The following is a 57,103-nucleotide window of genomic DNA, read 5'->3' as shown; positions in this document are numbered from 1 at the left end:
CGGTACTTGCTCGAGCGCGTCACCGACCAGCAGTACGCCGTGCTCGGCGGGCACCTGCGGCACCTGCCCGGCGGCGTCGACGAGTACATGCGGCTGCGTGCGGCCGGCACCGGTGGCGGGACCGCTTCTGCGGCTGCCGCCGCGTCTGCCGGGAGGCCCGACACCGCTGGCGGGACCGGCTCAGCCGGTGCGGTGGCCGGGTCCAGTGCACCGGCCGGTTCCGGCACGTTGGCTGCGGCTGCCTCGGGCTTGTCGGGCGCGGAGCGTCGGACGGCCGAGAAGGAGATGTCGGCGCTGGACCGCAAGATCGCGAAGGTGGGTGCGGACCGGAAGAAGCTGCTCGACGACTTCGCCACCCACGACCAGTCGGACTACGCCGGGCTCGGGGAGTTGCAGGCGAAGCTCGCGGCACACGAGGCCGAGATCGAGCAGCTCGAGGAGCGCTGGCTCGAGGTCGCGGAGCTGCTCGGGGTCTGAGCGGGGCTACTCCGCTGGCTTCGCGTCCTCGGGGGCCCCGCCGCCGGGGTTCGCGACGACCTCCCACAGGTGGCCGTCCGGGTCCTGGAAGAAGCCGGACCACATGCCCCACGGCCGTGTGTACGGCGCCGCGAGCATCGTCGCGCCGGCGATCCGGGCCCGGTCGAGGAACGCTTCGGCGTCGGCCTGACTGTCGACGAAGTGCCCGATCGTCGCCGCGGGGCCGTCGGCGAGGGCGACACCAGAGTCCTTCGCCATGTCGTCCCGTCCGTAGACGCTGACGATCAGACCGTCGTCCAGGGTGAACATCGCCGTGGTGCCGCCCGCCTCGGTCTCGGTCGGCGGGTACTCGGTGCCGATGACGCCGCTGCCCTCGATCCCGAGCAAGGCGCGGTAGAAGTCCGCCGATCGTGCGACGTCGCCGACGGCCAGGGTGATCGCGTGCATGGGCCGGAGACTAGTCCCCGAGCCCCAGGATGAGCCGCCGGAGCAGCCCGGCCAACTGGTCCTGCTCGGCGTCGGACACTCCGGACAGGATGCCCCGCTCCGCCGTCAGCAGATCGGCGATGGCAGCGTCGACCGCGACCCGGCCTTGGCTGGTCAGAGACACGAGGATGCCGCGGCCGTCCTTCGGGTCCGTCCGACGCCCCACGAGCCCACGCGCCGTCAGACGGTCGACCCGGTTCGTCATAGTGCCGCTCGACACCAGGGTCTGCTGCAGCAGGGTCTTCGGGCTCAGCTCGTACGGCTCACCCGCACGCCGCAGGGCGGACAGCACGTCGAACTCCCACGGCTCCATGTCACCGGCGTCGAAGGCCGCTCGCCGGGCGCGGTCCAGGTGCCGCGCGAGCCGGTCGACGCGGGACAGGACCTCGAGCGGCCCGAAGTCGAGATCGGCACGCTCACGACCCCACGCCGCGACGATCCGGTCGACCTCGTCCTGGTGCGGCATCCCTCCATCTTGGCCGAACCCGGGGCGGACGGCCAGCCTCGTCGGTCATGGGAGGATGGACGAGCACCCACGGGTGCGTTCCGCCTTGGTGTAATGGCAGCACGACGGCCTTTGGTGCCGTTAGGTCCGGGTTCGAATCCTGGAGGCGGAGCCGAGGGTTGATCCGGGTTCGCCGCGTCGGCGTTCTGGGAACGCGTCTCACCGACGCACGTCGCGTGGTGATCGCTGCCGAGGCTCCGGAGCGCTGACGCGCGGACGGGAGGCCCGGTGCCAGCTGGCACCGGGCCTCCCGTCCATCCGCGGCCCGTCTTCGGGCCACGCGCGGTCAGGCGGCTCCGTGGCTCGCTCGGGAGCGGCGGGAGAGGGAGTCGATGATCACCGCGAGGAGCAGGACGGCCCCGGTGACGATGTAGCGGGTGTAGTCCTCGAAGTTCAGCAGGTTCAGGCCGTTCGCGATCGACTGGATCACGATGACGCCGAGCAGTGCGGACCAGATGTTGCCGCGTCCACCGAAGAGGCTGGTCCCGCCGATGACCGCCGCTGCGATCGCGTTGAGGTTGACGTCGCCGCCACCCGAACTCAGCGTCGCGGCCGAGAGGTGTGCCGATGCGAGGAGCCCGCCGATGACGGCGAACACCGAGCAGAGCATGAACACCGAGATGTACACGAGGCGCACCTTGATGCCGGACCGGCGGGCCGCTTCGACGTTGCCGCCGACTGCGTAGATCGACCGGCCCCACTTCGTCCGCTTCACCAGGTAGTTCATCACGACGACCAGCAGGACGAAGAACACGAAGGACGTCCCGGTGCCGCGGTCGGTCGAGAGGTACCAACCGATGGCGCTGAGTCCGATGAGCAGCAGCGCCGCCTTGAGGACGACGAGCGACTTCGAGCCCGTCGACAGCCCTGCCCGGGCTCGTCGGGCATCTCGCCGGAGGTCCGCGAACAGGGTGCCGCCAGCCGCCAGCGCCGCGAGCACGTAGACGAGCCAGGGTGGCAGGTAGGAGAACAGCGCGAACTGCACGATGAAGGACTCCGTCGGCAGGTTGATCGAGCCGTTCTGGCCGAGGACGAGCAGCTGCACACCGAGGAACGCGAGGAGCCCAGCGAGTGTGATGACGAAGCTGGGGACACCGAACCGCGTGTACAGGAGGCCGTACAGCAGGCCGATGAGGGCTCCGACGCCGAGTGCGACTGCGATCACCGCGATGAGCGGCCAGTGCAGCTGTGTGAGCCCGACGCCGAGGATCGCTGCGGCGAGACCACTGACGGAACCGACCGAGAGGTCGATCTCGCCGAGCAGGAGCACCAGGACGATCCCGATGGAGATCGTGCCGGCCGCGGCGCACTGGACGGCCAGGTCGACGAGGTTCGTCGCGTAGAGGAAGCTCCCGCCGGGCGTCAAGAGACCGAAGGCGACCCAGATGACGACGAGCCCCACCACGACCGGGAGACTTCCCAGGTCGCCTGCGCGGACCCGGCGACTGAAGCTGGTGATCGCGCCGCGAACGCCTTCTTCGCGCAACAGCCGTTCGTCCTGCAGGTCTGCTGCGGCGCGGGAGGTCGGTGTGCTCATGGTGACGGGGTCCGGAGAGGTGCCTCGTGGCCGCTTGCTCTGGCGGGTGCTGCTCATCGGTCTGTCTCTCGTTCGGATTGCGCGGCGGCGCGACGGGTGACGGCGTTGTCGGTGGCGCCGGTGATCGCGGCGATGATGTCCTCGTAACTGACGTCGGCAACGGTGAAGTCACCGTTGTTGCGGCCGAGGCGGAGCACTGCGACGCGGTCGGCGACGGCTCGGACGTCGGCGAGGTTGTGGCTGATCAGCACGACGCCGTGGCCGCGGTCGCGGAGGCGTTCGACGAGGTTCAGGACCTCGGCGGTCTGCGCGACGCCGAGCGCGGCCGTCGGCTCGTCGAGGATGACGATCTTCGGGTCGCCGATCAACGACCGGGCGATCGCGACGGTCTGCCGCTGACCGCCGGAGAGCGACGCGATGGGAATGCGGACGGACGGGATCCGAGCCGAGAGCTGTCGGAGCAGCTCCCAGGACTTCCGCTCCATCTCCTCTTCGTCGAGGACGAAGTGCGAGACCTCGCGCCCGAGGAACAGGTTCGACACGACGTCGAGGTTGTCGGCGAGTGCGAGGTCCTGGAAGACCGTCGCGATCCCGAGCGCCTGCGCAGCCGCCGGCGAACCGATGTGGACGGGCTCGCCCTCGAAGGTGATGGTTCCTTCGTCCGGGGTGTAGACGCCGGCGAGGATCTTGACGAAGGTGCTCTTCCCCGCGCCGTTGTCGCCGACGAGGGCGACGACTTCGCCCGCGTGGACGTCGAAGTCGATCCCGGAGAGCGCCTGGACGGCACCGAACCGCTTGCTGATGCCCTGGAGGGACATCACCAGGTCCTTCTGGACGGGGACGGGTGTGGGTTCCGCGATGGTCACGGGGGACTCCTTGGCTTCAGGGGAGGGAGACGGAAGTGCGTCCCCCTCCCTGCGGGTCACTTGATGCCGTACTTCGTGCATGCGTCGGCGAGCTGCGTGGTGCAGATGTCCTTCGCGGTGAAGAGTCCGTCCTTCACGACCGTGTCCTTGATGTTGTCCGCGGTGACGGCCACCGGCGTGAGGATCACCGACGGCACGGTCTTGCCGCTGGCGGTCTTCACGGTGCTCGTGGTGGAGGCCTTCTTGCCCGCCGCGAGTTCCAGTGCCAGGTCAGCCGCTCCCTCTGCCTCCGGCTTGAACGCCTTGTAGACGGTCATGTACTGCTTGCCGGCGAGGATCCGCTGCAGTCCTGCGAGCGTCGCATCCTGGCCGGTGATGGGCGGGAGATCCGTCGCGCCCGCCGCCTGCATCGCGGAGATCACGCCGCCCGCGGTGTCGTCGTTCGCCGCGTAGATCCCCTTGATGTTGTCGACGCCGACCTTGGAGATCTGGCCCGCCGCCCAGCTCTGCGCCTTGGCAGGGTCCCAACCGGGGGTGTCGTACTCGCCGAGGACGTCGTAGCTGGTGGTGGAGAGCACCGATTGCGCGCCGGCCTTGAACTGGGAGGCGTTGTTGTCGGTCGGCGAGCCGTTGACCTCGAGGACGCCCGCATCGTCTGCGATGCCGAGGTCCTTCATCCGATCGACGAGCGCGGTCGCCTGCAGTTCGCCGACCTTGTTGTTGTCGAAGGAGATGTAGGCGCTGACATCGCCCGAGTTGATCAGCCGGTCGTACGAGATGACCGGGACGTTCTTCGACTTCGCCAAGCTGACGATCGAGGCGGCTGCCTCGCCGTCGAACGCATCGAGGACGAGCACCTTGACGCCCTGCGTGAGCATCGCCTGGGCCTGCTGTTGCTGCTTCGACGCATCGCCGCCGGCATTCTGGTAGAGCACCGAGCAGTCCGGGCACTTCTCCTTGATGCGGTCGGTGAAGAGCGGGCGGTCGGCACTGGCGAACCGTGCCGTGACCGAGTCGGGCAGCAGCAGCCCGATCTTCGCGTTCGTCGCGGATCCGCCGCCTCCCGACGACGATGCCTGGGATCCGTTCGAGCACGCGGTGAGTGACCCCGCGAGGAGCGCGATTGACGCGGCAGCGATCGCTGCTCGTGTGACGACTTTCTTCATTGAAGGCCTCCATCTGCCACCTCCATTGGTGGCCTGGATCCGCTGGTTACTACCCAACGAACAACTTGTCCGCCGAACGATACGACACGCGCTCGCCCCTCCACAAGCACCAAATCGAGAACTGGCCGGCCTGCGACGAAAACCACCGCCTGCTACCGTGTGAACAGTCCGTCCGCGAAGTGATAACTGCGGGAGTCGATGACGAAGGAGTCAACATGTCTGGACAGGGTCAACCGCGCGAAGCGCTCGAACTACCTCCCTTGACAACGGGACCGCACCGGAAACGGATCGGCCTCATCTCGGTCGTCGCCTGCCTCGGGGGGCTCCTGTTCGGCTACGACACCGGCGTCAGCAACGGCGCCGAGATCTCGATCCAGTCGCAACTCGGGCTCGACGACATCGGGCTCGGGGTCGTGATCTCGTCGCTCGTCTTCGCTGCGGCTGTCGGTGGTCTCGTCGGCGGTCCGGTGTCCGACCGCATCGGCCGACGCTCGACGATCCTCGCGATGGCGGTCTTCTTCTTCTGCGGCACGCTGCTCGCCGTGTTCTCGCCGAACTTCGAGGTGCTGCTTGCCGGGCGCATCGCCGTCGGCCTGGCGGTGGGAGCCGCGTCGATCGTCGTCCCCGTGTACCTGGCTGAACTCGCGCCGCTCGAGATCCGCGGCATGATCACCGGCCGCAACGAGCTCGCGATCGTCAGCGGGCAGCTCGCGGCGTTCGTCATCAACGCGATCATCGGGATCATCCTCGGCGACGAGGGTGGCGTGTGGCGCGTCATGTTCTTCATCTGCGCGATCCCGGCCGCCGCACTGTTCATCGGCATGCTCCGGATGCCGGAGTCCCCGCGCTGGCTCGTCGAGCACGGTCACGACGAGCGTGCGCTCGCGATCCTCAAGATCGTCCGCAACGAGGGCCGCGCCGAGGTCGAACTCGAGGAGATCCGTCGCGTGACGGCCGAGGAGCCGAGCGAGACCCGCCTGAACGGTCTGAAGGCCCTGCTCTCCAGTCGTTGGCTCATCCGCATCGTCCTGATCGGGTGCGGCGTCGCGATCGCCCAGCAGGTCACCGGGATCAACTCGATCATGTACTACGGCCAGCGCATCCTGATCGAGTCCGGGTTCGGGGCGAACGCCGCTCTGATCGCGAACATCGCCCCGGGCATCCTCGCCGTCGTCGGCGGGCTCATCGCCCTCCGGAACATGGACCGCGTCGACCGCCGGAAGACGTTCATCCTCGGGCTCTCCCTGACGACCACCTGCCACATCCTGATCGGCGTCTCGTCCCTGGTCATCCCGGACGGCAACCCGATCCGCCCCTACGTGCTCCTGTTCTTGATCTGCGCCTTCGTGCTGTCGATGCAGTCATGCCTCAACATCGCGGTCTGGGTGTGGTTGGCCGAGATCTTCCCGCTCAACATGCGCGGCCTCGGGACCGGGATCGCGGCGTTCGCCGGCTGGCTGATGAACGGTGTCCTGGCGCTCTACGTGCCGTCGCTCATCGAAGGCGTCGGCATCACCGGAACGTTCTTCCTGTTCGCCGTGATCGGTGCGATCGCGTTGGCCTTCATCGTGACGCAGGTGCCGGAGACCCGAGGTTGGTCGCTCGAGCGGCTCGAGGAGGAGGTCACGACCGGCGCGATCTACATCGACACGATCAAGGGCAAGGCGAAGCGGGCAGGTCGCGACGAGCGGTGACCGTGCTGCAAGATGTGGAGCATGGCTGACGACGGGTCCACCACGGCGGCGCGGCGCGCGACCATGCGGGACGTCGCCGACCGTGCCGCGGTGTCGAAGTCGCTCGTCTCGCTCGCGTTCAGCTCGCCCGCTTCGGTCAGTCCGGAGCGGCGCGCACGGATCCTCGACGCCGCCGACGCGCTGGGGTTCCGGCCGAACCGCGTGGCGCGCTCGCTCAACGGTGCCCGGGATGACTTCGTCGGCATCCTGGTCGCAGACTCCCGGAACCCCGTGCTCGCCGAGGTCGTCGACGCGGCGCGGGTCTCCCTGGCGGCGGGTGGGCGCCTCGGGCTGATGACCAGTGCGGTGTTGCCGAACGGTTCCTCACGCCCGCGGCTCGACCTCGATGCGGTCGCCATGCTCGGGGACCTGCAGCCGTCGGGGCTCATCGTCGTCGGGTCGGTGCCCACCATGGACCGGGTCGTGCAGGTGATGGGCGCTGCCCGCATCGTGATCGCCAGCGCCCGACCCGGTCGGCTCGCCGGTGCTGCGACGGTCCGCGGGGACGACGAGGTCGGGATCCGGCTCGTCGTCGACCACCTGGTCGACATCGGGCACCGGTGCATCGGGCACGTGGGCGGAGCCGGGGGTCGCGTCGCCACCGGGCGGGCGGAGGCCTTCCGTGCCGCGGTCCATGAACACGGGCTCGACGGGGCGCTGGACGGGGGGCTGGTCGCCGAGAGCGACTTCTCCGAGGCCGCCGGCTACCGAGCGGCCCTCGAGCTGCTCGACCGGGACGAACCGCCGACGGCGATCACGGCCGTGAACGACCTGGCCGCGATCGGCGTGACAGCGGCCGTCCGGCAGCGCGGACTCTCCGGCTCGGTCGCGGTCACCGGGTACGACAACACGTACCTGGCGGCGCTCGGGGCAGTGGACCTGACGTCCGTCGACCCGGACAACGCGGCGATCGGGCGGCGTGCCGCGGAACTCCTGCTCTCGGAGGAGAACCCCGGCGAGGTGCTCATCGCGCCGACGCTCCGCGTCAGGTCGTCATCGGTGCCGCGCGACTGACAGTGCGCGACCGGCGCGTGATGCGCTGAGGTTGACACCGGCGAAACCGCGGTCGTACATTGAACCGGTCCAGATTTTGGACCGGTTCAAAATCCTCGCCAGGAAGCAAAGGAGCACCTGTGGCAGAGAACAGCGCACCCCACTCGGTCGGAGTCGGGCTCATCAGTGTCGGCTGGATGGGGCGCCTCCACTCGCGCTCCTACGCCCTCCTCCCACTCGTCTACCCGGAGCTCGGGATCCGTCCCCGCCTCGTCGTCGCCGCCGACGTGGCACCGGCCGGTCGCGACTACGCGAAGGACGTCCTCGGCTACGAGAAGGTCGTCTCCGACTACCGCGAGGTCCTGAACGACCCCGAGGTCGACGTCGTGTCGATCTGCGCTCCGAACTCGCTGCACGCCGAGATCGGCATCGCCGCGGCCGAGGCCGGCAAGCCGTTCTGGATCGAGAAGCCCGTCGGCCGCGGGGCCTCCGAGACCGAAGCCGTCGCCGCAGCCGCCGACGCCGCCGGTGTCGCCACCACGATCGGCTTCAACTACCGGCACGTCCCGGCCGTGCAGCACGCACGCCAGCTCGTCCTCGACGGTGCCCTCGGCCGGATCACGAACGTCCGTGGCCGGTTCTTCGGCGGCTTCTCCTCGAACCCGGCGGACCCGCTGACGTGGCGCTTCGTCCGGGCGACCTCGGGCAGCGGGGTCCTCGGTGACCTGATGGGGCACCTCGTCGACCTCATGCACTACGTCCTCGGCCCGATCGGCTCGATCTCGGCTGCGACCGGCACCTACCTGACCGAGCGCCCCGGGCTGCCCGGCACGCCCGACGCCGGCAAGCTGCTGCCCGTCGAGAACGAGGACTACGCCACGATGCTCGTCCGATTCGGCGACTCCGCCGTGGGCGCCGGCGCGATCGGCAACCTCGAGGCCTCCCGCATCGCCGTCGGTCCGCGTTCTGAGTACGCGTTCGAGATCTTCGGCACCGAGGGGTCGGTCCGCTGGGACTTCGAGCGGCTCAACGAGCTCGAGGTGGCCCTCGCCCGCACCGGGCAGCACGTCGGCTACACCCGCGCGTTCGCCGACGGGTACTTCCCTGACTACTCCCGGTTCCAGCCGAGCTCCGGCACGAGCATGGGCTACGACGACCTCAAGGTGATCGAGGCGGCGAAGTTCCTCACCGCGGCCACCGGCGGCGAGGCCACCGGATCGAACATCCACGACGCCGTCGCCTCGGCCCGCGTGCTGAGCGCCGCCGAGGAATCGGCGGAGTCGGGTCTGTGGGTCGACCTGCCCGTCGAACCGGGCACCACCGCCAACACCAGCGCCGTCGCCGCCGAGATCGAAGGGGTGCGCGCATGAGCCTCCGCATCGCGACCGCACCGATCTCCTGGGGTGTCAGCGAGGTCGACGGCTGGGGTCACCAGCTGCCGCCGGAGCGCGTCCTCGCCGAGATGACGTCCCTCGGCTTCGAGGCCACCGAGCTCGGCGCCCAGGGGTTCCTGCCCCCGGCGCCCGAGGACAAGGCGGCCCGGCTCGCCGAGTTCGGCATGACGGCGATCGGCAGCTTCGTGCCGGTCATCGCGCACCAGCCCGGCACCGACCCGCTGCCCCGGATCGAACAGGAACTCGCCGACTACGCGGCCTCCGGAGCGACCGTGCTCGTGGTCTGCGCGGACAGTGAGCAGACCGGCTACGACGCCCAGCGCGAGCCGCTCACCGACGAGCAGTGGGCGACGCTGTTCACCAACCTCGACCGGATCACCGAGGCTGCGGCCGCGGTCGGCGTCACGGCGACCCTGCACCCGCACGTCGGGACCGTCGTCGAGACGAAGGACGACGTCGACGCCGTGCTCGCCGGCTCGACGATCCCGTTCTGCTTCGACACCGGGCACCTGTTCCTCGGTGGCACGGACCCGGTCCGCTTCGCCGCCGAGCACAGCGACCGCATCGCGTACATGCACCTCAAGGACGTGTCCCTCGAAGGCGCGCAGCGCGTGGCGGACGGCGAGATCAGCTACTTCGACGCGATCAAGGCCGACCTGCTCTACCGACCCGTCGGACAGGGCGACGTGGACATCCGCGCGATCCTGACGAGCATGGTCGAGGCCGGGTTCGACGGCTGGATCGTGCTCGAGCAGGACAAGGTCGTGCTCGACGAGCCCGCTCCCGGCACCGGCCCGATCGAAGACGCCCGTGCGAGCGTCGAGTTCGTCCGCGCCCTCCTCGCCGAGCTCGAGGCCGCCGAGGTCACCCGGTGAGGGTCGGCGTCGCCGGCCTCGGCCGCATCGGGGCGATGCACGCGCGGAACCTCGCCAGGACCCCGGGCGTCGACGAGGTCGTCCTCGTCGGTCGCGACGCCGGCCGGACCGAGGCCGTGCGTACCCGGCTCGACGAGCAGCGCGGCGGCGAGACCGGCTGGGCGTCGATGTCGACCACCGTCGATCCGCTCACCGACGTCCTGCCCTCGCTCGACGGCGTCCTCGTCGCGTCGGCGACGGACACCCACGCCGACCTGGCCCGCGTCGTCGCGGACTCGCACACCCCGCTCCTGATCGAGAAGCCCCTCGCGCTCGGCGTGGACGAGCTCACCGAGCTGTCCCACGACCTCGACGCGACGGGGACCCCGATCATGGTCGCGTTCCACCGCCGCTACGACCCGGGGTACCAGCGGTTGCGGCAACACGTCCTCGACGGTGACGTCGGGGCGCTGCGACTCGTGCAGGCGACGGAGAACGACCACCACGCCCTGCCGGTGGACTACATCCCGCAGTCGCACGGCATGTGGCTCGACCTGCTCGTCCACGACTTCGACATCATCCCGTGGGTCGTCGGCGACCCCGTCGTCGAGGTCTCGATGATCGGGTCCGTCCTGGACGAGCCCGTCTACGGCGACCACCAGGACACCGACACGGCGATGGTGACCCTGCGGTTCGCCTCGGGTGCCGTCGGCAGCATCGGAGCGCTCCGGCGGAGCGGCGCCGGCCAGGACGTCCGGCTCGAGGTCATCGGGACGAACGGCGCGTTCGGCGCGGGCTTCGGACCGCGCACGCCGATCACGTCCACCGAGCCTGGCGGCGTCGCCCCGGCGAACCCGTACGACACCTTCGGCGACCGGTTCGTCCCGGCGTTCGAAGAGGAGGTCGCCCACTTCGTGCGGATGATCCGTGGCGAGTCGGAGAGTCTCACCCCGCCCGCGGCCGGGGTCGTCGCCACGGCGCTCGCCGAAGCGGCTGCGGAGTCGTTCCACACCGGTCGTCCCGTGCGACCACGCAGCACCGCGTCGACCACGCGGACCACCACCACCGCGTAGACCACGCGGACCACCACCCCCTGGAGATTGCAATGACGCAACAGATCCGGATCGGCCTCTTCGGCACCGGGCGCATCGGACAGGTCCACGCCATGAGCGTGGCCGCCATCGAGGACGCGGAGCTCGCGTGGGTCTGCGACCCCTTCGTCGAGGGCGCCGAGCGAACGGCCGCCGAGTACGGCGGCAAGGTCAGCACCGACCCGGCCGAGGTCTTCGCCTCGGGCGAGGTCGACGCGGTCATCATCGCGGCACCGACCGCCACCCACGTCGACCTCATCGACGCCGCGATCGACGCGGGCGTCCCGGTGCTCTGCGAGAAGCCCATCGACCTCGACCTCGAGCGGGTCGACCGGCTCCGCGCGAAGGCCGCGGCGGCAACCGTCCCGATCGTGCTCGGCTTCAACCGGCGGTTCGACCGACACTTCGCCGAACTGCACCGCCGGGTGAGCGCGGGGGAGATCGGCACGCTGGAGCAGGTGCTCATCACGAGCCGCGACCCCGCCGAGCCACCGGCCGGGTACCTGGCGTCGTCCGGCGGGATCTTCCGCGACATGACGATCCACGACCTCGACATGGCGCGCTTCTTCGTGCCGGACATCGTCGAGGTGACCGCCCGCGGCGCGAACACGTTCAGTGCGACGGCCCGCGAACTCGGCGACTTCGACTCCGCGGTCGTCACGCTCCGCGGTGCGGACGACGAGCTCGTGGTGATCACGAACTCGCGGCACGCGGCGTACGGGTACGACCAGCGCTTCGAGGTCTTCGGGTCCGAGGGACTCCTGCAGGTCGGCAACCAGACCGACACCCTCGTCCGGCACTGGGGTGCCGGCGCCGTCGAGGCACTGGAGCCGTACCAGAACTTCTTCCTGCAGCGGTACGCCGAGGCCTACCGGCTCGAGGTCGTCGAGTTCCTGAAGGCGGTGCGGGGCGAACCTTCCCGCAGCCCCGGGTTCGAGGACGGCCGCGCCGCGCTCGTCCTCGCCGACGCCGCCGACCGGTCGGCCCGCACGGGCGGATCGGTCTCGGTCGACCTGTCGCGATGACCGGGATCAGCCACGACCTCGTCGCCACCTGCTGGACGACGTCGGGGACTGCGGTGCCGGACGGCCCGTCGGAGCGCAGCTCGTTCTCGGCACGGGACCGGGTCAGCGCCGCGGCGGACGCCGGGTTCACCGGGCTCGGGTTCGTCGTCGACGACCTCGAGGTCGTCCGGGACACGATCGGGTTCGACGCGCTCCGGGCCCACGCCGACCGCCTCGGCATCGGTCACCTCGAGGTCGAACTCGTCAAGGACTGGTGGCGCGACCCGTCGGACGCGCCGTGGCGTGCCCGATGGGACCTGCTCCGCGACGCCGCGCAGGCCTTCGACAGCCCGATGGTGAAGATCGCGCCGCCACCGGCGCCGACGGTCGCCTCGGTCGAGCCCTACGTCGGACCGTTCCGCCGGCTGGCCGACGAGGCCGCGGCGATCGGCACGCGACTCGCGCTCGAGCCGCTGCCCTTCGCCGGGATCTCCTCGCTGCCGCAGGGGTCCGAACTGGTCGGGGCGGTGGACCATCCCCACGCCGGCCTGGTCGTCGACTCCTGGCACGTCTTCCGCGCCGGGACCTCGCTCGACGAGCTCCGCCGCACGCTGGACTCCGCGACGGTCGTCGGGGTCGAGGTGAACGACGCGGACGCCCTGCCCGAGGCCGGGCGCACCCTGTTCGAGGACACCCGGGACAACCGGCGGTACCCGGGCGAGGGTGCGCAGGACGTCGTCGGCTTCTTCCGCACGATGGCCGAGGTCGGATGGTCCGGCCCGTGGGGCGTCGAGATGCTGTCGATCGAGCACCGCGCGAAGTCGCTCGCCGACGCCCTGGACGCCGCACGGGACACGACCCTGCGGTGCATCCGGCTCGCTGAAGCCGGTCTCCGACTCGCCTGAGCACTTTTCTCACAGCGGACGATTCGTCCGGCCAGCGAGAAAAGCGGTATGCTCTTCCCATCCGAACGCAACGACGCAGAGAGGATCACAACATGGTCGACCCGCAGGTGCTCAAGCACGGCGCATGGGACGTCATCACCCCGGAGATCGCCGGTTGGGAGTTCATCACCTTCCAGGTGAAGACCTTCGGCGACGGCGAGACGGTCGAGCTGCCCGCCGACGGCAACGAACGGGCGTTCGTGAACCTGCACGGTGACCTCGTCCTCACGGTCGCCGGCGAGGAGTACCGCCTCGGTGGCCGGGACACGGTCTTCGACGGACTCGGGCACACGCTCTCCGTCCCGCGCGACACCGCGGTGACGATCACCGCCACCCCCGGAGCCGAACTGGCCATCGCGACCGCGCCGGCCACCGAGCAGCACGAGGTCGTCCTGGTCACGCCGGACGACGTCGGATCCGCCACCCGTGGTGCCGGCAACGCGACACGGCAGGTCTCCACGCCGATGTCACCCGACTTCCCGGCCGACCGCCTGCACATCGTCGAGGTGTGGACCCCCGGCGGCAACTGGTCGAGCTTCCCGCCGCACAAGCACGAGCACGACGTCGACGGCGAAGCGCAGCTGGAGGAGGTCTACTACTACCGCCTCCGCGACCCGGAGAACGGCTGGGCGCTGCAGCGGGTCTACAGCCCGGAGCGCGACTTCGACCTCGACGTCCCGGTCCGCGACGGTGACATCTGCCTCATCCCCTGGGGGTACCACACCACCGTGGCCGCCCACGACCAGGACCTCTACTACCTCAACGTCCTCGCCGGCCCGGCGCCGAAGCGCACCCTGCAGGCCGCAGAGGACCCCGCGCTCGCCCCGGCCCGCGCCAAGTGGGAAGCCCTCGGCACCGATCCGCGTGTGCCGTTCGTCCCCGTCCGCCCCTGACCCACCACGAAAAGGAAGTTCGCAATGGTGCAACACCCTCAGCCGACCCGCCGCCTCACGGTGGGCCAGGCGATCGTCGAGTTCATGCAGGCCCAGCACGTCGAACGTGACGGGGTGACGCAGCCGTTCTTCGGCGGCGCGTTCGGCATCTTCGGCCACGGCAACGTCGCCGGGCTCGGACAGGCGCTCTTGCAGTACCAGGACGTGTTCCCCTACTACCAGGGCCGCAACGAGCAGGGCATGGTCCACATCGCGACCGGCTACGCGAAGACGAAGAACCGCCTCGGCGCGCTCGCCGTCTCGACCTCGATCGGCCCCGGCGCGACCAACATGGTCACCGGTGCGGGTACCGCGACGGTGAACCACATCCCCGTCCTGCTCTTCCCGTCGGACGCCTTCGCCACCCGGTCCACCGGTGCGGTGCTCCAGCAGCAGGAGCACCCGTACGCGATGGACGTCACCGCGAACGACTCGTTCCGTGCGGTGTCGCGGTACTTCGACCGGATCAGCCGACCGGAGCAGCTCGCCTCAGCCTTGCTCGAGGCGATGCGCGTGCTGACGAGCCCGGCCGACACCGGCGCCGTCACCATCGCCCTGCCGCAGGACGTGCAGGCCGAGGCGTTCGACTTCCCGGAGACGCTGTTCTCCGAGCGGGTCTGGCACGTCGCCCGCAACCGTCCCGACGCCGCGGCGATCCAGCGTGCGGCCGAGCTCATCAAGGGTGCGAAGAAGGCCGTCGTCATCGCCGGCGGTGGCGTCGTGTACTCCGAGGCGACCGGGGAGCTCGTGCGCTTCGCCGAGTCGACCGGCATCGGCGTCGGTGTGACGCAGGCGGGCAAGGCCGGCATGCCGTGGGACCACCGGCTCGCCCTCGGCGCGCTCGGTTCCTCCGGCTCCGCGTACGCCAACGCCATCGCGAACGACGCCGACGTGGTCATCGGCATCGGGACCCGCTACACCGACTTCACGACGGCCTCGAACACCATGTTCCAGAACCCCGACGTGGCGTTCGTCAACATCAACGTCGCCGAGATCGACGCGTTCAAGGAATCCGGCATCCCGCTGGTCGGCGACGCCCGCGAGACGCTCGCCGAACTCCGTGCCGCGCTCGACGGCTTCACGCTCGACGCCGACGTCGTAGCCGCGAACGAGCAGGCCGCCGCGGACTGGCGTGCCGAGGTGGACCGCATCATCGAGGTCCAGGACAGCCGGACGCTGTCCCAGGCCGAGATGCTCGGGCTCCTCAACGCCTCGGCCGAGCCGGACGACGTCGTGGTCAACGCCGCCGGCTCGATGCCGGGCGACCTGCACCGCCTGTGGCGTCCGGGCAGCCCGAAGGGCTACGACATCGAGTACGGCAACTCGTGCATGGGCTACGAGGTCGCCGGTGGCGTGGGCGCACAGCTCGCCGCACCCGAGCGCCGCGTGCACGTCCTGGTCGGTGACGGCTCGTACCTGATGATGTCGCAGGAGATCATGACCGCGGTGCAGGAGCACCTGCAGATGACCATCGTCATCGTCGACAACTTCGGCTACGGCTCGATCGCCGCACTGTCCGAGACCCTCGGCTCGCAGACGTTCGGTACCCGCTTCAACGAGCGCGGTGAGGCGCTCCGCCACGACGGCCGCCGGCTCGAGGTCGATTTCGTCGCCAACGCGGCGAGCTACGGTGCCGAGGTCTTCTCCGCCGACACCGCGGACACCTTCCGCTCCGCACTCGACGCGGCCCGTGCACACGACGGCACCAGCGTCGTGTACGTCCGCGTCGACGCCCAGGGCCGCTTCGGCGGCTCCGGCGCCTGGTGGGACGTGCCGGTCGCCGAGGTCTCGACGCTCGACAGCACGAAGGACGCTCGCGCCACCTACGACGAGCACAAGCGCGAGCAGCGCCTCTACCTGACGCAGTCCGCACCCCGCGTCCGAGAACTGGAGCACTCATGACCGACGTGACCGACGTCCGCGACGCCACCGACGCCGTGCACTCGACGACCGACCGGGCGAGCATCACCGCCGGCGTCCCCACGGGCCTCCTGATCGGCGGGGTGGAACGCGCAGCGTCCGACGGTGCGACGTTCGACGTCCACGACCCCGTGGACGGCAGCGTCATCGCCACCGTCTCGAGCGGGACCCGGAACGACGCCCAGGCGGCCGTCGACGCCGCGGCGGACGCTGCCGCTGGCTGGGCCGCGACCCCGCCCCGGAAGCGATCCGAGGTGCTGTCGCGGGCCTACGACCTGATGGTCGAGCGCGCCGACTGGTTCGCGCGGCTCATCACGGCGGAGAACGGCAAGGTCTTCGCCGACGCCCGCGGCGAGGTCCTGTACGCCGCCGAGTTCCTGCGCTGGTACGCGGAAGAGGCGGTCCGGATCCCGGGTGCGCTGCAGACCGCACCGGGTGGCACGAACAAGATCCTCGTCGAGCACCGTCCGATCGGCATCGCGATCCTCGTCACCCCGTGGAACTTCCCCGCGGCGATGGCGACCCGGAAGATCGGACCGGCGCTCGCCGCCGGGTGCACGACGGTGCTGAAGCCGGCGAGCGACACCCCGCTGACCGCTCTGGCGATCGGCGCGCTCTTCGCCGAGGCAGGGCTGCCGGCCGGGGTTCTCAACGTGCTGCCGAGCCGGTCCTCCGGCACCGTGGTCGAGCAGATGGTGCGCGACCCGCGGGCCCGGAAGCTCTCGTTCACCGGATCGACCGAAGTCGGCGTGAAGCTCATGAAGCTCGCCGCGGAGTCCGTCGTCAACACGTCGATGGAGCTCGGTGGCAACGCGCCGTTCGTGGTCTTCGACGACGCCGACCTCGACGAGGCGGTCGCCGGCGCCATGATCGCCAAGATGCGGAACGGCGGCGAGGCCTGCACCGCGGCGAACCGCTTCTACGTGCAGGAGGGCATCGCCGATGCGTTCTCGGCACGCCTCGCCGAGGCGATGGGCGCGCTCCGGACGGGCGACGGCCTCGACCCGCAGGTCCAGCTCGGCCCGATGGTGAACGAGACCGCCCGCGACGACATCGCCCGGCTCGTCGACGGCGCGAAGGAGGACGGCGCCACGGTGCTGACCGGCGGAGCGTCCCCCGACGGCCCCGGCTGGTTCTACCCCGCGACCGTCCTGACCGGGGTGCCGGAGCACGCGCGCATCCTCAAGGAGGAGATCTTCGGGCCGGTCGCGCCCGTCGTCACCTTCCGCACCGAGGACGACGCCGTCCGGCTCGCGAACGGGACCCCGTTCGGCCTGGTGTCGTACGTGTACACACAGGACCTCGCGCGGGGCCTGCGAATCAGCGGACGGATCGAGTCCGGCATGGTCGGGCTGAACCGTGGCCTGGTGTCCGACCCGGCGGCGCCGTTCGGCGGGATGAAGGAGTCCGGCATCGGTCGCGAGGGCGGCGCCGAGGGGCTCCTGGAGTACATGGAGTCGCAGTACATCGCCGTGAGCTGGTAGCGCTCGCGCCACCGCAGGCCCGGCCCGGGCCCGCCGACGGCACGGCGTGCGCGTCAGGACAGCGGGGTCGCCAGTTCGCTGGTGGCCCCGCTCGTCAGTTCCGCGACGGCCGCACGCGCGGCGTCGGTGAACTCCTGCTGCCGCTCGCGGACGTCGACCGACCGGCCGGCGACCGACAAGCACCCGAGCAACGCCCCGTCGGCCCCGAGCACGGGGAACGCGAGCGCGCCGATCCCGATCGTGGCGTCGTCGATTGACAGCGTGTACCCCTGGGACCGCGTGCGCTCGACGTCCTCGCGGAGCGCGTCGGCGTCCACGATCGTCGCACTCGTCAGCGGTCGACGCTCGGGCCCGTCGGCCAGGTACTCGTCGACGTCGCGGGCGTACGCGAGCACGAGGCGACCGGCACCCCCGGCGTACAGCGGCAGGGAACGGCCCGGTGCCAGGGTGAGGACGCCGATGCCTCGACCGGGTGCCCAGTCGACGCACACCGCCTCGTCGCCGCGCGGCACGGTCAGGAACGCGGTCTGCTCGGTGCGCTCGGCCAGAGCGTCGAGGATCCGTCGGGCGCCGGACCACTCGGTCATGGCGTCCCGTGCGGCGTCGGCCAGGTGCAACCACTTCACGCTGAGGCGTGCACGGTTCTCGTCCGTGGTGGTCGCCATGCCGACGGCACGGAGCCCGTCGATGAAGCGGTAGACACTCGGGCGGGGGAGGCCCGTCGCCTCGGCGAGCTCGGCGGGCGAGAGGTCCCCGCGCTCGGCGAGGGCCTCGACCACCGCCATCGAGTTCGCGAGCACACGCATCGGTTTCCGCTCAGCCACGTCGACCTCCGTCGTGCCCCAGGTCCGCACTGATCGCGGCGGCGGTGGACATCACCAGTTCCGCGAGCTCGGACTCACGGTCGACGAGCCGTTCGCGGAGCCCGCTGATGGACACCGCGGCGACGAGCTCGCCGCGGTGGTTGAAGACGGGGCTGCCGAAGGCGGCGATGCCGATCGTGACGTCCTGATCGGACCGAGCGTAGCCACGCGTCCGGGTCGCCTCGAGCTCCGCCTGCAGCTCGCGCCGGGGCGGGACGGCGTACGGCAGGGCGGGCGTCGCCAGGAGTTCGTCGACCACGGCGTGCTGTTCGCCGGCGGCCAGGAACGCCAGGAGTGCGCGGGGTGCCCCGCCCACGTGGAGCGGCAGCGAGTCGCCCACCTGCATCGCCACCGACCGGACGTCGTGTCCCTCGAGGCGTTCGACGCACACGGCACGCGTCCCTCGGCGGTAGCAGAGCAGTGCGGCAACGCCGACGCTCGACCGGAGTTCGCGGAGCCGCGGCAGTGCGAGCCCGCGCACGTCGAGCGAGTCCTCCAGCACACCGCCGATCTGCATGCAGGCGAGCCCGAGCCGGTAGGTGCCGCGTGCTGGGGCGGCATCGACCCAGCCCATGGCGGTGAGGCTCTGCAGCAGGCGGTAGGTCGAGCTCGTGGGTTCCCCGACCGCATCCGCCAGCGCGCTCACCGTCAGCGCCTCGGTGTCGGCCAGTGCGTCGATGATCGCGCCGGCCTTGCTGAGGATCTCGATCCCGCCGTCGTCGGAGGCGCCGTCTGCCATGTCGTCATCCTCCCACGCCGACCCTGCTGATCGAATCCAGTTAATCTCACTCAGTAGACACACCGTTCACCGAGTGATAGTTTATTGGCACCACCGCAGAACGAAGGAGTCGCCGTGACACGCAACGACGCGAGAGACGTCGAACACCTGGAGACCGTCGCCCGAGAAGGACGCTGGCGTGTCCTCGAGACGGTCGCGACGAGCAAGGCGGGGCACATCGGTGGCCCGATGTCCGCCATGGACCTGATGGTCGCCCTCTACTTCCACCAGCTCCGGATCGACCCCGAACAGCCGCAGGACCCCGACCGCGACCGGTTCATCCTGTCCAAGGGGCACTCGGCGATCGGGCTGTACTCGGTCCTGGCCCTCCGGGGGTACTTCCCCGTCGAGGAGCTCGCCACCTTCGACCATGGCGACTCCCGACTGCAGGGCCACCCCGACATGAAGCTCACGCCGGGGGTGGACTCGTCCACAGGGTCCCTCGGGCAGGGGCTCTCGGCTGGCTCCGGCATGGCGATCGCCGCGAAGATGCAGGGTAAGGACTTCCACACCTGGGTGGTGCTCGGCGACGGCGAGATCGAGGAGGGCATGGTCTGGGAGACCGTGATCCACGCCCCCCGCTACGGCCTCGACAACCTCACCGCGATCGTCGACCTCAACGGCCTGCAGCAGTACGGCTGGCCGGCCGGCGACCACGACCGCTACGACCGCAGCGAACCGATGGGGCACGTGAACCTCCCCGCCGTGTTCCGCGGGTTCGGCTGGAACGTCATCGAGATCAACGGCCACGACTTCGAGGAGATCCTCGACGCGTACGCCGAGGTCGACGCCGCCCGCGGCACGTCCGGCAAGCCGACGGCGATCATCGCCCACACCGTCAAGGGCAACGGTGTCTCGTTCACCCGCGCCACGTTCAAGTGGCACAACGGCGTGCCGACCGCGGAGCAGCTGGACACCGCCCGCACGGAACTGCTCATCGACCAGAAGACGGAGGCCCTGGCATGAAGGCGCAGCGCGCAGTGTGGGGGGACACCCTCACCGAACTCGCACGGACCGACGACCGCATCGTCGTCGTCGACGGCGACCTCGCGACCTCGACCATGGCGGTCACGTTCGCCGAGGCCCACCCGGACCGCTTCGTCCAGGCCGGCATCGCCGAACAGAACATGGTCGGTATCGCGTTCGGCATGTCGACCCTCGGCTACCGCCCCTGGCTCTCGTCGTTCGGCGTCTTCCTGACGAACCGCGCGCTCGACCAGGTGCGCATGCTCGTCTCGCAGACCAAGGCCCCCGTCCGCCTCGCCGCCGCCTACGCCGGGCTGCTCAACGGTGCGAGCGGCAAGACCCACCAGGACATCGAGGACCTGTCGGTGATGCGCGCGCTGCCGAACATGACCGTCCTCGCGCCGGCCGACGAGACCGAGGCCGCCGCGATGATCCGCTGGGCCGCCGACCACGACGGCCCCGTGTACCTCCGTCTCGCCCGCGACGCGGTCGCCGACGTCTTCGACGACGGCTACGAGTTCCGCGTCGGTGCCCCGGTGCTGCTCCGCGACGGGGGGAGCGACGCTGACGTGACGGTCGTCTCGACCGGCGTCCAGACCTCCCGCACCGTCGAGGCGATCACCGCCGTCGAGGCCGAGGGACACCGCGTCCGACACGTGCACCTGCCGACGATCAAGCCCCTCGACGACGACGCCCTCTGGGCGCTGCTCGACGGCGCGGCCCAGGTCGTCACGGTCGAGGAGCACAACGTCGTCGGCGGACTCGGTGACGTCGTCGCGGCGGTCCTCGCCGGCCACGCCAGCGGAGCCCGCCTGCACAAGGTCGGGCTCGCCGACTCCTGGGCCGAGTCGGGACCGAACGACTTCCTGCTCGACAAGTACGGACTGTCGGTCGAGCGCGTCGCGGACCGCATCCGTGCCGTCCTCGGGGAGCGAGTCGCCGCATGAGCACGCTGCGTCCGGACGCTGCGGCGTGGACGGGGACCCGGACGGGACGCACGATCGTCACGCTCACCCCGGCGCCCGCGATCGACCGGACGTACTCCGTCGACACCCTGCGGGGCGGGGCCGTGCACCGCGCCCACACCGTCACCGAGACACTCGGGGGCAACGGCGTGAACGTCACCCGTGCGCTCCTCGCGCACGGCGCGGCGTCGCACGCGGTCGCCCCGTTGTCGCCGGAGGCGCTCGCGCCCCTCGACGACGACGCTCGCACCGGCCTGACGCCGGTGGACCTCGGGGTGCGCACCCGGGTCAACACCGTCGTGACCGGGTCGGACGGCGTTACCACGAACGTCAACGAGGCCCCGGCCCCGCTGACACGTGCGCAGTGGACGACGCTGACCGTGGCCGTGCTCCGCACCACGCTGGAGACCGACGCCCGATGGCTCGTGGTGACCGGGTGCCTCCCGACCGTCGCCGGTGGCGACCACCTCGTCGACGTGCTCCCGCTCGTCGTCGCGGCCCGCGCCGTCGGACTGTCGGTCGCGTTCGACGTCCCCGGGCACCAGCTGACGGCGGTGCTCGACCCGCTCGCGCCGGTTGATCTCGTGAAGCCGAACGTCGACGAACTCGCGCAGGCCGTCGGACACCCCGTCACGACGGTGGACGAGACGGTGCGTGCAGCGCGCGCCCTCCTCTCGCGGGGCGCACGACGCGCCCTCGTCACGATGGGTGCCGACGGGGCGCTCCTCGTCGACGGCCACCGACACGAACTGGTACCCGGGGTCGCGACCGACTGCGTCGACACGACCGGGGCCGGTGACGCGGCGCTCGCCGGGTACCTGTCCGCCGAGGCCGACGGTGCGACGCCGTCGGCCGCCGCACGACTCGCGGTCCGCTGGGGCGCGGCGGCGGTCGCCCAGCGGGGTGCTGCACTCCGCGCCACACCGGCCACCCGTGGCGACGGCGCTCCGCCGTCCCGCGCGCCCCACCTCACCGACCACTCCGCCTGGCTCCGCGTCGACTCGCTCGCCGCGACCGGCTGAGCGCCGTCCGCAGGACCCCGCGGGCGCCCGACCTCGAAGGACCAGCATGACTGTCATCACCGAGACGATCGGATCGACCATCGAGCCAGGAGCCGGTCTGGAGGCCCTGCGCCGGTGGGTGGACCAGGTCGCCTCCCTGACGGAACCGGACCAGGTCGTCTGGTGCTCCGGCAGCGAGGCCGAGAACCGCGGACTGCTCGCCGAGATGGTCGCCGCCGGCTCCCTCATCGCGTTGGACCAGGGCCTGCGCCCGGGCAGCTTCCTCGCCAGGAGTGACCCCGCGGACGTCGCACGGGTCGAGGACCGCACCTTCATCTGCTCCGCCACCGAGGCCGACGCTGGCCCGACCAACAACTGGCGGGCACCCGACGTCATGCGCACCGAGCTCACGGCGCGCTTCCGGGGCGCGATGCGCGGGCGGACGCTCTACGTCGTACCGTTCTCGATGGGGCCGGTCGGCGGGGCGATCTCGCAGGTCGGCGTCCAGATCACGGACTCGCCCTACGTCGTGGTGTCCACCAGGATCATGACCCGGATGGGCGCTGAAGCCCTGGCGCAGATCGCGCCGGACACGGTCTGGGTCCCGGCCCTGCACACCGTGGGCATGCCGCTCGTGGACGACGACGGAACCAGGATCCCGGACGTGCCGTGGCCGTCGAACTCGACCAAGACGATCGCGCACTTCCCGGAGACCCGCGAGATCTGGTCGTACGGCTCGGGGTACGGCGGCAACGCGCTGCTCGCGAAGAAGTGCTTCGCCCTCCGGATCGCGTCGTCGATGGCCCGCGCGGACGGCTGGCTCGCCGAGCACATGCTGCTCATCCGCGTCACCACGCCCGCGGGGAAGGTCCTGCACGTCGCGGCCGCGTTCCCGTCGGCCTGCGGCAAGACGAACTTCGCGATGATGACGCCGACGCTACCCGGCTGGAAGGTCGAGACCATCGGTGACGACATCGCGTGGCTCCGCCCCGGTGCCGACGGCCGTCTGTGGGCGATCAACCCCGAAGCCGGGTTCTTCGGCGTCGCGCCCGGGACCGGCCCGGACACGAACGCGGCGGCGATGACCACCGTCCGCTCGAACACGATCTTCACGAACGTCGCGATGACGCACGACGGCGACGTCTGGTGGGAGGGTGCCTCGGAGGAACCGCCGCGGCACCTCATCGACTGGCGCGGACAGCCGTGGGAGCCGGGCAGTGCGACACCGGCGGCGCACCCCAACGCACGCTTCACGGTCGCGGCGGACCAGTGCCCGACCATCTCGGACGACTGGGACAGTCCCGACGGCGTGCCGATCGACGCCATCGTCTTCGGCGGTCGCCGCGCCACCAACGTGCCGCTCGTCGCCGAGGCCGAGGACTGGGAACACGGCGTGTTCTTCGGTTCCACGATCTCCAGCGAGCAGACCGCGGCGGCGGAGGGACCCGTCGGCGAACTCCGCCTCGACCCCTTCGCGATGCAGCCCTTCTGCGGCTACAACATGGCGGACCACTGGGCACACTGGCTCGAGATCGGTGACCGGCTCGGCTCGAGGGCGCCGCGCGTCTTCCGCGTGAACTGGTTCCGCAAGTCCTCGGACGGCGGCTACCTCTGGCCAGGGTTCGGCGAGAACGTCCGGGTGCTCGAGTGGATCGCCGGACGGCTCGACGGCTCGGCGGACGTGGACTGGAGCCCCGTCGGTGGGCTGCCCGCGGTGGGGGAACTCGACCTGGCCGGGCTCGACCTCGACGGCTTCGCGATCGACGAACTGTTCGCCGTCGACCCGACGGCCTGGTCAGCCGAGGCCGAGCAGCTGCGGGCACACTTCGACCGCTTCGGAGACCGCGTGCCGGAGCGGCTGCGGGCACGGCTGGACCAGCTCGTCCGTCGGTTGCGGGACGAGGCGTGACGACGGCCCTGCCGGTCCCCGAGCTACTTGAGCAGCCCCTCCTTGGTCAGCCAGTCCTTCGCGGCGGTCGCGGCCTGCGCCTTCTCGCTGCCCTCGACACGGTTGCGCAGCTCGATGAGGTCATCGGTCGTCAGCTTCTCGGACAGCTTGTTCAACGTCGACGCGAGCTTCGCGCTGTAGATGTCCTTGTTCAGGAACGGCAGGATGTTCTGCGACGCGATCAGGTTCTCGGGGTCCTTCAGCACGAGCAGCTTCTTCGTCACGAGGTCGGGCGACGTCGTGTAGATGTCGGCCACCTGCACGGTGTCGTCGACGAGTGCCTTGACCGTGTCGGGCCCGCCGTAGTCCTCGATCGACTTGAACGTGACCTTGTCCACGCCGTACGTGGACTTGAGCCCAGGGATGCCGTACGGAAGGGTGCCGAACTGCGGGTTGGCTCCGAGCGTGAACGGCTCGATCTTGGAGAGGTCACCGATCGACGTGAGGCCGTTCTTCTCGGCCTCGGCCTGGGTCACGACGTAGGCGTCCTTGTCCTCGGCCGGAGACGGCTCGAGCACCTGGAAGTCCTTCGGGATCTCGGTCTTCAGCGCGGCGTCGACCTCCGCTGTCGTCTTCGCGGTGGCCTTGGTGTCGTAGAAGAACAGCAGGTTGCCGTTGTACTCCGGCATGAGGTTGATCGAACCGTCCTTGAGCGCGGGGATCGTGGTCTGCCGCGGGCCGAGGTTGAACTTGGTCGTCACGTCGAACCCGGCGTCCTTCAGGACGAGCGCGTACATGTTGCCCAGGATCTCGCTCTCCGGGAAGTTGAACGAACCGACCACGATCGGCGTGCTGCCCGATCCGTCGCCCCCGCCCGATGCCGGCTTCGTGGGGTCCGAGGTGGAACAACCGGAGAGCGCCACGATCGCCCCGACCGCGATCACACCCGCGAGGATACGTGTCCTGGTGCCTGCTGTGAACATCAGTGGTCCCTTTCGTCGACGGAGAGTGCCGTCACCGCGCGGCGCCGGAGTGGCAGCGCGCGGACGTGTGTGCGGCGCCGGCGGGTCTGCCCCTCGGGGCCGCGGCGGGTGAGGTGTTGTGCGAGGGCGAACAGGCCGTCGATCACGAGGGCGAGGACCGTCACGAGCAACGCGCCACCGAGGATGAGGTCGTTGTCGTTCAGGCTGATGCCCGTCGAGATGATCGCGCCGAGTCCGCCCAGCGAGATGTACGACGCGATCACGACGGTCGCGATGACCTGGAGGACCGATGCGCGGATCCCGCCGATGATCAGCGGCAGTGACAGCGGCACCTCGACCTTGAGCAGGATCTGCAACTCGGTCATCCCCACCGAGCGTGCGGCGTCCACGGTCTGCGGATCCACGGACTCCACACCGGAGTACGCCCCGGCGAGGATCGAGGGGATCGCCAGGACGACGAACGCGATGATGGACGCGATGAAGGCGGTCTGCGTGAACGGCACGGTCATCCCGATGATGACGAAGAGGGTGCCGAGCAGGCCCAGCGTCGGCAGCGCGCGCATGGACCCGCTGAAGGCGATGACGAAGCTGCGCCCGCGCCCGGTGTGACCGATGTACAGGCCCAGTGGCAGCGCGATCAGCGCGGCGATGGCGACCGAGATGAACGTGTACAGCAGGTGTTCGCCGATCCGGTCCTGGATCGGGAGCGGGGTCTGGAGCCCGGGGCGGTAGTTCGCCGGGTCGAGGAGCCAGGCGACGGCATGGAGGAAGAACTGCACGGTCAGGCCCCCCGTTCGATCGTCGCCAGCGCGGCCCGACGGCGCGACCGACGCGACCGCACCTGGATCCGTCGCGACCACGGCATCAGGACGCGCCCGAGCGCCACCAGGACGGTGTCGAAGACCAGTGCGACGAAGAGACTCGCTGCCACGCCGACCAGGATCTCCTCGAGGAACTGACGCTGTCGCCCGTCCGTGAACAGGAACCCGATGTTCGCGGAACCGACCAGGGCGCCGACCGAGACCAGGGCGACGGTGCTCGCCGAGACCACCCGCATCCCCGCGAGGAGGACGGGACCCGCCAACGGGAGCTCGACCGTCCAGAAACGTCCCCAGGCGGAGTACCCCACCGAGGTGGCCGAGTCGACGACGTCCGCCGGAACGGCGGCGAACGCGTCAGCTGCCAACCGCACCATGATGGCGACCGCGTACACGGACAGCCCCACCACGATGTTCACCGGATCCGTGATGCGGGTGCCGAGCAGGTAGGGCAGGATCACGAAGAGCGGCAGGGACGGGATCGTGTAGAGCAGACTGCCGCCGCCGACGATGACCGATCGGACTGCCTGCCACCGGTTCGCCACCCACCCCAACGGCACCGCCACGACGAACCCGAGGACGATGGGCACGGCCGCGAGACCCGCGTGGGTGACGGTGAGGCCCCAGACGAGACCGAAGTTCGCGATGATCCAGTTCAGGTCAGCATCCCAATCCTCGTCGGACGACCGTCCGCCTCAGAGTAGTCGCGCCGCACCGTTCTGACCGCGACGGATCGTCGCGCCGGCGTCCCCGGGCCGGCTTCCCCGGTCACTGGTGCAGGAAGTCCTGCCGCTCCTGCTCGACCACCGGCGCGAGTCGCACTCGGACCACCGGACCGGAGTCGACGCTGGTGATGCCGTCGAGCGCGACCACGAGCGCTTCGGGGCGCTGCTCCCAGTCGACCTCGCCGGAGTGGCCGAGCACGGCGACGGACCGGATGGTGCGGCCGAGCAGGCCCGAGGCCGACCCGAACGCCCGGATGCGGGCCGACCCCTCGTCGGGATCGGCCAGCAGGGTCGCGTAGACGGCGTCGCCGGTGACGTCGTGGCGCGTGGTGAACCGGACGTCCTCGGCGGTGTACTCGACCGTGTCGGCGTCCACGAACGAGCCGGCGGGACGAGTGGTCGGCCCCTCGCCCGAGATCGTCCACGGCCGGGTGCCGTAGATCGCCTCACCGTTCACCGCGAGCCACGAGCCGATGCCGCGGAGGATGCGGACCTCGGCCTCGGGCAGGGTGCCGTCGGCCTTCGGCCCGGTGTTGAGCAGCAGCACACCGTTCTTCGCGACCACGTCGACGAGTTCGGCGACCAGGTCGCGCACGGTCTTGTAGTCGTGGCCCTCGATCCAGCTCCACGCGGTCTTGGCGATCGCGGTGTCGTTCTGCCAGACGGTCTCCGGTGTGTCGGCCATCGCTCCGCGCTCGATGTCGTACACGGCGCTGCCCGGCGCGAACGTCTCCCACTTGTAGTTGATGACGACCTCGCGGCCCCACTCGGCGGCGCGGTTGTAGTAGTAGGCCGCGAGGGTCCGGACGTACGGCTGGAACGCGGGCTGCTCGATCCACCAGTCGAACCAGAGCACCTGCGGGCGGTACTTGTCGATCAGCTCGACGGTGCGGAGCAGCCAGTCCTCCAGGAAGCGCTCGTTCGGGGCGGTCTCCTCGCGCTGCGCCGGACCGTAGAAGTCGGTGTACCGCGGATCGAGCACGTCCGAGGGGGTCTTCGTCCCGCCGTTCATGAAGAACCAGTGCTCGGCACGGTGGGACGACGCGCCACGGACCATCCATGCCTCGTCCGCGGCGACGAGGAGCTCACCGAACACGTCACGCCCGGGCCCGAGCTGCGCGGCACTCCAGCGGGAGCGGTCGGTGTCGTACATCGCGAAGCCGTCGTGGTGCTCGGCGACCGGGACGACGAACTGCGCGCCGGCCTCGCGGAACACCCGGACCCACGCCGCGGCGTCGAAGTGCTCCATCGTGAACGACGGGATGAAGTCCTTGTACCCGAACGCGTCGTGCGGGCCGTGGGTCCGGGCGTGGTGCGCGAACTCGGGGGTCCCGGCGCGGTACATGTCGCGGGAGTACCACTCGTTCCGGAACGCGGGGACCGAGAAGACGCCCCAGTGGACGAAGATCCCGAACTTGGCGTCCTGATACCAGAGCGGTGCGCGGTACTGCTGCAGCGATGCCCAGGTCGCGTCGTACGGGCCCGAGCGCACGACGGCATCGACCGCGGCCAGGGCCGCGGTGTTGTCCGACACGTCCACGGGCTCGGGCAGGGTGGTCGGGTCCAGCGGGGTGAGCGGTTCGTGCACGACGTGCTCCGATCGGTTGCGGCAGCTCACGACGGCGATGTCGGGAGCGTGAGACATCCTATGTCTGTTCGATCTGTCGCGAGGGGTTCCCGGTCAGGGCATCCCCCGACGAGCGCAGCCAGGAGAGCATCGAACCGTGACCGCTCCGACCGCAGCCGACGTCCCGACCGAGCAGGGCCCGCGCCGCGCCGCGCGGCTGACGCTCGTGCTCGCCTCGCTCGGCTTCTTCCTCATCACGCTCGACATCCTCATCGTGAACGTGGCGCTGACGACGATCGGGCGAGAGCTCGGCGGCAGCACCGCGGGGCTGCAGTGGGTGATCGACGCCTACACGTTGCTGTTCGCCTCGCTGCTGCTGTTCGCGGGCAACCTGTCCGAGCGCATCGGGGCGAAACGGGCGATCGGCTGGGGCATCGCCGGGTTCCTCGTGGCGTCCGTGGCGTGTTCCCTCGCACCGACGCTCGGCGCGTTGATCGCAGCGCGGGCGTTCCAAGGGGCAGCCGCAGCGGTGATGCTGCCGGCCTCGATGGCACTCATCCGCGAAGCCTTCCCGGATGCGCGTGAACGGGCGCACGCGCTCGGCATCTGGGCGGTCGGCGGTGCGGTCGCCGGGGCGGTCGGGCCGATCCTCGGCGGCGCGCTGACGACGCTCGACTGGCGCCTCGTGTTCGCCATCAACCTGCCGGTGTGCGCGGCGATGCTCGTGATGCTCGCCCGGGTGGCGCCATCGCCTCGGCGACCGGCTCGGTTCGACCCGGCCGGGCAGGTCCTCGCGCTGCTCGCGCTCGCGGGGCTCGTCTTCGGCCTCATCGAAGGCGGTGCGACGGGTTTCGACCGGTGGTACGTGGTCGTCGCGCTGGTGCTCGCGGCCGTCGCGGTCGCCGGTTTCCTGCTGGTGCAGGCCCACGGCCGGAACCCGATGATGCCGCTCGACCTGTTCCGCTCCGGTCGGATGCGGATCGCGCTCGGCGTCGGGTTCGCGTTCATGGTCGGCAACTTCGGTAGCGTCTTCGTCCTGAGTCTCTACCTGCAACAGCACCTCGGACTGTCCCCCCTGGCCGCGGGGCTGGTGTTCCTGCCGTCCGCGGCGTTCAGCATCGTCGGCAACATCGTCAGCGGCACCCTCGTGAACCGATTCGGCGCTCGGGTCCCCGTGGTCGCGGGACTCACCACGATGGCGATCGGCATCGTCGTGATGATCGTGCTCGCGCCGTACGACTCGGTCGTCGCGGTCGCGGTGTGCACGATCCTGACCGGCGCGGGCGGATCGGTCGCGATGCCGCCCGCGACGTCGGTCGTCCTCGCCAGCGTCCCCGCTGAACGGTCGGGGACAGCGAGTGCGGTGTTCAACACCTTCCGGCAGGTCGGTGGGGCGGTGGCGATCGCGGTCTTCGGGGCGTTCCTGGCCGACCGGTCGCAGTTCGTCGTCGGGACGCAGACCAGCTTCGTGGTGGCGGCCGCCGTGCTGGTCGTCGCGGCGCTGGCCTCGATGCGCATCCGGACCGAGTGACCGGTACGTCGTGTCGACGCAGGGTCAGCTCCGGTCGGCCGCGCCACGCCCAGCGGCGTCCACCGCGTCGCGTCGGTCGGTCGCAGCGACCGAACCGAGCAGCCGGAGCGCGTCCGCGGTCGGGGAGCCGGGCTCCGCGCTGTACAGGAGCAGACTCAGACCCGGGTCGCTCATGAGCCGCGACCCCTCGAAGTGCAGGTCGAGGGCACCGACGACGGGGTGGACGAAGTGCTTCTCGCCCGTGGCGTGCCGACGGACGTCGTGCGCACCCCACTTCGCCCGGAACTCCGGGCTGCGCGTCGAGAGCTCACCGATCAGCGCCTGCAGGTCCTCGTCGTGAGGGTCGTGGCCGGCGGCAGTGCGGAGGATCGCGACGCTCTGGTCGGCGGCGACGTCCCAGTCCGGGTGGAACGCGTCGGCCCAGTCACGGTCCAGGAACGCGGCGCGAGCGAGGTTCGGCCGCTCCGCCTTCCGGAACAGGTCCGCGTAGAGCGCCCGGCCGAGCGCGTTCGCACCGAGCAGGTCGAGTCGGTCGTTGCGGATGAACGCCGGCCCGCCGGTGAACGCGTCGAGCGTGTACTGCAACCCGACGCGCAGGGTCTTCGGCGTCGCTGCACGGCGCTGTCCACGCACCGGGGAGGCGTTCGCCGCTCGTGCGAGGTCGAACAGGTGGTCGCGCTCCGCGTCGTCGAGGAGCAGCGCACCGGCGATGGCGTGCAGGACGCCGTCGGAGACTCCGGAGAGGCTGCCGCGCTCGAGCCGCGAGTAGTGCTCCACACTGACGTCGGCGAGCATCGCGACCTCGCTGCGGCGGAGGCCGGCCACGCGCCGGTTGGGCCCACCGGGCAGGCCCACCTGGTCCGGGCGCACCCGGGCACGGCGGCTCACGAGGAAGTCCTTGACGTCGTCCCGATTCGTGCTCATGAGGCGACCCTACGAGTCCGCGCCGGGGCGCGGGGTGCACTGCCAGGACACCGGACGGGAGGCACGGTGCCAGCTGGCACCGCGCCTCCCGTCCGCTCTGTGGTGCGTCCAACGCGCCCCGCGCGTGACGCCGTTCAGGCGCTCGCTGTCGCCCCGATGATCGCGGCGGTGAAGAGCACCCAGTCGTTGATGATGTGTGCGCCGGTGCTGACCGCGATGTTCTTCGTGCGGATGTAGGCGAGCGTGAGGACCAGTCGTGCGATGCCGATGATCAGGAACGCCTGCGCGAAGTTCCACCCGTACGTCGGCAGGTGCGCTGCACCGAACCAGATCGCGGTCGCGAGCCAGGCGATGAGGATGCCCTGGGTGCGGGTGAGTCCGATGCGGTGGCACAGCGCCATGACCGCCAGGAACGGCAGGATCGTGAAGAGCTCTTCGCCCAACAGCTGGATCGCGGTCCCGACGTAGAACGCGACGATCTCGCCCGCGCCGTGGATGCCGTCGGTCGCGGTGTTGGCGTTGCTGCCGAAGATCGCCTTGACGATGATCCCGACCGTGAACGACACGATGAGGCTGAGGATCGCGAACACGATCATGGTGCCGAAGTCACGTGCAGTGGTGCGTTGGAAGATGCGCGCCCAGTGTCGTTTCGTGAAGGCGATGAGGACGGCGAGCATGATCGCGGTGAAGAGGAACCGTGGCACGAGCGACTGGATGTTGTCCGCCGCCGGGTAGAAGCTCAGCACGGTGATGCCGGCCACGCACGCGACGACGATGGTCACCCACTGCCATGCGGGGATCCGGATCGGGTCTCCGTCGTAGAACGGGAAGTCCCGACCGTCCTGCCGTTCGATCGCCCTGCCGTACCGTCGAGCCCCTGTGGCCATGGTGTGTCCCCTCGTGCGTTGCATCGCCCTGTGGTGCATGTCGTCTGCACCAGAAGAGAAGGTACCGGCGGAGCCGGTCATCGGTGTGCTGAGCCGTCGCCCTGCAGACGTCGTACCTGCGGCCGGAACCAGAACGCGAAGACCGCGACGACGTACACGGCTTCGAGGATGATGCTGACCGGCACGTTCCAGTCGCGGACCGGCCCCTGGATCACGGCGTCGTTGAGGCCGTGGATCGCAGCGGCGCCGAGGTACGCGAGCACGCCGACACCGATCGCCCTGCCCGTCGGCAGCGTCTTCGCGGCGAGCCAGATCAGGACTGCTGCGACGACGGTGATCAGCGGGTGCGAGACCTCGGCGAGGATGCGGACGATGACGTCCATCATCATGATGAACGGCGCATCGGACGGAGCGGATCCGCCGTCGAGGATCGGGTCGAGCGAGGTGATGATGTAGCTGATGCCCTCGAGGAACCCCAACCAGGCGGCGGCGACGAACACGAGCCACACCGCCAGGCGCGGCGAACGGTAGGTGCGCGAGGACAGCAGCAGGATGACGGGCACCAGGAGCTTCAGGAACTCCTCGACGAGCCCGGGCCAGATCAGGCCGCCGGGCAGCAGGCTCGCGATGCCGTTCAGGCTTCCGGCGAGCAGCATCGCGATGGTCCCCCAGACGAGGCCGAGCCACAGCGCCTGCACGCGGTGGGGCTGACCGGCCAGGGAGACCTTCTGCCGGAAGTACCAGCCGATGGCCACGAGCGGGACCCCGATGCCGATGATCGCGGCGATGACCACCACCACGAGCGAGTACGGCGGCAGGCCGTCCCCGACCGTGGCCTCGCGGCCGCCGGAGAGCATCAGGCTGCCACCCCAGTACCCGAGGAGAGCACCGGCGGCAGCGCCCGCGAGGCCGACGGTGAGTGGTGCGGTCCCTCGGGGTCGCGTCATGGGACCGAAGCTACCAGCGGGCACGGCGCCCCCTCAGGCGGTCAGCTGCACACTGACCTCCCACAGCCGCCGGGCGTCGTCGGCGTCGAGCATCGCCGAGTTCGCGTCCGACGGGATGCTGTCCGCGGTGAGCGGCCGGACCTCGTCGTCGATCACCGCGACGTCGCTGTCCTTCAGATAGACCCCGCCGACGCCGTCGAGCAGCGGGCTCGCGGCACCGAACACGAGGGTCGCCGCCCCCTGCTCGATCGTCTTCTTGCCGTGTTCGGGGTCGACCACCGTCGAACCGTCGTCGTCGACCAGCCCCTGCTCGCGGTACGAGGCGATCCGGGAGTCGTCGTGCGGGCCCGGGCCGATGACCACCCCGGGGTGCGCGGCGAAGGATCGGATGCCCCGGTCGGCGTACCGGCGGTCCAGCTCGACTGCGAACAGCACGTTCGCCCGCTTGGCCTGCCCGTAGGCCGCAGCGGCGTCGTAGCCGCTGGCGAACGCCGGGTCGTCCCACCGGATCTGCCCGAAGCGGGCGGCGCCGGACGTGACGTTCAGAACCCGCGCACCACGGGCCTCCAGCAGGGAAGGGAGGAGCGCCCGCGTGAGCCGGAAGTGCCCGAGGTGGGACGTCGAGAACGACAGCTCGTTGCCGCGGGCGTCGAGCCGCCGGTCCGGGGTGAAGAGCATCGCGGCGTTGTTGACCAGGGCGTGGAGCGGGCGTCCGGAGGCCGTCCAGTGTGCGGCGAAGGCGTCGATCGACGCCGGGTCGGTCAGGTCGAGCTGCTCGACCCGGACGCCGGGGATGCCGGCGACGGCGGCGCTGGCGCGGTCGGTGTCGCGGGACGCGACGGTGACCGTGGCGCCGGCGGCTGCGAGGGCGCGGCTGGCCTCGCGTCCGAGGCGGCCGTGACCGCCCGTGACGACGACGTCCCGGCCGGTCAGGTCGACACCGTCGAGGACGTCGGTGGCGGTGGACGATGCGGTGAAGGGGGTGGGGAGCGGGCGCTGGTCGGTGATCACGAGTGGTTCTCCTTCGAGTCGATGTGGCCGACTGCGTCGATGTGGCCGACTGCGTCGCCGGCTTCGGCAGAGGCGATGGCGTCGGCCGTCGCGGACCACGCGTCGGCGTCGAGCCCGAGCGCCGTCCGGAGGAACGCCGTCGTGGTGCGGCGGACCAGGTCCACGCGCTCCGGGCTCTCGTCGGTCGTGGCGGTGGACGCGTAGTCCTGGATGCCGCCGAGCAGGTGCTCCCCGCCGTGCACGGTCACCAGGTGCCGGGCGCCGGGGCTGTGGTGGTAGACGTCGGTGAACCAGTCCGGCCCGCGCGTGGAGAGCCGGGACTGGTCGTGGTCCCCGGCGACGACGAGCGACGGTGTGCGCAGCTGGCTGAAGTCCGGGCTCATGAAGGGGAAGTGCTCCTGCGCGAACGGCGTCAGGTCGGGTCCACCGAACCCGGTGGTGGAGAGCAGGACCCCGGCCCGCACGCGCTGGTCGGTGCGGTCCTCGCCCGGCTGTCCGTCCGACCCGATCACCCGGGCGCCGAGGAGCATGCCGACGGACTGGCCGCCCCACGAGTGCCCGGCGACCGCGAGGTTCGCCTGGTCGACACGTCCCGCGAGACCGGGGACGGCGGCGACGAGGACGTCGAGGTCGTCGATGACCCGCTCGAGGTCGTCGACCCGGGTCTGCCAGATCGTCGGGTAGCGCGGGTCGTCGAGCGTCAGGCCGTACTTCGTCGAGTCGAGGAACGTGGGCTGGACGACGACGAACCCGTTGGCGGTCCAGTGGTCGACGAGGGGATCGCCGCCGGTCATCGACTGCCCGAAGCCGTGGGCGAAGACGATCACGGGAAGCTCGGTGCCCGTGATCGGGGCGGTGATCCGGACCTCGAGGTCGTGGCCGCGTGATGGCGCGGGCAGGGTGACGGGGCGCACGCTGATCACCTGGGGGAGCGGTGCTGTTGCTGACATCGGGAGTCCTTCCGGAAGCGGTCGTCGCTCGAAACGGAGCGACGTTCCGGAACGATACGGAACAGCGCTCCGGATTGCAAGCGAAACGGATCGGCGTTCCGTTCCGGGTGCAGGCCGTGCGATGATCGGGGGATGAGCACGCCGTCGAACGACACCGCGCCCTCGAACGACACCGCCCCGCCCCGGCGTCGCCGCGACGTCGAACGGAACGAGCGGACGATCCTCGACGCCGCGGCCGGTGTCTTCGCTGCGTCCGGCGTCGGTGCGCCGGTGCGCGAGGTCGCCGCCGCCGCCGGCGTGGGGGTGGGTACGCTCTACCGGCACTTCCCGACCCGCTCGGACCTGGTCGTCGCCGTCTACCGGCACCAGATCGAGGCCCTGGCCGAGGCCGGCCCCGTGCTGCTCGACTCGGCGCCGACGTCGTTCGACGCGATCCTGCGCTGGGTGCACCAGTTCGTCGACTTCCTCGGCACGAAGCACGGCCTGGCGAGGGTGTGGGAGGGCGACGCCGACGGCTTCACCGCGCTGCACACGCTGTTCGTCGACGAGCTCGTCCCGGTGCTGGGCCGCATGCTCGACGACGCTCGCGCGTCCGGCGACGTGGTCGCGTCGGTGTCGCCGTACCAGCTGCTCCGCGCCGTCGGCGACCTGGTCGCGTGGAGCCCCCAGGACCCGGACTACGACGTGCGGACGATCGTGACGCTGCTGGTCACCGGCCTGCGGCAGGCGCAGCCGCCGGTCACCCCTGCGCCGGAGACCGGCGCGTAGCGCGCCGACGACCGACGCGGAGCGCGCCCGGTCAGACCGCGTGCAGCATCGCCACGCTCCGGTCCCACAGTTCGCGCGCCAGGTCGGCGTCCTCGGCCTGCGCGTTCGGTGCCGCCACCTTGCGCTTCACGTAGTACTCGCCGGTCGGGTAGTCGCGACCGGGGGTGTTGTCCGCCAGGTACACGAGCGTGTCGGCACCCTTCTCCGGGGTCGTCAGGAACACGTGGCGCAGGGGCGTGTGGTACACGAGGTACATCGGCGAGGTCTTGTCGTTCGAGAACCCGGTGCTGATCGTGCCGGGGTGGAACGCCGTCGACGTCACACCTCGGTCGCGGTACCGGCGGTCGAGTTCCTTGGTGAACAGGATCTGTTCGAGCTTCGAGTCGCCGTAGGCCTTGGTGGCTCGGAAGTGCCGCTCGGCGTCGAGGTCGTCGATGTCGACGCGGCCGAAGAGCTTGTTCGCGACGCTCGAGGTGTTGACGACCGTTCCGCCGGACGCGATGAGTCGGTCCATCAGCAACTCGGTGAGCAGGAACGGCGCCAGGTAGTTGACCTGGAACGTCAGCTCGTGACCGTCGACGGTGACCTGGCGGCCCGCGCTGAAGATGCCGCCGGCGTTGTTGGCCAGCACGTCGATCCGGGGGCAGCGTTCGAGCAGGTCGTCGGCGAGCCCCCGGACTGCGGACAGGTCCGAGAAGTCGGCCACGAAGTGGTCGACGCCGAGGTCGCGGGCGACCCGCTCGGTCTTCGCGGGGTTGCGACCGACCACCACGACCTCGTTCCCGCGGCGGACGAGCTCCCGCGCAGCGGCGACGCCGATGCCGTCGCTGGCGCCGGTGATGACGATGGTCTTCGCGGCCATGGGTGCTCCTCGGGTCGGGGCGAGCGTGCGCTCGGCTCCGTCCGTCCTACAGGGTCGGCCCTGAACGGTGCACGTGACGGACGGGAGGCACACGGCGGGCCCGCCACGGGCCTCCCGTCCGCCGCCCGGTTGCCGCTCAGGCCGCGCCCGGCCCCGCCAGGTCGGCTGTCTGCACGACGACGCCGAGGGCGGGGAACACCGACCGGAACCGGGCGGCGTGGGCGTCGGGGTCCGGGTCGTTGGTGGCGTCCTCGACGAGGACGACGTCGTAGCCCAGGTCGTACGCGGCCCGAGCCGTGGACTCGACGCCGAAGGTCGTCGCCTGGCCGACCACGACCACCTCGGTGACGCCGTCGGCGCGCAGCCGCTCGTCGAGGCCGGTGCCGGCGAAGGCGCTCCACCCGCCGCGGGTCAGGTTGCCGTCGGCGTCGGCCCGTTCGAGCAGCAGGGAGCCGTAGGCGACCGGAGCCGGGCGGGGGCCGCCGCCGTACTGGGTGGCGCCTGCCGGGGTCGCGGCAGGGTCGTGGCGGATGAACACCACCGTGCCGCCGCCGCCACGGGTGGCGCGGGCGAGGGTCTCGACGTTGGCCACGACGGTCTCGACGGGGTGGGTGCGCTGGTACGGCGCGGTCCCGGCCTGCAGGTCGACGACGATCAGGGCGGTGTGTTCGGTGCGGGTGCGGGTCACCGGTCCAGGGTGCTCGATCGTCGGGCGCGGCGAGTACTGTGTCTGCGGTATCCCGGTCGGTCCGCCCGGAGTAGTCCGGCACTGCTGGGCCCGGCGAGGCTCGGAGCATGGCCAGTAGCGGAGTCCCTCGGACCGATCCCCACGCATCCGTCCTCGTCGTCGGCGCCTCGGCTGCCGGTGTCGCGACGGCCGAGGCGCTCCGCCGCCACGGGCACGTCGGCCGGCTGACACTGCTCGACGGCGAGACCGAGGACCCGTACGACCGGCCACCGCTGTCGAAGCAGTACCTGGCCGGGCAGATCGGCGCCGACGCCCTGGTGCTGCGCTCGACCGAGCAGCTCGCGGGCCTCGACGCCGAGTTCGTGCTCGGGGACCGCGCGGTCGCCCTCGACGTCGCGACCCGAACCGTGACCACGACGAGCGGCACCACCCGTGCCGCCGACCACGTCGTCATCGCCACCGGTGTCACGCCGCGTGCGATCCCGGGGGTCGGGCTCGACGGCGTGCACGTCCTCCGCACCCGGGCCGACGCGGACCGGCTCCGAGCGGGACTGCAGACGCTGCAGGGGCCGCTGCTGGTCCTCGGGAACGGCGTGCTCGGCAGCGAGGTGGCACAGACCGCCGCGTCCCTCGGCGTGGACGTCACGCTCGCGGGCAGCATCCGTGCGCCGATGTCCGGGCAGCTCGGCGGGTTCGGCTCGCAGTTCCTCGCGGCACAGCACGAGGCGGCCGGCATCCGGTTGCTCGGCGGGGTCCGCGCCGCGCGGGTGCGCGGCCGGAACGGTCGCGCGGACACGGTGGAGTTCGTCGACGGCCCGAGCCGTGCGGCCGACGTCGTCGTCGTCGCCGTGGGGTCCCGCCCGACGACCGGGTGGCTCGAGGCGTCCGGCTTGGAGGTCACGGACGGCGTCGACTGCGACGCGTTCGGAGCCGCTGCACCCGGCGTCTGGGCCGTGGGCGACGTCGCCCGTTTCCACCACGTCGGAATGGGGCGCTCGATGCGGCTCGAGAACCGCACGAACGCGACCGAGATGGCGCAGGTCGTCGCCGGAAACGTCCTCGGGCGCCGCGTGCCGTACACGCCGGTGCCGTACTTCTGGACGGACCAGCACGGCACCCGCGTGCAGGTCTTCGGGCAGATGACCTCGGCCGACCGGGTCACCGTCGTCGACGGGCACCCCGAGGACGGCCGGTTCGTCGCCGTGGCCGAACACGCCGGTGAGGCGGTCGGGGCACTCGGGTGGGGGATGCCGAAGCAGGCGCGGATCGCCAGCATGCGCCTGCGTCCCCGGTACGTGCCGGTAGCCGCGTCTGCCGCGTCTGCCGCGTCTGCGGCGTCTGCCGCCGAGAGCCCGGCACCGGTCGGCTGACCGGTGCCGTCCGCTCCGGTCGCCTGACCGGGGCCGTCACCCGAACACAGAGGAGCAGACCATGACCGACCCACCGATCACCGTCGACCGACCGGACACGTTCCCGATGGACCGGCGGACCGCCGGGTGTCCCTTCGACCCGCCGCCGGCGGCCCGCGTGCTGCAGGAGGACGGCCCCGTCCACCGCGTGACGCTGGCCGACGGCCGCGAGCCGTGGCTCGTCACCCGCTACGACGAGGGCAAGCAGGTGCTGTCGAGCCTGTCGGTCAGCGCCGACGCGGCCAACCCGGGGTACCCCTCCGCCAGCGCCTCGGGCGGTGGCGGCGGGCTGTCCTTCATCCTGATGGACGACCCCGACCACGCCCGGCTGCGGCGGATGGTGACCGCGCCGTTCGCGATCAAACGCATCGAGGCGCTCCGCCCCGTGGTGCAGCGGATCACGGACGACCTGATCGACCAGCTGCTCGCCGGCCCGAACCCGGTCGACCTGGTCGAGGCGTTCGCGCTCCCGCTGCCGTCCCTGGTGATCTGCGCCTTGCTCGGCGTGCCGTACGAGGACCACGACCGGTTCCAGGCGCACTCGAAGACCATCATCCGCCGCACCACGACCGACGACGAACGGCAGCAGGCGTTCCGCGAGCTCGGTGCGTACCTGACGTCGCTGCTCCGCCGCAAGACGGCGGAACCCGGCGACGACCTGCTCACGGACATCGCCGCCCGGGTCACCGCCGGCGACATGACCGAGGGCGAGGCCGTGCAGATGGGGATCCTGCTGCTCATCGCCGGGCACGAGACGACCGCGAACATGATCGCCCTCGGCACGCTCGCCCTGCTCGAGCACCCGGACGAGCGCGACCGCCTGCTCGACGACCCCGAACCGGCGTTGGTCGCCTCGGCGGTGGAGGAGCTCCTGCGCTACCTGACCATCACGCACGACGGACGCAAGCGCGTGGCGACCGAGGACCTCGACGTCGCCGGTACCACGATCCGCGCCGGTGACGGAGTGATCGTCGCGACGGACCTGGCGAACCGGGACCCGGACGTCTACCCGGACCCGGACCGGCTCGACCTGACCCGCAACCCGCGGAACCACGTGGCGTTCGGGTTCGGCGTGCACCAGTGCCTCGGCCAGCCGCTCGCCCGGGTCGAACTGCAGGTCGTGTACCCGACGCTGTTCCGTCGGATCCCCACCCTCGCTCGCGCGGTCCCGCTCGACGAGGTCCCGTTCAAGCACGACGGTGCCGTCTACGGGGTGTACGAGCTCCCCGTCACGTGGTGCCCCGTCGACCACCACACCACCACGAGCGCGAGCTCGACCACCGGAGGGAACGAATCATGAAGGTCATCCTCGAACAGGACAAGTGCGTCGCGAGTGGCCAGTGCGTCATGGCCGCGATGGACGTCTTCGACCAGCGGGACGAGGACGGCATCGCCGTCCTGCTGACCGACGAGGTCGCCGACGACCAGGTCGAGGCGGTGCGGCACGCCGCAGCGGTCTGCCCGGCCCTGGCGATCCGCCTGGCGGACTGACCCGTCGGTTCCGTACACACGACGGCCCGGTGGGGATCCCACCGGGCCGTTTTCCTGTGTGCGTCGTGCGCGGGGCTCCGCCGCCGTCACGACCCGTCGGCCGGGTGCGTGCACGCGTCGATCGCGGCGTACTCCCGGCTGAGTGCGGTCTGGTTCCGCTCGGTGCGCCACGACCGGATGCCGGGCGCAGCGGCGACGGCGGCGATCCACACGCCGGCACCGACGAGGACCGGCACGAGCGTCGGGTCCCCGCCGAGGGCGAGCAGACCGCCGAGCGCGACCGCCAGCGCGGCGACTGCGGAACCCGCGGTGGCGACCACACCAGCCAACCGGGCCGGCTGCTGCTCGAGGGCGGCGATCCGGGCCAGCGCCCGCTCGGCACGACGCTCGAGGAGCGGTCGGGCCGCGTCGGGCCGGGTGCGCAGCCGCTGGAGCAGCAGGGACGTCGTGCCGAGCCGTCCGCCCTGCACGGTCACCGTCCAGCCGAACTGCTCCAGGGTGTGCCGGTGAAGCGGCACGAACGCGGTCGGTGCGTACAGCACCCGGGTCTCCAGGTGGCGGGGGACCGGCGCGTGCAGGACAGCGTCTTCCCGGGCGATGGTGTTCGTCATCGGGCTCGGCCCGCGCTCAGGCGGTCCGGCGGCGACTGGCCGCCTCGCACGCGCCGTAGACGACGTCGAACTGGCGGTCGACGGCCGGACGGATCCGCTTGGTGCGCGCCGCGCGGACGAGCTGGAAGGCCACGGGAGCGATCGCCCAGTTGACCAGCCCACCGGCCCCGACGAGGAACACCGTGACCGGGTCGAGCCCGCCGAGCAGGTCGGGGACCGCCACGGTGTCCTGCATGGCGAACACCGAGGCGGCCAGCAGGACGCTGCCGATCGCGCCGAGGGCGTACGCGACCACCGACGCCGCGGTCGTGCGGGACCGTTCGAGGGCGTCGATCGTGGCCAGGGCGGTCTCGGCGTTCTGCTGGAGCTCGGTCAGTTCGACGGAGCGGACGGCACGGTCGCGGCGGAGGCCGAGGGTGTGCCGGCGGTTCAGTGCGCCCGTCCGGTCCGAGCCGTCGGACGTCCAGCCGAAGTTGCGGTAGGTGTCCGCGTACAGGGCGTCCTTGCCGCGCGGGACGTCGACCGTGCAGTAGTCGTACGTGGTGGCAGCGGGAGCGGCGGTGTTCGTCAGCGTCATGGTGGGTCCTCCGGTCGGTGCCGGATCGTTCCGGCCTGGTGTCGATCGTCCCGGGGACGGGCCGCGGGCAGGTCCCCGATCGGTGGTACCCCCGACTACTGCGTTCGCAGTAGTCGGACCGCTGACCCGCACGACAGGATGAGTGCATGCGGCGACTGCGAGCGATCTGGGGTTCGTGGCGTCCGGACGACCGCTGGGTGTTCCGCGGCACCGCCGCCGTCGTCCTGCTCGCGTGCGCGATCGAGTCGGGCCGGGTGATCGCGGCCGATGCCGGCCCGGGGCCCGGCATCGCGGTCGCCGCGACCGTGCTCGCCGTCGTCGCGGCGCCGTGGACACCGTGGACGGCGCTCGGCCTCGCCACGGTCGCGCCGGTGCTCGGTGGCCTGTCCGGGTGGTCGCCGATCGTGACCTGGAGCTGCGCGGTGCTGCTGCTGTTCGCGGTGTCCTCGCGGCAGGGGCACCCGGTCCGCGCCGCGGCGATCGTCGCTCCCGGCGTGGTCATCGGCACGCTCCTCGCGCCGGGGGAGGGCGGTGCGGTACCGACCGCCCTCGGCGCCCTCATCTCCGTCGTCGCCGCGGCGGCCATCGGCTCGGGGCTGCGGGTGCAGCACCAGTACCGGGCGTCGTTGGAACAGCGCGCCGCCGATGCCGTCGCCACGCGGGAACTCGAGGCCGAGCGCCGCGTGGCCGAGGAACGCGTCCGGATCGCGCGGGACCTGCACGACGTCATCGGGCACGAGATCGCGGTGGTCAGCATGCAGCTCGGGGTCGCCGAGGTCACCCTGCCCGCCGGGGCCGACGAGGCCCGGCGTGCGCTGGATGCCGCCCGGGACGGCGTGCGGAACGTCCTGACGGAGACCCAGCACGTCCTGACGGTGCTCCGTTCGGCGTCGGGCAGCGGCGCCGACCTCGACGACCCGACGGCTCCGGCCCCCGGCATCGAGCAGCTCCCCGGACTCATCGCGTCGTACGATCGGATCGGCCTCGACGTCGATGCCCGACTGGACGACGTCGGCCCGGTCTCCGTGCCGATCGGTGTGACGGTCTACCGGGTGGTGCAGGAGTCGCTCACCAACGCCCACCGGCACGGCGAGGGCCGGACGACCGTCACACTCGCCCGCGCCGGTGACGACCTGGTCCTCGAGGTCCGCAACCCCCGCCGGCGGACCCCGGCGAGCGACCCCGTCGCAGGCCGGAGCAGCGGGCTCGGTCTGGTCGGCATGCGCGAGCGCGTCGCCGCCGTCGGAGGGTCCGTCCAGGCCGCGGCGGACGGCGTCCTGTTCGTCGTCCGCGTCCGCCTGCCCACCGCGAACGGAGCACGATGACCACACGAGTGATCCTGGTCGACGACCAGGACATGATCCGACTGGGGCTCCGTGCGATCCTCGACCGCCAGGACGGCATCGAGGTCGTCGGCGAGGCCGGGGACGGGCTCGTCGCGGTGCAGACGGCGCTGTCGGTCCCGGCGGACGTCATCATGATGGACATCCGGATGCCGGGCATCGACGGGGTCGAGGCGACCCGACGGATCCGCGCCGAGCGCACCGCCGAGCAGGTGCGCATCGTCATGCTGACGACCTTCGACCAGGACGAACTCGTCTTCGCGGCGCTGCGTGCCGGGGCGAACGGGTTCCTCAGCAAGGCCGCGGGGCCCGCAGAGCTCGTCGCGGCGATCGAGGAGGTGGCAGCGGGCGGAGGGGCGCTGTCCGCGGCGGCCGCAGCGGCGCTCATCGGACAGGTCGCCCGCACCCCCGCGTCCTCCGTCGACCCGGAGATGACCCGGCGCTTCGAGGCCCTCACCGCTCGCGAGCGCGACGTCGTGGTGATGGTCAGCCGAGGTCAGGGCATCGACGCCATCAGCGCCGAGCTCTTCCTCTCACCACTCACGGTCAAGACCCACGTGAACCGGGCCATGGCGAAGGTCGACGCCCGCGACCGGGCCCAACTCGTGGCGTTCGCGTTCCAGGCCGGCCTGGTCGACTGAGGTCGGTGCCGGCCGAGGTGCCGTCGCTTCCGGGAACCGTCGCAGCGCCATCGCGAGCCCGATCACCGCAGCCACACCGCCGAGGAACACCCCGCTCGCACCCGTGGACGCAGCAGCGTCCTCGGCGCTTCCCGCGAACGAGAGCAGTGCCGACTGGGTCAGCACGAGCAGGACCACCGCGGCGGCGACGTTCACGAGCTTCGTCGCCTCGACGAGTGGTTCCCCGTCCTTGCGCGCGGTCACCGCACCCCAGACCCCGATGCCCAGCTCCGCGAACGTCGCCGCCGCGATGACGATCGCCACCCACTGGTCGTAGTGCACGGGGTGCGCCCTCCCGATGAGCATCGGCACGCTGCACCCGACGAACACGACGGACATCGCGGTCACCGCACCCCCGATCCACCGGTGTCCGGCCTGCCGGAACCGCATCCGGTCGCCGTTCAACGCATCGAACGCGAACGACAGTCGGTGCCGACGGACGGCCCAGACCTTCGCGGCCGCGACCCCGAGCGTGAAGACCACGGTCGCGGCGAGGAACAACGAGGGGGCCGCGCAGAACAGGACGACCTTCCACCCCGCCATCACGAGGCTGCTCGGCACCGACAGCACGGCGAGCACGAGCCCGCGCCGCGGCCGATCCCGCCACACCGTGACGGCGTACTGCACGGCGACCTTCCTGGTCACCGGCATCAGTCGAACGTGACGACGACCTTGTCGGCCGCCCCGGGGGTCGCAGCCACCCGGAGGGCCTCGAGCACGTCGCTCGCCGGGAAGACGTCGCTGACGATCTGCGCGTACGCCTCAGGGTTCGCGATGATGTGCTCGGTGACGTCGAAGATCTCGGTCGGGTACCCCATCGCGGTCACGATCGTCGGCTCGACGGCCAGCAGGTCACCGAAGTCGACCTCCACCGGCCGCTTGTGCACCGCCACGACGCCGATCGTCGCGCGGTGCTTCGCCAGGCGCAGCGCCGTCTGCACGGTGGCCGGCACCCCGGCGGCGTCGAGCCAGACGTCGGTGCCGGACTTCCCGCCGTGCCCCACGCCGTCCCGTGCTTCGCCGTGCAGGGCGATCAGGCGCTCGTCGAGCGGCTCGTCCGCCGAGTTCACGACGGCATCGGCTCCGACGAGCAGGGCCTTCTCGAGCCGCGACGCGATCACGTCGACGACGACCACGTGCCCGACGCCGAGCGCCTTGTAGCTGATCACGGCGCCCAGCCCGATCGGGCCGGCACCGAACACGACGACCGTGTCGCCCGGCTGCGGCGCGGTCCGGTTCACGGCGTGCAGGGCGACCGCCATCGGTTCGTTGAGCGCGGCCACCTGCCAGGGCAGTTCCTTCGGGACCAGGGCGATGCTGGTGCCGAGCACGGCCTGCTCGACGAGCAGGAACTCGGAGAGCCCGCCGGTGGGGCCGCCGTTGCCGATGATCCCGCGTGGGTCGCCCATCGGGTTCACCACCACGTGGTCCCCGACGGAGATGCCCTCGACCGCGTCGCCGACGACGGCCACCTCTCCGGCGACCTCGTGCCCGAGAGGCGTGTGCCCCTCACGCGGCGGGATGCCGCCGCGTTCAGCGTAGAAGGCGTCGGAGCCGCAGACCCCGCACGCCTTGACGGCGATCAGGACGTCGGCGGGGCCGACCTCGGGGACGGGCTCGTCGCGGATCTCGACGGATCCGGGGCCGGTGACGACGACGGTGCGCATGGTGCTCCTCACGTCACGAGCACGGGCGGCTCGGGACGGAACCATCTGACCAAGACGGCGACCTGCGCACGTACTGCGATCGCAGTAGCGCCGGGTCATCGGACGGGAGGCACGTGGCGGGCGCGCCACGTGCCTCCCGTCCGCTTGGTCGACGGTTCAGGGCCGCTGTGCCGGACCGCGCCGCAGGGCGCGAGCCGCGAAGGCCTCCAGCGCCTCGATGAGCGCTTCGGCGATCCAGATCCGGTTGCGTTGCTTCGAGTTCGCCGGTCGGAGGACACCGCGTTGCACCAGGGTCTCGACGGCACGGTACGCGGTCGGCGCAGCGACACCGAGACGATCCTGGATGAGACCGGCGTTGAGGACCGGATGTTCGATCGCGAGGTCGACCAGGGCTCGCGCTCGGTTGTCGGAGCGGAGATCCGAAGTGGCGTCGGCCCAGCTGGCACGCACGGCGCTGACGTCGGAGGCGAGTCGTCTGCCCGAGGCCACCGCGAACCAGGCCGCTTGGGTGAACGCCCGCACGATGGCGTCGACGTCGCCGGCGCGGTAGGCCGTCAATGCCTCGTAGTACCCATCGACGTCATGGAGCAGCCCCGCGGACACGGGGACGGCGATGTTCTTCGTCACACCGGCTTGCCGCAGCATCGCGTGCACCAGCGCTCGGCCGGTGCGTCCGTTGCCGTCGGGGAACGGGTGGATCGTCTCGAACTGGGCGTGCGCGATCGCCGCGTGCGCGAGCGCCGGGACGTCGAGCCGCCGCACGAACCCGACCAGATCGGCCATCGAATCGCCGACGCGGCTGTGGTGCGGCGGCACGAAGGCCGCTTCGTGCGGACTGAACTCCGTGCCACCGATCCACACCTGCTGCTGGCGGAAGCGGCCCGTCATCTGCGGCGCCGAACCGGAGAGCAGTGCTTCGTGCATCTCGATCACCGCGGCTTCGTCGATCTGGTCACTGAGCGCCAGCGCAGCTTGCATGGCACGGACGTTGCGGACGATCAGCGCCGCGTTCCCGCTCGTGCGCTCACCGAGCTCGCTCTCGGCGATCGCGCGCGCGCCACTGGTCAGGTTCTCGATCTGGGACGACGACGCGGACTCGCTGCGGAGCAGCATGGACGCGAACGGCAGGACGGACGAACCGAGTTCCGCGTCGAACCGTCCGATCGCGACCGCTGCCTCAGCGGCGTCCGCGAGCACGTCCGGGGACACTCGGACGCTCGTGGTGGCGATGGTCGGCACGACGGCAGCGGTGTACGGTCCACGTGCTGCCAGGCGAGCGCGTCGGGATGTGCCGCCGTCGTCCTCCACGGTGTGCCATGAGCGCTGTTCATCCTGCAGGGCAGGCCACCGAGGGCGCTCGGGACCACCGGAAGGGTCGCTCAACCGTTCATCTCCGCTCGCGTTGATAACACTTACGACGAATATAGAACCAACGCCATCGGTTCGCTAACTTCTCTCAGTCGAGCCTTCCCGTGCCGCGCGCTCGTCCACCACATCCACCCGCGCCAGCACGTTCGCGAACCCGCGCCGCCCTCGGGTGGCGAACAGCCCGATGACGGCTGCGACGGCGAGAGCGAACGCCAGCAGGCCGGTGAAGGGCAACGCGGCGGCGGTGGCCGTCGCCCACCCGCCGGAGCCCGCGGCCCACCGCACCAGGCGCTGCCAGGCCGTCGGCCGCGGCTCCGGTCGGAGCCGGACGACTGCCTCGCCGAGCGTGCGCCCGGACGCGAGCACCACCACCAGCTGGACCGCCGGTGCGACGAAGGGCAGCGTGGCGAGCAGGACCCGTGCGAGCGTGGAGTTGAGGTCCTGCCCGGCGAGGGCGAACGACAGACTCGTGATCGACACCAGCGCGCCGGTGGTCAGCACCATGGCGAGCAGGTCGCAGAACATCCCGAACCCGCGGCGCCAGATCGTCACCCGGCGGGGCAGATCCGACGACGGCTCGCCCCGGTGCCGGACGAGCACCCAGAGCACGGGGGAGACCAGCGTGCCGACGAGTGCTCCGGTGGTGTTCGCGAGCAGGTCGTCGACGTCGAACAGCCGGTACGAGCACGGGTACAGGAACCAGTCGCCCGTCAGCTGCGTGCACTCGATGAGCAGCGACACCAGGAACCCAGCGACGGTCCCGACGACCACCCCGGCCAGGAACCGTCCGTGCAGGAACACGTGCCGCACGAGCATGCCGAGGGGGACGAACAGGATGACGTTGAAGACCACCTGCGCCGCGGCCGGGTTCGCGAGCAGGGACCGGGGGCCGGAGAGCCCGCCCTCCTTCGCGATGTCCCCGACGAACGCGAACGGCGTCAGCTGCGGTCCGGAGGCGGCGCGACAGATCGCCGCGACCTCGCTGGTGTCGGGCAGGGGCAGGAGCGTGTACGTGACGAGGGCGAGCCCGTAGACGACGGTGGCGAACGCCAGCACCGCGTTGCCGACGCCGAGGGTGCCCCGGCGTCGGTACTGCAGCGCTGCCCACGGCACCAGTCCGGCGATCGCGATCGCGGACCCGACGAGCAGCGCGATGACGGCAGGGGTCGCGGAGGTCATCCCTCGACCCTAGGGATCCCGTGGGACACGCGTCCGGCTGCTGGCCGTGCCGCGACTCGCGAGAGGATGGCGGTGTGACCACCGCGACCACCATCCTCGACGCGATCGTCCGGCAGGTCGACGACACCGGCTTCGGCGCCCACGGCCTGCACGTCCGCACCGGTGGCGGCACCGCGGACGACGTCGCCGAGCACCGCTGGACGCCCGACGCGCGCGAGGAGATCCACTCCGCGGCCAAGGGCATCTGCGTGCTCGCCACCGGGATCGCCGCCGACGCGGGTCTGGTGGACGTCGACGAACCGATCGCCGCATCGCTGCCCGGGTTCGAGTTCGGGGACGGCGCTGACCAGGTCACCCTCCGGCACCTGCTCACGATGACGAGCGGGATCGACATGCCCTGGTCGGCGACCGAGCTGACCGACTGGCCGGACCTGGCGGCCGAGTTCCTGCGGCGGCCCTCGCGGGGTCGCGTGTTCCAGTACGCCAACGTCAGCACCTACACGGCCATGCGCGTGCTCGAGACCCGCGTCGGCGACGTCGGCGCGTTCGTGTCCCGACGCCTGTTCGACCCGCTCGGCATCGAGGACGTCGAGTGGCTGCGCTGCCCGAACGGGTACGTCGCCGCCGGTGAAGGACTGGCGCTCCGGACCGAGGAACTCGCGCGCCTCGGTCGGCTCATCCGCGACGGTGGCGTGGTCGACGGGCAGCGCATCGTCGGCGCCCGCTGGTGCGACGCGATGCACTCCGACTGGGTCGAGCGCGAGGGGACCGGACCCGGGTACCACCGCTACGCGATGGCCGGATGGGGCGGTCCGGGGCAGCTGTGGCGGCTGCACGGCGCGTACGGGCAGATGCTGCTGTTCGACGACCACCCCGACGGCGACACCGTGGTCACGATCACCGCCGACGACCACTTCGGCGCCGACGCGATGGCCGCGTTCGTCGCCGAGGAGCTCGCCCGGCAGCGGTAGCCAGCAGCCGCAGCCGGCAGCGGTCGCCGGCAGCCGTCGCTGGCAGCCGTCGCGTCCTCGCCGTGCGAGGATCGATCAGTGCAGGAACAGACGCCCGTCGCGATCATCATCGCGGCCATGAGCGAAGAGGTCTCCGCCTTCGCCGACCTGTTCGGCGGGGTCCCGATCCTCGACGGCCCCGTCGGAGGCCACGACCCGCACCAGCTGCTCGACATCGGCGGCGCCACCGTCGCCGTCCGCCGCAGCGGCATCGGCTTCACGAACGCGACAGCCGCCGTGGCACACGGCTTCCACGATTTCGGACCCGGCATCCCCGTGATCAGCGTCGGGACCGCCGGCGGCCTCATGCACGGCATCGCGATCGGTGACGTCGTCGTCGGCGACCGGTACGTCAACCTCAACGCGGACGCCACGGCGTTCGGCTACGCCCTCGGCCAGGTGCCCGGCATGCCGACCGGGTACGCCCCGGACGCCCGACTGTTCGAGCTGGCGATGGCCGCCGACATCGCCTGGCCGCTGCGCTCAGCGACGATCGGCTCGAGCGAGGTCTTCGTCACCGAGGGGCGCGCCCGGACCCTCCGCGACGCCTTCCCCGACGTGGCCGCGGTCGACATGGAGTCGGCCGCCATCGCCCAGTTCGCCCACGTGCACGACATGCCGTTCGTGTCGGTCCGCTGCATCAGCGACCTCTGCGCGCCCGACGGTGCCGAGTTCCGCGAGCACCTGGACGGTGCCGCGGCGCGCGCCGCCCGCGTGGTCCACGACCTGGTGCGCGGCCTGCGTCCCTGAGGCCCGGCCCGCGAAAGCGACAATCCTGCGGCACGGGGCACCGTTCGGTCCGGCATCGCGACAGATCTCCGCGAACAGTTCGCGGCACGCTGTCGCTTTCGCGGATGTGGACCCGGCCCACCGCCGGACGGGAGGCGCGGTGCGGGCCCGCCACGGGCCTCCCGTCCGCCCCCGGCGCACGTCGAGAGCCGCGGTGCGCACGCATGTGCGCCACCTGCGAGCGCATCCCGCGCACGGTGCGATGATGAGCGGCGGCCGTCGCCCGGACGGCCGGAGACGGAAGTGCCGAGCGTGACCGAGACCCGCTCCGAGACCCCGACGGAACCGTCGAAGCCGACGGACCACACCACCCCCACGACCGAGGCCACCGACGACGGCGGCCACGGCCCGCGCAAGGGCGTCGCCGTCCTGGCGCTCGCCGCACTCGGTGTCGTGTTCGGCGACATCGGGACGAGTCCGCTCTACGCCCTGCGCACGGTGTTCACGATCGACGACGGCCTGGTGAAGGCGAACCAGGAAGACGTCTACGGCGTCATCTCGATGATGTTCTGGAGCATCACGATCATCGTCTCGATCAAGTACGTGCTGATCCTGATGCGCGCCGACAACGACGGCGAGGGCGGGGTGATGGCGCTCGCCGCCCTGGCCCGCCGGCTCTACGCGAAGCGTCGCGGTGGTGCGGTGATCTTCCTCGTGATCGGCATCGTCGGGGTCTCGCTCTTCTACGGCGACTCCGTGATCACCCCGGCCGTGTCGGTGCTGTCGGCGGTCGAGGGGCTCGGTACCGCGGCGCCGTCCGTCGAGCACCTGATCGTGCCGATCGCCGCGGTCATCCTGGTCGTGCTGTTCGCGGTGCAACGCTTCGGCACCGGCAAGGTCGGCAACCTGTTCGGCCCGGTGATGCTGCTCTGGTTCGTCGTGATCGCCGCCGCCGGCGTCCCGCACATCCTCGAGCACCCCGGCGTCCTGCAGGGGCTCTCGCCGACGTGGGCGATCTCGTTCGCCTTCGCGCACCCGTACATCACGTTCGTGGCGATGGGAGCGGTGGTGCTCGTCATCACCGGTGCCGAGGCGCTCTACGCCGACATGGGGCACTTCGGACGGTCGCCGATCCTGAAGGCCTGGTTCTTCGTGGTGTTCCCGGCGCTCGTCCTCAACTACCTCGGGCAGGCGTCGCTGGTGCTGCGCGACCCGTCGGCGGCGAAGGACCCGTTCTTCCTGCTGTTCCCGGACGCGTTGCGACTGCCCGTGGTCGTGCTGGCGACGCTCGCGACGGTGATCGCGAGCCAGGCCGTCATCTCCGGGGCGTTCTCGCTCACCCGGCAGGCGGTCCAGCTCGGGCTGCTGCCGCCGCTCACGATCCGGCAGACCTCGCGGCGGGAGAGCGGGCAGATCTACCTGCCCGCGGTCAACCTGCTGCTGTTCATCGGCGTGCTCGCGATCATGCTCGCGTTCCGGTCGTCAGCGAACCTGGCCACCGCGTACGGGGTGTCCGTCACCGGAGCCCTGGTCGTCGACACGCTCCTGCTCCTGCTCGTCGTCCGCCCGCTGTGGAAGTGGGCCACCTGGAAGCTCGTGGTCGCGGCGGTGGCGTTCGGTGGCCTCGAGCTGACCTTCCTCGCCGGCAACCTGTCGAAGATCATCCACGGCGGTTGGGTGCCGCTCCTCATCGCCCTGGCGGTGATCACGGTGATGACGACGTGGCGCCGTGGCCGGGCGCTCGTACAGGAGGAACGCAAGGAGCGCGAAGGGTCGCTCGCCGACTTCATCGACCGCATCAACCACGAGCACATCCCGCGGGTGCCCGGGGTGGCGGTCTTCCCGCACCCGAACAAGGAGACGACGCCGCTGGCGCTCCGGGCCAACGTCGAGCACAACCACGTGGTGCACCGGACCGTCCTGATCGTCTCGGTGCTCACCGCCAACGTGCCGCACGTCCCGCACGCGAAGGCGTTCTTCCGCGACGATCTCGGCTACGAGGACGACGGCATCGACCACATCACGGTGAAGTTCGGGTTCTCGGACGACCAGGACCTGCCGAAGGCCCTGCATGCTGCCTGCCTGGCCGAGGTCCTGGACATCGACCCGGAGGAAGTGCTCCGGGCGTCCTACTTCATCTCCCGCGGAGCGCTCCGTCCGATGCCCGGCAACCGGGGGATGGTGGCCTGGCGGAAGAAGCTCTTCGTCGGACTCGCGCACAACGCCGCCGACCCCGCAGCACGCTTCGGTCTCCCCGCACAGCGCACCGTGACGATGGGCAGCGACGTCGAGATCTGACCGCGTCGTCGACATCTGACCGCGTCGTGCACCGGCGTTCTGCATCGGCATCCGCATCGGCATCCGCATCCGTAGAGCGCAGGCCCCCGTTCGGGGGTGATGGTCTTGTGCACCCGTTCAGGGTTACGCTCATCGGAACCACACCACAGCTGCAGGCAGCATCACCAACTGCCGGACCAGCACCAGGATCAGGAGCGAAGCCACATGAGGCTTGGAGTACTCGAGCGCGCCCAGAAAGACCCAGGGGCGTCCACTTCCACCCGATGGTCAGGCCGGAGCAAGGGCGTCGCGATCGTCACCGCAGCGCTCCTCGGCGCCGGCGGCAGCATCCTCGCCGCCGCCCCCGCGACGGCAGCGCCCGTCGCGTCGACCGGGCAGGGGCGCTTCCTCAGCGGCTCCGCGCTCGGGTTGAACCTCGACGACATCCTCACCGTGACCCCGGCGGACGCGGTCAACACCGGTGGGGCCACGGACACCGACGTCCACCCGCTCGACGTCACCGCACTCAACGCGGTCAACGTCAACCTGGGCGGGGGCCTCAACCTGCTCGGGAACAACGGCATCCTCACCCTCGGTGCCGTCAACCAGTACGCCGCCGCCAACGCCGACGGCAGCTCCGTCGCCGCGTCCGGTGCGGTGACGAACACCGGCGGGATCGGCATCGGCGGCCAGGACGGCGTCCCGCAGTCCAACGCCACGCTCGACCTGTCGGGGCTCATCGGCACCGACCTGGCGGGCTCGCTCGCCAACGCCCAGCTCGAGGTCGGCGCCGTGTCGGCCACCGCTGCGCAGGCAGCCGGCCCGGACGGTGCGCAGACGGGCGACTACGGCATCGCCGGACTCGACCTGTCGCTGACGAGCCCCGCGCTCGGCACCACCGTCTCCGGGCTCCGCACCACCCTCGGCACGCTCCAGCCGACGGTCGACGGCGTCGAGGACACCCTGAACGCGCTCGGCCCGCTCGTGCAGGTCCAGGGCCTGCCCGACCTCGTCACGGTGCTCGACTCGGCCACCGGCGACGTCACCAGCGCCGACGGCTCGATCACGGCGAACCTGCAGACCGGTGCGATCACGGTCGACGTCGCCGCAGTGCTGACGAACGCCGGCCTGGACATCAACAACCTGCCGGCGAACACCGAGCTGCTGCCGTACATCACGGAGGCACTCACGACCCAGCTCCTACCGGCGGTCACCACCGCGCTGCAGGGGGTCGTGACCCAGCTCACCCAGTCGCTCCGCGGGCTCACCGTCACGGTGGCGGGGCTCCCGCTGCCGATCGGTCAGCTCCTCGACGTCGTGAACCCGGTCATCGCGCAGGTCGTCGCCCCGATCAACCAGGTCGTCGCCGGCCTCGGTCAGACGGTCATCACGCCGCTCGCCAACGCCCTGACGACCGTCGTGTCGTTGCAGGCCAACGTGCAGGAGACCAGCGCCGACGGCGTCTTCACCCAGCGTGCCCTGCGCGTCGCACTGGTGCCGGCCGCCGGCACCGCCGTCGTCAACCTCGCCTCGGCTGCGGTCGGCCCGAACGCCGGTCCGCTCGCGGTCCCGACCGTCACGACGCTCGACCCGGACAACGGGCCGGTCGCCGGTGGCACGGTCGTCACCGTCACCGGGACGGGCTTCACGGACGACGCCACGGTGTCGGTCGACGGTTCCGACCCGATCGCGGCGGACTCCGTCTCGGACGACGGCACCGAGCTGACCTTCACGACGCCGGCGCACGTCGTCGGCACGGTCGACGTCACGGTCACCACGCCCGCCGGTGAATCCGACCCGCTCGACTTCACCTACACCGACGACGCGGCTGCGGTCCCGACGATCACGACGCTCGACCCGGACAACGGGCCGGTCGCCGGTGGCACGGTCGTCACCGTCACCGGGACGGGCTTCACGGACGACGCCACGGTGTCGGTCGACGGTTCGGACCCGATCGAGGCGGACTCCGTCTCGGACGACGGCACCGAGCTGACCTTCACGACGCCGGCGCACGACGCCGGGACGGTCGACGTCACGGTCACCACGCCCGCCGGTGAATCCGACCCGCTCGACTACACGTACAACCCGGCACCCGCAGCGGTGCCCACGCTCACGACGCTCGACCCCGACAACGGGCCGGTCGGCGGAGGCACGCTCGTCACCGTCACGGGCACCGGGTTCACCGACGACGCGACCGTCTCGGTCGACGGATCCGACCCGATCGACCCGGAGTCGGTCTCCGACGACGGCACCGAGCTGACGTTCACGACCCCGGCGCACGTCGCCGGTCCCGTCGACGTGACGGTCACGACCGATGCCGGGACCTCGGACCCGCTCACGTACACCTACAACCCGGCACCCGCCGGGGCTCCGACGCTGACGGCGCTGGACCCCGACAACGGTCCGGTCACCGGCGGCACGGTCGTCACGGTCTCCGGCACGGGCTTCACCGACGACTCGACGGTCTCGGTGGACGGTTCCGACCCGATCACGCCGGACAGCGTGTCGGACGACGGCACCGAGCTGACGTTCACGACGCCGGCGCACACCGCCGGTGCGGTCCCCGTGACCGTCACCAACGGTTCCGGCACCTCGGCGCCGCTGCCGTACACGTACAACCCGGCCCCGGCCGCGGTCCCGACGATCTCCGCGCTGGACCCCGACAACGGTCCGGCCGCGGGTGGCACGGTCGTGACCGTCACGGGCACCGGTTTCACCGACGACTCCACGGTCTCGGTGGACGGTTCCGACCCGATCACGCCGGACAGCGTGTCGGCGGACGGCACGACGCTCACCTTCACGACCCCGGCGCACGCTGCCGGTGACGTCGAGGTCACGGTGACGACCCCGGGTGGCACCTCCGACCCGCTCGTCTACACCTACAACCCCGCGTCGACCACGACGACCCCGCCGCCGGTTATCACCTCGCCGACGGACGGTGGCACCGTCACGACGCCCAACCCGCCGATCACCGGCACCGGTCAGCCCGGCGCGACCGTCACGGTCACCGACGGCACGGTCATCGTCTGCACCGCGGTCGTCGCGGCCGACGGCACCTGGAAGTGCACCCCGATCGTCGGCTTCGGCCCGGGAACGGTGACCATCACCGCCACCCAGACCGGCGCAGACGGCACCTCGGCGGCGTCCGACCCGGTGACGTTCACCGTCCGCCTGGCAACCGCCGGCACCGGTGGCGCGGGTGCTACCGGCCCGAACGGGACGCTCGCCTACACCGGTAGCGACCCGGCCCCGGTGATCGCCTTCGCGATCCTGCTGATGCTCGCGGGCGTCGGGCTCACCATCGCCCGCCGCTTCCGTCGGGCTTAGTCCGCACCACCAGCAGCGCCCGTCGGGATCCGTCCCGGCGGGCGCTGTTGCGTGCGTGCGCGTGCGTGCGCGTGCGTGTGCGTGCGTGTGCGTTGGCGTGTGCGGTGCATGCGTGTGCATCATGCGACGGGGCACCGGTTGATCGACGCGTGGAACGTCGGAACATGCACACGCAGCAGATGCGTGTGCATCATGCGACAGGGCACCGGTTGATCGACGCGTGGAACGTCGGAACATGCACACGCACCGGCGGACGGGAGGCGCGGTGCAGGCCCGCCACAGACGCGCCAGTCGGCACGTGGGTGCGATCAGAGCCCGAGCTGCTCCCGCAGGTACGGCGCGGTCCGGCTCTCGGCGGACGCCGCGACCTGGGCGGGGGCGCCGGTGGCGACGACGCGGCCGCCGTCCTCGCCGCCGGAGGGCCCCATGTCGATGACGTGGTCCGCACTCGCGACGACGTCCATGGCGTGCTCGACCACGACGACGGTGTTGCCGGCGTCGGTGAGGCGTGCGAGCTGTGCGGTCAGCAGCTCGACGTCGGCGGGGTGCAGGCCCGTCGTCGGTTCGTCGAGCAGGTAGAGCGTGTGCCCGGTGCGCGCGCGTTGCAGTTCGGTCGCGAGCTTGATGCGCTGGGCTTCGCCGCCGGACAGCTCCGGTGCGGGCTGTCCGAGCCGCAGGTAGCCGAGGCCGACCTGGCGCAGGGCCTCGAGCCCGCGGGCGGCGGCCGGCAGCGACGCCAAGAAGGGCGCGGCCTGGTCGACGGTCATGCCCAGGACGTCGGAGATCGACGCCCCGTCCCACTGCACCTCGAGCGTCTCGTCGTTGTAGCGCGCACCGTGGCACTCCGGGCAGGGCGCCCAGCTGCCCGGCAGGAACAGGAGCTCGACCGACACCGAGCCCTCGCCCTGGCACACCTCGCACCGGCCGCCGGCCACGTTGAACGAGAAGCGGCTGGTGGTCCAGCCGCGGGCCTTCGCGTCGTCGGTCGCGGCGAACGCGGCACGCACGGCGTCGAAGAGCCCGGTGTAGGTGGCGAGGTTCGAACGCGGGGTTCGGCCGATCGGCTTCTGGTCGACCTGCACGACGCGGTCGACGAGCGGGTGCGACGTCGCGACGCCGGGCAGGACCCCGCCGACGAGCGACGACTTGCCGGAGCCGCTGACGCCGGTGACCGCGGTGAGCACCCCGAGCGGCAGGTCGACGTCCAGGTCCTGCAGGTTGTGCAGGGTGAGGTCGCGCAGTTCGAGGGTCCCGACGGGGGTCCGGACGGCGCGCTCACCGTCGGCACGGTCGCGCGGGTGCAGGAACCGTCGGGTGACCGATGCCTCGACGTCGGCGAGGCCGTCGACGGGGCCGCTGTACAGGACGGTGCCCCCGCCGGATCCGGCACCCGGGCCGACGTCGACGATCCAGTCCGCCCGCCGCACGATGCTCATGTCGTGCTCGACGACGAAGACGCTGTTGCCGCCGGCACGCAGGTCGTCGAGGACCTCGACCAGGGACTCGGCGTCGGCCGGGTGCAGGCCGGCGCTCGGCTCGTCGAGCACGTAGACGACACCGAACAGGCCGGAGCGCAGTTGCGTCGCGATGCGCAGGCGCTGCGTCTCGCCGGGGGAGAGCGTCGGGGTGGCCCGGTCGAGCGCGAGGTACCCGAGGCCCAGGCCGACGAGCACCTCGACCCGGGTGAGCAGGTCGCGCGAGATCGCGACCGCGACCTCGGTGTGCTCGCCGGACGAGGCGCGTGAGGTGGCAGCGCTGGCATCCGTGATGGAGGCGATCGGGCGCAGGACGTGGGCCAGCGCCGTGAGCGGCAGGCCGTTCAGGTCGGCGATCGAGTGGCCGCCGACCGTCACCGCGAGCGCGGCCCGGGTCAGGCCGGTGCCGCCGCAGAGGCCGCACGGACCCGACTCGACGAACTGCAGCACCTTGGTCCGCTGGGTCTCGCTCTGCGAGTCGGCGAGGGTGTGCATCACGAACTGGCGTGCGCTCCAGAACCGCCCCTTGTACGGCTTCGCGACGCGGTCGCGCTTCGGGTGGACCTGGACGACGGGCTGTTCCTCGGTGAACAGCAACCAGTCGCGGTCCTGTCGGGAGAGCTCACGCCACGGCACGTCGATGTCATAGCCGAGCACCGCCGTGACGTCGCGCAGGTTCTTGCCCTGCCACGCCCCGGGCCACGCCGTGATCGCGCCGTCGCGGATGCTCAACGACGGGTCGTGGACGGCCGAGGCCTCGGTGACCTCGTGGGCGATGCCGAGTCCGTGGCACCGCGGGCAGGCTCCGGCGACGGTGTTCGGGGAGAACGAGTCGGACTCGAGCCGGTCGACGCCAGACGGGTAGGTGCCGGCGCGGGAGAACAGCATGCGCATCGAGTTCGACAGGGTCGTCAGCGTGCCGACGGTCGAACGGCTGCTCGGGGCACCGCGGCGCTGCTGCAGGGCCACGGCGGGTGGCAAGCCGGTGATCGATTCGACGTGCGGCGTCGAGCCCTGCGCGATGAGCCGTCGGGCGTAGGGAGCGACGGACTCGAGGAAGCGGCGTTGTGCCTCGGCGAACACCGTGCCGAACGCGAGCGAGGACTTGCCGGAGCCGGAGACGCCGGTGAAGGCGACGATGCGGTTGCGCGGGATGTCCACGTCGACGTCCTGCAGGTTGTGCTCACGGGCGCCGCGGACGCGGATGAAGTCGTCGGGCCCCGGTTGGTCGTCGGTCACGGTCGAGCGGGGAGCGGGCATCTGCTCGATGGTAGGCGGGTGCTGCTGAACGTGGTGAAGGGCCGTCCCGGTTGCCCGGGGCGGCCCTTCACGTGTGGTGCGGTGGTGCGTGTGGTGCGGGGTGTTACTTGATCTGTGCGGTGATGGTGGCGGTGCCGACGAGGAGGCCGCGCTTGACGGCGTCGGTGCCGAAGGTCTTGTTCAGCAGGCCGG

Annotated in this window: 51 protein-coding genes and 1 tRNA gene (1 of these 52 cut by a window edge); 27 read left to right on the top strand and 25 right to left on the bottom strand. The window is 71.1% G+C overall.

All coding sequences use genetic code 11. The annotated features are described in order from the left end of the window. Positions 1-477: the final stretch of an ABC-F family ATP-binding cassette domain-containing protein gene (locus tag ACIPV1_RS12430; RefSeq protein WP_402726508.1), read on the top strand. 1,395 nt of this gene lie to the left of the window's left edge; only the last 477 of its 1,872 coding nucleotides appear in the window; its start codon lies beyond the left edge, outside the window; the stop codon is at positions 475-477. Positions 478-483: 6 nt separating this feature from the next. Here ACIPV1_RS12430 and ACIPV1_RS12425 read toward each other — a convergent pair whose 3' ends face one another. Beyond that, on the bottom strand, positions 484-924 hold the full coding sequence (locus ACIPV1_RS12425; protein ID WP_402726507.1) for a VOC family protein: 441 nt from the start codon (positions 922-924) through the stop codon (positions 484-486). Positions 925-934: 10 nt separating this feature from the next. After that, positions 935-1,429, bottom strand: coding sequence for a MarR family winged helix-turn-helix transcriptional regulator (locus ACIPV1_RS12420; protein ID WP_402726506.1), 495 nt, complete (start codon positions 1,427-1,429; stop codon positions 935-937). Positions 1,430-1,508: 79 nt separating this feature from the next. On the opposite strand from ACIPV1_RS12420, the gene ACIPV1_RS12415 reads away from it, so the two are divergent. Beyond that, positions 1,509-1,580, top strand: a tRNA-Gln gene (locus ACIPV1_RS12415). Positions 1,581-1,754: 174 nt separating this feature from the next. Here ACIPV1_RS12415 and ACIPV1_RS12410 read toward each other — a convergent pair. The 3 genes from ACIPV1_RS12410 to ACIPV1_RS12400 all read right to left on the bottom strand — a co-directional run bounded on the left by ACIPV1_RS12410 (position 1,755) and on the right by ACIPV1_RS12400 (position 5,037). Then, a complete protein-coding gene (locus ACIPV1_RS12410) occupies positions 1,755-3,005 on the bottom strand; it encodes a sugar ABC transporter permease (protein WP_131846981.1) in 1,251 nt (416 codons plus the stop codon). Positions 3,006-3,058: 53 nt separating this feature from the next. Further along, entirely contained in the window at positions 3,059-3,823 is a 765-nt protein-coding gene (locus ACIPV1_RS12405; protein ID WP_131847029.1) for an ATP-binding cassette domain-containing protein, read from the bottom strand. A 104-nt stretch (positions 3,824-3,927) separates the two neighbouring features. Next, positions 3,928-5,037, bottom strand: a complete 1,110-nt coding sequence (locus ACIPV1_RS12400) for a substrate-binding domain-containing protein (protein ID WP_402726505.1) — start codon at positions 5,035-5,037, stop codon at positions 3,928-3,930. Positions 5,038-5,252: 215 nt separating this feature from the next. Here ACIPV1_RS12400 and ACIPV1_RS12395 point away from each other — a divergent pair, with 215 nt between their 5' ends. From ACIPV1_RS12395 to ACIPV1_RS12350, 10 genes are all read left to right on the top strand, one after another. After that, positions 5,253-6,731 carry a sugar porter family MFS transporter gene (locus ACIPV1_RS12395; RefSeq protein WP_402726504.1) on the top strand — a complete coding sequence of 493 codons (1,479 nt, stop codon included), beginning with the start codon at positions 5,253-5,255 and terminating at the stop codon, positions 6,729-6,731. Positions 6,732-6,752: 21 nt separating this feature from the next. Beyond that, positions 6,753-7,784 (top strand): LacI family DNA-binding transcriptional regulator, encoded by a 1,032-nt coding sequence (locus ACIPV1_RS12390; RefSeq protein ID WP_402726503.1) that lies wholly within the window; start codon positions 6,753-6,755, stop codon positions 7,782-7,784. Between the two features lie 119 nt (positions 7,785-7,903). Continuing rightward, positions 7,904-9,133: a Gfo/Idh/MocA family protein gene (locus ACIPV1_RS12385; RefSeq protein WP_402726502.1), complete on the top strand. Its 1,230-nt coding sequence runs from the start codon at positions 7,904-7,906 to the stop codon at positions 9,131-9,133. Then, positions 9,130-10,032, top strand: coding sequence for a sugar phosphate isomerase/epimerase family protein (locus ACIPV1_RS12380; protein ID WP_402726501.1), 903 nt, complete (start codon positions 9,130-9,132; stop codon positions 10,030-10,032). The genes ACIPV1_RS12385 and ACIPV1_RS12380 overlap by 4 nt, the downstream gene beginning before the upstream one ends. Then, on the top strand, positions 10,029-11,084 hold the full coding sequence (locus ACIPV1_RS12375) for a Gfo/Idh/MocA family oxidoreductase (protein ID WP_402726500.1): 1,056 nt from the start codon (positions 10,029-10,031) through the stop codon (positions 11,082-11,084). Before ACIPV1_RS12380 ends, ACIPV1_RS12375 begins: the two co-directional genes overlap by 4 nt. Positions 11,085-11,116: 32 nt before the next feature. Next, the gene (gene iolG / locus ACIPV1_RS12370) at positions 11,117-12,127 is read left to right on the top strand and encodes an inositol 2-dehydrogenase (RefSeq protein WP_402726499.1); all 1,011 of its coding nucleotides are present in this window, start codon (positions 11,117-11,119) and stop codon (positions 12,125-12,127) included. Next, complete coding sequence (locus tag ACIPV1_RS12365; RefSeq protein WP_402726498.1) at positions 12,124-13,011, top strand: sugar phosphate isomerase/epimerase family protein; 888 nt, start codon at positions 12,124-12,126, stop codon at positions 13,009-13,011. Before iolG ends, ACIPV1_RS12365 begins: the two co-directional genes overlap by 4 nt. A 92-nt stretch (positions 13,012-13,103) precedes the next feature. After that, the gene (gene iolB, locus ACIPV1_RS12360; RefSeq protein ID WP_402726497.1) at positions 13,104-13,943 is read left to right on the top strand and encodes a 5-deoxy-glucuronate isomerase; all 840 of its coding nucleotides are present in this window, start codon (positions 13,104-13,106) and stop codon (positions 13,941-13,943) included. A 24-nt stretch (positions 13,944-13,967) separates the two neighbouring features. Then, on the top strand, positions 13,968-15,884 hold the full coding sequence (iolD, locus tag ACIPV1_RS12355; RefSeq protein WP_131846990.1) for a 3D-(3,5/4)-trihydroxycyclohexane-1,2-dione acylhydrolase (decyclizing): 1,917 nt from the start codon (positions 13,968-13,970) through the stop codon (positions 15,882-15,884). Continuing rightward, the gene (locus ACIPV1_RS12350) at positions 15,881-17,386 is read left to right on the top strand and encodes an NAD-dependent succinate-semialdehyde dehydrogenase (RefSeq protein WP_402726496.1); all 1,506 of its coding nucleotides are present in this window, start codon (positions 15,881-15,883) and stop codon (positions 17,384-17,386) included. The genes iolD and ACIPV1_RS12350 overlap by 4 nt, the downstream gene beginning before the upstream one ends. A gap of 53 nt (positions 17,387-17,439) precedes the next feature. Here the strand turns inward: ACIPV1_RS12350 and ACIPV1_RS12345 are convergent, their stop codons facing one another. Together ACIPV1_RS12345 and ACIPV1_RS12340 are read right to left on the bottom strand one after the other, a co-directional pair. After that, positions 17,440-18,210, bottom strand: coding sequence for an IclR family transcriptional regulator (locus ACIPV1_RS12345; protein ID WP_402726495.1), 771 nt, complete (start codon positions 18,208-18,210; stop codon positions 17,440-17,442). Next, the gene (locus ACIPV1_RS12340) at positions 18,203-18,988 is read right to left on the bottom strand and encodes an IclR family transcriptional regulator (protein WP_402726494.1); all 786 of its coding nucleotides are present in this window, start codon (positions 18,986-18,988) and stop codon (positions 18,203-18,205) included. Before ACIPV1_RS12340 ends, ACIPV1_RS12345 begins: the two co-directional genes overlap by 8 nt. A gap of 114 nt (positions 18,989-19,102) precedes the next feature. Here ACIPV1_RS12340 and ACIPV1_RS12335 point away from each other — a divergent pair, with 114 nt between their 5' ends. The 4 genes from ACIPV1_RS12335 to ACIPV1_RS12320 are packed head-to-tail and all read left to right on the top strand — an operon-like array spanning position 19,103 to position 23,868. Next, positions 19,103-19,993, top strand: coding sequence for a transketolase (locus ACIPV1_RS12335; RefSeq protein ID WP_131846994.1), 891 nt, complete (start codon positions 19,103-19,105; stop codon positions 19,991-19,993). After that, positions 19,990-20,940, top strand: coding sequence for a transketolase family protein (locus ACIPV1_RS12330; RefSeq protein WP_131846995.1), 951 nt, complete (start codon positions 19,990-19,992; stop codon positions 20,938-20,940). Before ACIPV1_RS12335 ends, ACIPV1_RS12330 begins: the two co-directional genes overlap by 4 nt. Further along, positions 20,937-21,980, top strand: coding sequence for a 1-phosphofructokinase family hexose kinase (locus ACIPV1_RS12325; RefSeq protein ID WP_402726493.1), 1,044 nt, complete (start codon positions 20,937-20,939; stop codon positions 21,978-21,980). Before ACIPV1_RS12330 ends, ACIPV1_RS12325 begins: the two co-directional genes overlap by 4 nt. 46 nt (positions 21,981-22,026) lie before the next feature. After that, a complete protein-coding gene (locus tag ACIPV1_RS12320) occupies positions 22,027-23,868 on the top strand; it encodes a phosphoenolpyruvate carboxykinase (GTP) (protein ID WP_402726492.1) in 1,842 nt (613 codons plus the stop codon). 23 nt (positions 23,869-23,891) lie between these two features. On the opposite strand, the gene ACIPV1_RS12315 is transcribed toward ACIPV1_RS12320, so the two are convergent. The 4 genes from ACIPV1_RS12315 to ACIPV1_RS12300 all read right to left on the bottom strand — a co-directional run bounded on the left by ACIPV1_RS12315 (position 23,892) and on the right by ACIPV1_RS12300 (position 28,018). Then, positions 23,892-24,830: an ABC transporter substrate-binding protein gene (locus ACIPV1_RS12315; RefSeq protein WP_402726491.1), complete on the bottom strand. Its 939-nt coding sequence runs from the start codon at positions 24,828-24,830 to the stop codon at positions 23,892-23,894. Continuing rightward, positions 24,830-25,609, bottom strand: a complete 780-nt coding sequence (locus ACIPV1_RS12310; RefSeq protein WP_123310133.1) for an ABC transporter permease — start codon at positions 25,607-25,609, stop codon at positions 24,830-24,832. The genes ACIPV1_RS12315 and ACIPV1_RS12310 overlap by 1 nt, the downstream gene beginning before the upstream one ends. Before the next feature lie 2 nt (positions 25,610-25,611). Then, on the bottom strand, positions 25,612-26,238 hold the full coding sequence (locus ACIPV1_RS12305; RefSeq protein WP_307860918.1) for an ABC transporter permease: 627 nt from the start codon (positions 26,236-26,238) through the stop codon (positions 25,612-25,614). Positions 26,239-26,416: 178 nt separating this feature from the next. Beyond that, on the bottom strand, positions 26,417-28,018 hold the full coding sequence (locus tag ACIPV1_RS12300) for an alpha-L-fucosidase (protein ID WP_402726490.1): 1,602 nt from the start codon (positions 28,016-28,018) through the stop codon (positions 26,417-26,419). A gap of 79 nt (positions 28,019-28,097) precedes the next feature. Between ACIPV1_RS12300 and ACIPV1_RS12295 the strand changes: the two genes are divergently transcribed. After that, positions 28,098-29,471 carry an MFS transporter gene (locus ACIPV1_RS12295; RefSeq protein ID WP_402726489.1) on the top strand — a complete coding sequence of 458 codons (1,374 nt, stop codon included), beginning with the start codon at positions 28,098-28,100 and terminating at the stop codon, positions 29,469-29,471. 24 nt (positions 29,472-29,495) lie between these two features. On the opposite strand, the gene ACIPV1_RS12290 is transcribed toward ACIPV1_RS12295, so the two are convergent. From ACIPV1_RS12290 to ACIPV1_RS12270, 5 genes are all read right to left on the bottom strand, one after another. Continuing rightward, positions 29,496-30,395, bottom strand: a complete 900-nt coding sequence (locus tag ACIPV1_RS12290; RefSeq protein ID WP_402726488.1) for a helix-turn-helix domain-containing protein — start codon at positions 30,393-30,395, stop codon at positions 29,496-29,498. Between the two features lie 134 nt (positions 30,396-30,529). Then, entirely contained in the window at positions 30,530-31,282 is a 753-nt protein-coding gene (locus ACIPV1_RS12285) for a CPBP family intramembrane glutamic endopeptidase (RefSeq protein WP_402726487.1), read from the bottom strand. A gap of 77 nt (positions 31,283-31,359) precedes the next feature. Next, the gene (locus ACIPV1_RS12280) at positions 31,360-32,229 is read right to left on the bottom strand and encodes a PrsW family glutamic-type intramembrane protease (protein WP_402726486.1); all 870 of its coding nucleotides are present in this window, start codon (positions 32,227-32,229) and stop codon (positions 31,360-31,362) included. A 33-nt stretch (positions 32,230-32,262) separates the two neighbouring features. Continuing rightward, positions 32,263-33,240, bottom strand: a complete 978-nt coding sequence (locus ACIPV1_RS12275; RefSeq protein WP_402726485.1) for an SDR family NAD(P)-dependent oxidoreductase — start codon at positions 33,238-33,240, stop codon at positions 32,263-32,265. Continuing rightward, the gene (locus ACIPV1_RS12270; protein WP_402726484.1) at positions 33,237-34,190 is read right to left on the bottom strand and encodes an alpha/beta hydrolase family protein; all 954 of its coding nucleotides are present in this window, start codon (positions 34,188-34,190) and stop codon (positions 33,237-33,239) included. The genes ACIPV1_RS12275 and ACIPV1_RS12270 overlap by 4 nt, the downstream gene beginning before the upstream one ends. A 132-nt stretch (positions 34,191-34,322) precedes the next feature. Here ACIPV1_RS12270 and ACIPV1_RS12265 point away from each other — a divergent pair, with 132 nt between their 5' ends. Beyond that, a complete protein-coding gene (locus tag ACIPV1_RS12265) occupies positions 34,323-34,958 on the top strand; it encodes a TetR/AcrR family transcriptional regulator (RefSeq protein WP_402726483.1) in 636 nt (211 codons plus the stop codon). A 31-nt stretch (positions 34,959-34,989) separates the two neighbouring features. Here ACIPV1_RS12265 and ACIPV1_RS12260 read toward each other — a convergent pair whose 3' ends face one another. After that, positions 34,990-35,820: an SDR family NAD(P)-dependent oxidoreductase gene (locus ACIPV1_RS12260; protein ID WP_402726482.1), complete on the bottom strand. Its 831-nt coding sequence runs from the start codon at positions 35,818-35,820 to the stop codon at positions 34,990-34,992. 136 nt (positions 35,821-35,956) lie between these two features. Further along, positions 35,957-36,508: a cysteine hydrolase gene (locus tag ACIPV1_RS12255; protein ID WP_402726481.1), complete on the bottom strand. Its 552-nt coding sequence runs from the start codon at positions 36,506-36,508 to the stop codon at positions 35,957-35,959. Positions 36,509-36,615: 107 nt separating this feature from the next. Between ACIPV1_RS12255 and ACIPV1_RS12250 the strand changes: the two genes are divergently transcribed. From ACIPV1_RS12250 to ACIPV1_RS12240, 3 genes are all read left to right on the top strand, one after another. Further along, positions 36,616-37,878: an NAD(P)/FAD-dependent oxidoreductase gene (locus ACIPV1_RS12250; RefSeq protein ID WP_402726480.1), complete on the top strand. Its 1,263-nt coding sequence runs from the start codon at positions 36,616-36,618 to the stop codon at positions 37,876-37,878. A gap of 61 nt (positions 37,879-37,939) precedes the next feature. Continuing rightward, positions 37,940-39,217 (top strand): cytochrome P450, encoded by a 1,278-nt coding sequence (locus ACIPV1_RS12245; RefSeq protein ID WP_402726479.1) that lies wholly within the window; start codon positions 37,940-37,942, stop codon positions 39,215-39,217. Continuing rightward, positions 39,214-39,408 carry a ferredoxin gene (locus ACIPV1_RS12240; RefSeq protein WP_123293815.1) on the top strand — a complete coding sequence of 65 codons (195 nt, stop codon included), beginning with the start codon at positions 39,214-39,216 and terminating at the stop codon, positions 39,406-39,408. Before ACIPV1_RS12245 ends, ACIPV1_RS12240 begins: the two co-directional genes overlap by 4 nt. A gap of 86 nt (positions 39,409-39,494) precedes the next feature. Here the strand turns inward: ACIPV1_RS12240 and ACIPV1_RS12235 are convergent, their stop codons facing one another. Together ACIPV1_RS12235 and ACIPV1_RS12230 are read right to left on the bottom strand one after the other, a co-directional pair. Continuing rightward, on the bottom strand, positions 39,495-40,019 hold the full coding sequence (locus ACIPV1_RS12235) for a hypothetical protein (RefSeq protein WP_402726478.1): 525 nt from the start codon (positions 40,017-40,019) through the stop codon (positions 39,495-39,497). A gap of 16 nt (positions 40,020-40,035) precedes the next feature. Then, a complete protein-coding gene (locus ACIPV1_RS12230) occupies positions 40,036-40,596 on the bottom strand; it encodes a hypothetical protein (RefSeq protein ID WP_123293817.1) in 561 nt (186 codons plus the stop codon). Between the two features lie 146 nt (positions 40,597-40,742). On the opposite strand from ACIPV1_RS12230, the gene ACIPV1_RS12225 reads away from it, so the two are divergent. Beyond that, a complete protein-coding gene (locus tag ACIPV1_RS12225; RefSeq protein WP_402726477.1) occupies positions 40,743-41,921 on the top strand; it encodes a sensor histidine kinase in 1,179 nt (392 codons plus the stop codon). Further along, entirely contained in the window at positions 41,918-42,580 is a 663-nt protein-coding gene (locus ACIPV1_RS12220) for a response regulator transcription factor (protein ID WP_123293819.1), read from the top strand. Before ACIPV1_RS12225 ends, ACIPV1_RS12220 begins: the two co-directional genes overlap by 4 nt. On the opposite strand, the gene ACIPV1_RS12215 is transcribed toward ACIPV1_RS12220, so the two are convergent. The 4 genes from ACIPV1_RS12215 to ACIPV1_RS12200 form a co-directional block, all read right to left on the bottom strand. Further along, positions 42,473-43,264 carry a hypothetical protein gene (locus ACIPV1_RS12215; protein ID WP_402726476.1) on the bottom strand — a complete coding sequence of 264 codons (792 nt, stop codon included), beginning with the start codon at positions 43,262-43,264 and terminating at the stop codon, positions 42,473-42,475. The two genes, ACIPV1_RS12220 and ACIPV1_RS12215, sit on opposite strands and share 108 nt — an antisense overlap. Positions 43,265-43,269: 5 nt before the next feature. Next, positions 43,270-44,286: a zinc-binding dehydrogenase gene (locus ACIPV1_RS12210; RefSeq protein WP_402726475.1), complete on the bottom strand. Its 1,017-nt coding sequence runs from the start codon at positions 44,284-44,286 to the stop codon at positions 43,270-43,272. A 156-nt stretch (positions 44,287-44,442) separates the two neighbouring features. Continuing rightward, on the bottom strand, positions 44,443-45,525 hold the full coding sequence (locus tag ACIPV1_RS12205) for a Fic family protein (protein WP_402726474.1): 1,083 nt from the start codon (positions 45,523-45,525) through the stop codon (positions 44,443-44,445). Positions 45,526-45,732: 207 nt separating this feature from the next. Continuing rightward, positions 45,733-46,833, bottom strand: a complete 1,101-nt coding sequence (locus ACIPV1_RS12200; protein ID WP_131847021.1) for a VanZ family protein — start codon at positions 46,831-46,833, stop codon at positions 45,733-45,735. Between the two features lie 74 nt (positions 46,834-46,907). Here ACIPV1_RS12200 and ACIPV1_RS12195 point away from each other — a divergent pair, with 74 nt between their 5' ends. The 4 genes from ACIPV1_RS12195 (at position 46,908) to ACIPV1_RS12180 (ending at position 54,176) form a co-directional block, all read left to right on the top strand. Beyond that, positions 46,908-47,804 (top strand): serine hydrolase, encoded by an 897-nt coding sequence (locus tag ACIPV1_RS12195; protein ID WP_131847022.1) that lies wholly within the window; start codon positions 46,908-46,910, stop codon positions 47,802-47,804. 78 nt (positions 47,805-47,882) lie between these two features. Continuing rightward, on the top strand, positions 47,883-48,593 hold the full coding sequence (gene mtnN / locus ACIPV1_RS12190) for a 5'-methylthioadenosine/S-adenosylhomocysteine nucleosidase (protein ID WP_402726473.1): 711 nt from the start codon (positions 47,883-47,885) through the stop codon (positions 48,591-48,593). Between the two features lie 291 nt (positions 48,594-48,884). Then, positions 48,885-50,870 carry a potassium transporter Kup gene (locus tag ACIPV1_RS12185; RefSeq protein ID WP_185094282.1) on the top strand — a complete coding sequence of 662 codons (1,986 nt, stop codon included), beginning with the start codon at positions 48,885-48,887 and terminating at the stop codon, positions 50,868-50,870. 204 nt (positions 50,871-51,074) lie between these two features. Further along, positions 51,075-54,176 (top strand): choice-of-anchor G family protein, encoded by a 3,102-nt coding sequence (locus tag ACIPV1_RS12180; RefSeq protein ID WP_402726472.1) that lies wholly within the window; start codon positions 51,075-51,077, stop codon positions 54,174-54,176. Positions 54,177-54,484: 308 nt separating this feature from the next. On the opposite strand, the gene ACIPV1_RS12175 is transcribed toward ACIPV1_RS12180, so the two are convergent. Next, the gene (locus ACIPV1_RS12175; protein WP_402726471.1) at positions 54,485-56,911 is read right to left on the bottom strand and encodes an ABC transporter; all 2,427 of its coding nucleotides are present in this window, start codon (positions 56,909-56,911) and stop codon (positions 54,485-54,487) included. Positions 56,912-57,103: the final 192 nt, after the last annotated feature.

Origin of the sequence: Curtobacterium sp. NPDC089991 (assembly GCF_044748425.1) — a bacterium.
Taxonomy (GTDB): domain Bacteria; phylum Actinomycetota; class Actinomycetes; order Actinomycetales; family Microbacteriaceae; genus Curtobacterium.
This window is presented reverse-complemented; position numbering and strand designations above follow the sequence as displayed.

Bases quoted from the DNA above. Each gene is read 5' to 3' on its own strand.
- ACIPV1_RS12270 (WP_402726484.1), bottom strand. From the start codon at position 34,190: ATGTCAGCAACAGCACCGCTCCCCCAGGTGATCAGCGTGCGCCCCGTC.
- ACIPV1_RS12225 (WP_402726477.1), top strand. From the start codon at position 40,743: ATGCGGCGACTGCGAGCGATCTGGGGTTCGTGGCGTCCGGACGACCGC.
- ACIPV1_RS12180 (WP_402726472.1), top strand. From the start codon at position 51,075: ATGAGGCTTGGAGTACTCGAGCGCGCCCAGAAAGACCCAGGGGCGTCC.
- iolG (WP_402726499.1), top strand. From the start codon at position 11,117: ATGACGCAACAGATCCGGATCGGCCTCTTCGGCACCGGGCGCATCGGA.
- ACIPV1_RS12285 (WP_402726487.1), bottom strand. From the start codon at position 31,282: ATGGCCACAGGGGCTCGACGGTACGGCAGGGCGATCGAACGGCAGGAC.
- ACIPV1_RS12420 (WP_402726506.1), bottom strand. From the start codon at position 1,429: ATGCCGCACCAGGACGAGGTCGACCGGATCGTCGCGGCGTGGGGTCGT.
- ACIPV1_RS12210 (WP_402726475.1), bottom strand. From the start codon at position 44,286: ATGCGCACCGTCGTCGTCACCGGCCCCGGATCCGTCGAGATCCGCGAC.
- ACIPV1_RS12425 (WP_402726507.1), bottom strand. From the start codon at position 924: ATGCACGCGATCACCCTGGCCGTCGGCGACGTCGCACGATCGGCGGAC.
- ACIPV1_RS12245 (WP_402726479.1), top strand. From the start codon at position 37,940: ATGACCGACCCACCGATCACCGTCGACCGACCGGACACGTTCCCGATG.
- ACIPV1_RS12400 (WP_402726505.1), bottom strand. From the start codon at position 5,037: ATGAAGAAAGTCGTCACACGAGCAGCGATCGCTGCCGCGTCAATCGCG.
- iolB (WP_402726497.1), top strand. From the start codon at position 13,104: ATGGTCGACCCGCAGGTGCTCAAGCACGGCGCATGGGACGTCATCACC.
- ACIPV1_RS12250 (WP_402726480.1), top strand. From the start codon at position 36,616: ATGGCCAGTAGCGGAGTCCCTCGGACCGATCCCCACGCATCCGTCCTC.
- ACIPV1_RS12395 (WP_402726504.1), top strand. From the start codon at position 5,253: ATGTCTGGACAGGGTCAACCGCGCGAAGCGCTCGAACTACCTCCCTTG.
- ACIPV1_RS12220 (WP_123293819.1), top strand. From the start codon at position 41,918: ATGACCACACGAGTGATCCTGGTCGACGACCAGGACATGATCCGACTG.
- ACIPV1_RS12320 (WP_402726492.1), top strand. From the start codon at position 22,027: ATGACTGTCATCACCGAGACGATCGGATCGACCATCGAGCCAGGAGCC.
- ACIPV1_RS12235 (WP_402726478.1), bottom strand. From the start codon at position 40,019: ATGACGAACACCATCGCCCGGGAAGACGCTGTCCTGCACGCGCCGGTC.
- ACIPV1_RS12230 (WP_123293817.1), bottom strand. From the start codon at position 40,596: ATGACGCTGACGAACACCGCCGCTCCCGCTGCCACCACGTACGACTAC.
- ACIPV1_RS12290 (WP_402726488.1), bottom strand. From the start codon at position 30,395: ATGAGCACGAATCGGGACGACGTCAAGGACTTCCTCGTGAGCCGCCGT.
- ACIPV1_RS12325 (WP_402726493.1), top strand. From the start codon at position 20,937: ATGAGCACGCTGCGTCCGGACGCTGCGGCGTGGACGGGGACCCGGACG.
- ACIPV1_RS12260 (WP_402726482.1), bottom strand. From the start codon at position 35,820: ATGGCCGCGAAGACCATCGTCATCACCGGCGCCAGCGACGGCATCGGC.
- ACIPV1_RS12350 (WP_402726496.1), top strand. From the start codon at position 15,881: ATGACCGACGTGACCGACGTCCGCGACGCCACCGACGCCGTGCACTCG.
- ACIPV1_RS12340 (WP_402726494.1), bottom strand. From the start codon at position 18,988: ATGGCAGACGGCGCCTCCGACGACGGCGGGATCGAGATCCTCAGCAAG.
- ACIPV1_RS12200 (WP_131847021.1), bottom strand. From the start codon at position 46,833: ATGACCTCCGCGACCCCTGCCGTCATCGCGCTGCTCGTCGGGTCCGCG.
- iolD (WP_131846990.1), top strand. From the start codon at position 13,968: ATGGTGCAACACCCTCAGCCGACCCGCCGCCTCACGGTGGGCCAGGCG.
- ACIPV1_RS12405 (WP_131847029.1), bottom strand. From the start codon at position 3,823: ATGTCCCTCCAGGGCATCAGCAAGCGGTTCGGTGCCGTCCAGGCGCTC.
- ACIPV1_RS12365 (WP_402726498.1), top strand. From the start codon at position 12,124: ATGACCGGGATCAGCCACGACCTCGTCGCCACCTGCTGGACGACGTCG.
- ACIPV1_RS12300 (WP_402726490.1), bottom strand. From the start codon at position 28,018: ATGTCTCACGCTCCCGACATCGCCGTCGTGAGCTGCCGCAACCGATCG.
- ACIPV1_RS12410 (WP_131846981.1), bottom strand. From the start codon at position 3,005: ATGAGCACACCGACCTCCCGCGCCGCAGCAGACCTGCAGGACGAACGG.
- ACIPV1_RS12315 (WP_402726491.1), bottom strand. From the start codon at position 24,830: ATGTTCACAGCAGGCACCAGGACACGTATCCTCGCGGGTGTGATCGCG.
- ACIPV1_RS12240 (WP_123293815.1), top strand. From the start codon at position 39,214: ATGAAGGTCATCCTCGAACAGGACAAGTGCGTCGCGAGTGGCCAGTGC.
- ACIPV1_RS12390 (WP_402726503.1), top strand. From the start codon at position 6,753: ATGGCTGACGACGGGTCCACCACGGCGGCGCGGCGCGCGACCATGCGG.
- ACIPV1_RS12380 (WP_402726501.1), top strand. From the start codon at position 9,130: ATGAGCCTCCGCATCGCGACCGCACCGATCTCCTGGGGTGTCAGCGAG.
- ACIPV1_RS12330 (WP_131846995.1), top strand. From the start codon at position 19,990: ATGAAGGCGCAGCGCGCAGTGTGGGGGGACACCCTCACCGAACTCGCA.
- ACIPV1_RS12175 (WP_402726471.1), bottom strand. From the start codon at position 56,911: ATGCCCGCTCCCCGCTCGACCGTGACCGACGACCAACCGGGGCCCGAC.
- ACIPV1_RS12265 (WP_402726483.1), top strand. From the start codon at position 34,323: ATGAGCACGCCGTCGAACGACACCGCGCCCTCGAACGACACCGCCCCG.
- ACIPV1_RS12280 (WP_402726486.1), bottom strand. From the start codon at position 32,229: ATGACGCGACCCCGAGGGACCGCACCACTCACCGTCGGCCTCGCGGGC.